Source organism: Salinicola sp. RZ23 (genome assembly GCF_003206675.1).
Lineage (GTDB): Bacteria > Pseudomonadota > Gammaproteobacteria > Pseudomonadales > Halomonadaceae > Salinicola > Salinicola endophyticus.
In genome coordinates, this window is the sequence record NZ_PZJK01000005.1 from 172,509 (window position 1) to 228,039 (window position 55,531).

The 55,531-nt window shown below is 65.4% G+C and carries 53 protein-coding genes, 1 tRNA gene and 1 pseudogene (1 of these 55 running past the window's edge); 23 read left to right on the forward strand and 32 right to left on the reverse strand.

Annotation, left to right across the window (positions count from 1 at the left end):
- Positions 1-634, forward strand: the end of a protein-coding gene (locus DOM67_RS04580) for a BCCT family transporter (protein ID WP_110674477.1). It extends 929 nt beyond the left edge of the window; only the last 634 of its 1,563 coding nucleotides appear in the window; its start codon lies beyond the left edge, outside the window; the stop codon is at positions 632-634.
- A 71-nt stretch (positions 635-705) separates the two neighbouring features.
- Positions 706-3,216, forward strand: coding sequence for a CoA transferase (locus DOM67_RS04585; RefSeq protein ID WP_110674478.1), 2,511 nt, complete (start codon positions 706-708; stop codon positions 3,214-3,216).
- A 118-nt stretch (positions 3,217-3,334) separates the two neighbouring features.
- Here the strand turns inward: DOM67_RS04585 and DOM67_RS04590 are convergent, their stop codons facing one another.
- Both DOM67_RS04590 and DOM67_RS04595 read right to left on the reverse strand, forming a co-directional pair.
- The gene (locus tag DOM67_RS04590) at positions 3,335-3,721 is read right to left on the reverse strand and encodes a PaaX family transcriptional regulator C-terminal domain-containing protein (RefSeq protein ID WP_110674479.1); all 387 of its coding nucleotides are present in this window, start codon (positions 3,719-3,721) and stop codon (positions 3,335-3,337) included.
- Positions 3,722-3,744: 23 nt separating this feature from the next.
- Positions 3,745-4,173, reverse strand: a pseudogene (locus tag DOM67_RS04595) (aldehyde dehydrogenase family protein); the annotation flags it as partial.
- 31 nt (positions 4,174-4,204) lie between these two features.
- Here DOM67_RS04595 and DOM67_RS04600 point away from each other — a divergent pair.
- The gene (locus DOM67_RS04600) at positions 4,205-4,519 is read left to right on the forward strand and encodes a hypothetical protein (protein WP_232825134.1); all 315 of its coding nucleotides are present in this window, start codon (positions 4,205-4,207) and stop codon (positions 4,517-4,519) included.
- 11 nt (positions 4,520-4,530) lie between these two features.
- Complete coding sequence (paaY, locus tag DOM67_RS04605) at positions 4,531-5,145, forward strand: phenylacetic acid degradation protein PaaY (protein ID WP_110674480.1); 615 nt, start codon at positions 4,531-4,533, stop codon at positions 5,143-5,145.
- 345 nt (positions 5,146-5,490) lie between these two features.
- Here the strand turns inward: paaY and DOM67_RS04610 are convergent, their stop codons facing one another.
- Together DOM67_RS04610 and DOM67_RS04615 are read right to left on the reverse strand one after the other, a co-directional pair.
- Entirely contained in the window at positions 5,491-6,684 is a 1,194-nt protein-coding gene (locus tag DOM67_RS04610) for an MFS transporter (RefSeq protein ID WP_110674481.1), read from the reverse strand.
- Between the two features lie 322 nt (positions 6,685-7,006).
- Positions 7,007-7,693 (reverse strand): type 1 glutamine amidotransferase domain-containing protein, encoded by a 687-nt coding sequence (locus tag DOM67_RS04615; protein WP_110674482.1) that lies wholly within the window; start codon positions 7,691-7,693, stop codon positions 7,007-7,009.
- A gap of 143 nt (positions 7,694-7,836) precedes the next feature.
- On the opposite strand from DOM67_RS04615, the gene DOM67_RS04620 reads away from it, so the two are divergent.
- Entirely contained in the window at positions 7,837-8,754 is a 918-nt protein-coding gene (locus DOM67_RS04620; protein WP_110674483.1) for a LysR family transcriptional regulator, read from the forward strand.
- A 1,202-nt stretch (positions 8,755-9,956) separates the two neighbouring features.
- Here the strand turns inward: DOM67_RS04620 and DOM67_RS04625 are convergent.
- The gene (locus DOM67_RS04625) at positions 9,957-11,648 is read right to left on the reverse strand and encodes a methyl-accepting chemotaxis protein (RefSeq protein ID WP_198651724.1); all 1,692 of its coding nucleotides are present in this window, start codon (positions 11,646-11,648) and stop codon (positions 9,957-9,959) included.
- An 803-nt stretch (positions 11,649-12,451) separates the two neighbouring features.
- Between DOM67_RS04625 and DOM67_RS04630 the strand changes: the two genes are divergently transcribed.
- A tRNA-Gly gene (locus DOM67_RS04630) sits at positions 12,452-12,525 on the forward strand.
- Between the two features lie 224 nt (positions 12,526-12,749).
- On the opposite strand, the gene DOM67_RS04635 is transcribed toward DOM67_RS04630, so the two are convergent.
- Positions 12,750-12,989 (reverse strand): DUF1654 domain-containing protein, encoded by a 240-nt coding sequence (locus DOM67_RS04635; protein WP_110674484.1) that lies wholly within the window; start codon positions 12,987-12,989, stop codon positions 12,750-12,752.
- A 313-nt stretch (positions 12,990-13,302) separates the two neighbouring features.
- Positions 13,303-13,623: a hypothetical protein gene (locus tag DOM67_RS04640; RefSeq protein ID WP_110674485.1), complete on the reverse strand. Its 321-nt coding sequence runs from the start codon at positions 13,621-13,623 to the stop codon at positions 13,303-13,305.
- A gap of 412 nt (positions 13,624-14,035) precedes the next feature.
- Between DOM67_RS04640 and DOM67_RS04645 the strand changes: the two genes are divergently transcribed.
- Together DOM67_RS04645 and DOM67_RS04650 are read left to right on the forward strand one after the other, a co-directional pair.
- On the forward strand, positions 14,036-14,332 hold the full coding sequence (locus tag DOM67_RS04645; RefSeq protein ID WP_110674486.1) for a hypothetical protein: 297 nt from the start codon (positions 14,036-14,038) through the stop codon (positions 14,330-14,332).
- 209 nt (positions 14,333-14,541) lie between these two features.
- The gene (locus DOM67_RS04650; RefSeq protein ID WP_035471155.1) at positions 14,542-14,700 is read left to right on the forward strand and encodes a YqaE/Pmp3 family membrane protein; all 159 of its coding nucleotides are present in this window, start codon (positions 14,542-14,544) and stop codon (positions 14,698-14,700) included.
- 114 nt (positions 14,701-14,814) lie between these two features.
- Here the strand turns inward: DOM67_RS04650 and DOM67_RS04655 are convergent, their stop codons facing one another.
- The gene (locus DOM67_RS04655; protein ID WP_157958792.1) at positions 14,815-15,282 is read right to left on the reverse strand and encodes a DUF6314 family protein; all 468 of its coding nucleotides are present in this window, start codon (positions 15,280-15,282) and stop codon (positions 14,815-14,817) included.
- A gap of 17 nt (positions 15,283-15,299) precedes the next feature.
- Here DOM67_RS04655 and DOM67_RS04660 point away from each other — a divergent pair, with 17 nt between their 5' ends.
- Positions 15,300-16,187, forward strand: coding sequence for an EamA family transporter (locus DOM67_RS04660; protein WP_110674488.1), 888 nt, complete (start codon positions 15,300-15,302; stop codon positions 16,185-16,187).
- On the opposite strand, the gene DOM67_RS04665 is transcribed toward DOM67_RS04660, so the two are convergent.
- The 4 genes from DOM67_RS04665 to DOM67_RS04680 form a co-directional block, all read right to left on the reverse strand.
- The gene (locus DOM67_RS04665; RefSeq protein ID WP_157958793.1) at positions 16,126-17,154 is read right to left on the reverse strand and encodes a DUF1853 family protein; all 1,029 of its coding nucleotides are present in this window, start codon (positions 17,152-17,154) and stop codon (positions 16,126-16,128) included. The two genes, DOM67_RS04660 and DOM67_RS04665, sit on opposite strands and share 62 nt — an antisense overlap.
- Positions 17,138-17,884 carry a serine O-acetyltransferase EpsC gene (gene epsC, locus DOM67_RS04670; RefSeq protein ID WP_110674490.1) on the reverse strand — a complete coding sequence of 249 codons (747 nt, stop codon included), beginning with the start codon at positions 17,882-17,884 and terminating at the stop codon, positions 17,138-17,140. Before epsC ends, DOM67_RS04665 begins: the two co-directional genes overlap by 17 nt.
- Before the next feature lie 27 nt (positions 17,885-17,911).
- Entirely contained in the window at positions 17,912-18,520 is a 609-nt protein-coding gene (locus DOM67_RS04675) for a cell wall hydrolase (RefSeq protein WP_198651725.1), read from the reverse strand.
- Positions 18,521-18,586: 66 nt separating this feature from the next.
- Positions 18,587-18,916, reverse strand: coding sequence for an antibiotic biosynthesis monooxygenase (locus tag DOM67_RS04680; RefSeq protein ID WP_110674491.1), 330 nt, complete (start codon positions 18,914-18,916; stop codon positions 18,587-18,589).
- A gap of 269 nt (positions 18,917-19,185) precedes the next feature.
- On the opposite strand from DOM67_RS04680, the gene DOM67_RS04685 reads away from it, so the two are divergent.
- The gene (locus DOM67_RS04685; RefSeq protein ID WP_110674492.1) at positions 19,186-20,109 is read left to right on the forward strand and encodes a LysR family transcriptional regulator; all 924 of its coding nucleotides are present in this window, start codon (positions 19,186-19,188) and stop codon (positions 20,107-20,109) included.
- Between the two features lie 34 nt (positions 20,110-20,143).
- Here DOM67_RS04685 and DOM67_RS04690 read toward each other — a convergent pair whose 3' ends face one another.
- The 8 genes from DOM67_RS04690 to DOM67_RS04725 all read right to left on the reverse strand — a co-directional run bounded on the left by DOM67_RS04690 (position 20,144) and on the right by DOM67_RS04725 (position 30,475).
- Positions 20,144-21,016, reverse strand: coding sequence for a VOC family protein (locus tag DOM67_RS04690; protein WP_110674493.1), 873 nt, complete (start codon positions 21,014-21,016; stop codon positions 20,144-20,146).
- An 85-nt stretch (positions 21,017-21,101) separates the two neighbouring features.
- A complete protein-coding gene (locus DOM67_RS04695; protein ID WP_110674494.1) occupies positions 21,102-22,277 on the reverse strand; it encodes an aminotransferase class V-fold PLP-dependent enzyme in 1,176 nt (391 codons plus the stop codon).
- Positions 22,278-22,446: 169 nt separating this feature from the next.
- A complete protein-coding gene (locus tag DOM67_RS04700; RefSeq protein ID WP_110674495.1) occupies positions 22,447-24,006 on the reverse strand; it encodes an aldehyde dehydrogenase family protein in 1,560 nt (519 codons plus the stop codon).
- On the reverse strand, positions 24,003-24,938 hold the full coding sequence (locus DOM67_RS04705; RefSeq protein WP_280951042.1) for an NAD(P)-dependent oxidoreductase: 936 nt from the start codon (positions 24,936-24,938) through the stop codon (positions 24,003-24,005). The genes DOM67_RS04700 and DOM67_RS04705 overlap by 4 nt, the downstream gene beginning before the upstream one ends.
- Before the next feature lie 68 nt (positions 24,939-25,006).
- Positions 25,007-26,167, reverse strand: coding sequence for a M20 aminoacylase family protein (locus DOM67_RS04710; RefSeq protein ID WP_110674497.1), 1,161 nt, complete (start codon positions 26,165-26,167; stop codon positions 25,007-25,009).
- Positions 26,168-26,242: 75 nt separating this feature from the next.
- Positions 26,243-27,535 (reverse strand): DUF3100 domain-containing protein, encoded by a 1,293-nt coding sequence (locus DOM67_RS04715; RefSeq protein ID WP_110674498.1) that lies wholly within the window; start codon positions 27,533-27,535, stop codon positions 26,243-26,245.
- 430 nt (positions 27,536-27,965) lie between these two features.
- Positions 27,966-30,098, reverse strand: coding sequence for a pyrroloquinoline quinone-dependent dehydrogenase (locus DOM67_RS04720; protein WP_110674499.1), 2,133 nt, complete (start codon positions 30,096-30,098; stop codon positions 27,966-27,968).
- Between the two features lie 11 nt (positions 30,099-30,109).
- A complete protein-coding gene (locus DOM67_RS04725; protein ID WP_110674500.1) occupies positions 30,110-30,475 on the reverse strand; it encodes a hypothetical protein in 366 nt (121 codons plus the stop codon).
- Between the two features lie 348 nt (positions 30,476-30,823).
- Here DOM67_RS04725 and DOM67_RS04730 point away from each other — a divergent pair, with 348 nt between their 5' ends.
- The 5 genes from DOM67_RS04730 to DOM67_RS04750 all read left to right on the forward strand — a co-directional run bounded on the left by DOM67_RS04730 (position 30,824) and on the right by DOM67_RS04750 (position 35,242).
- Positions 30,824-31,705: an NAD(+) kinase gene (locus DOM67_RS04730; protein WP_110674501.1), complete on the forward strand. Its 882-nt coding sequence runs from the start codon at positions 30,824-30,826 to the stop codon at positions 31,703-31,705.
- Between the two features lies 1 nt (position 31,706).
- Complete coding sequence (locus DOM67_RS04735) at positions 31,707-32,684, forward strand: metallophosphoesterase (protein ID WP_198651726.1); 978 nt, start codon at positions 31,707-31,709, stop codon at positions 32,682-32,684.
- A 491-nt stretch (positions 32,685-33,175) separates the two neighbouring features.
- Positions 33,176-34,024 carry a rhomboid family intramembrane serine protease gene (locus DOM67_RS04740; RefSeq protein ID WP_110674502.1) on the forward strand — a complete coding sequence of 283 codons (849 nt, stop codon included), beginning with the start codon at positions 33,176-33,178 and terminating at the stop codon, positions 34,022-34,024.
- A gap of 103 nt (positions 34,025-34,127) precedes the next feature.
- Entirely contained in the window at positions 34,128-34,394 is a 267-nt protein-coding gene (locus DOM67_RS04745) for a DUF1315 family protein (RefSeq protein WP_110674503.1), read from the forward strand.
- Positions 34,382-35,242, forward strand: coding sequence for a DUF2797 domain-containing protein (locus DOM67_RS04750; protein ID WP_110674504.1), 861 nt, complete (start codon positions 34,382-34,384; stop codon positions 35,240-35,242). Before DOM67_RS04745 ends, DOM67_RS04750 begins: the two co-directional genes overlap by 13 nt.
- 71 nt (positions 35,243-35,313) lie before the next feature.
- Here DOM67_RS04750 and DOM67_RS04755 read toward each other — a convergent pair whose 3' ends face one another.
- Positions 35,314-36,804, reverse strand: a complete 1,491-nt coding sequence (locus tag DOM67_RS04755) for a RimK family protein (RefSeq protein ID WP_110674505.1) — start codon at positions 36,802-36,804, stop codon at positions 35,314-35,316.
- A 281-nt stretch (positions 36,805-37,085) separates the two neighbouring features.
- Here DOM67_RS04755 and DOM67_RS04760 point away from each other — a divergent pair, with 281 nt between their 5' ends.
- On the forward strand, positions 37,086-37,568 hold the full coding sequence (locus DOM67_RS04760; protein ID WP_110674506.1) for an N-acetyltransferase: 483 nt from the start codon (positions 37,086-37,088) through the stop codon (positions 37,566-37,568).
- 52 nt (positions 37,569-37,620) lie between these two features.
- Positions 37,621-38,106, forward strand: a complete 486-nt coding sequence (locus DOM67_RS04765) for a YajQ family cyclic di-GMP-binding protein (RefSeq protein WP_110674507.1) — start codon at positions 37,621-37,623, stop codon at positions 38,104-38,106.
- Positions 38,107-38,139: 33 nt separating this feature from the next.
- Here DOM67_RS04765 and DOM67_RS04770 read toward each other — a convergent pair whose 3' ends face one another.
- The gene (locus DOM67_RS04770) at positions 38,140-38,943 is read right to left on the reverse strand and encodes a class III extradiol ring-cleavage dioxygenase (RefSeq protein ID WP_157958794.1); all 804 of its coding nucleotides are present in this window, start codon (positions 38,941-38,943) and stop codon (positions 38,140-38,142) included.
- Positions 38,944-39,306: 363 nt separating this feature from the next.
- Here DOM67_RS04770 and DOM67_RS04775 point away from each other — a divergent pair, with 363 nt between their 5' ends.
- The 3 genes from DOM67_RS04775 (at position 39,307) to DOM67_RS04785 (ending at position 44,091) form a co-directional block, all read left to right on the forward strand.
- Positions 39,307-39,720 carry a YbaN family protein gene (locus tag DOM67_RS04775; protein ID WP_340638120.1) on the forward strand — a complete coding sequence of 138 codons (414 nt, stop codon included), beginning with the start codon at positions 39,307-39,309 and terminating at the stop codon, positions 39,718-39,720.
- A 429-nt stretch (positions 39,721-40,149) separates the two neighbouring features.
- Positions 40,150-42,801, forward strand: coding sequence for an aminopeptidase N (gene pepN, locus DOM67_RS04780; protein WP_110674509.1), 2,652 nt, complete (start codon positions 40,150-40,152; stop codon positions 42,799-42,801).
- 90 nt (positions 42,802-42,891) lie between these two features.
- Positions 42,892-44,091, forward strand: coding sequence for an MFS transporter (locus DOM67_RS04785; RefSeq protein ID WP_110674510.1), 1,200 nt, complete (start codon positions 42,892-42,894; stop codon positions 44,089-44,091).
- 138 nt (positions 44,092-44,229) lie between these two features.
- Here the strand turns inward: DOM67_RS04785 and aldA are convergent, their stop codons facing one another.
- The 4 genes from aldA to DOM67_RS04805 form a co-directional block, all read right to left on the reverse strand.
- Complete coding sequence (gene aldA / locus DOM67_RS04790) at positions 44,230-45,705, reverse strand: aldehyde dehydrogenase (protein ID WP_232825135.1); 1,476 nt, start codon at positions 45,703-45,705, stop codon at positions 44,230-44,232.
- 157 nt (positions 45,706-45,862) lie between these two features.
- Positions 45,863-46,150: a hypothetical protein gene (locus DOM67_RS04795; RefSeq protein ID WP_110674512.1), complete on the reverse strand. Its 288-nt coding sequence runs from the start codon at positions 46,148-46,150 to the stop codon at positions 45,863-45,865.
- 57 nt (positions 46,151-46,207) lie between these two features.
- Positions 46,208-47,056 (reverse strand): deoxyribonuclease IV, encoded by an 849-nt coding sequence (gene nfo, locus DOM67_RS04800; protein ID WP_110674513.1) that lies wholly within the window; start codon positions 47,054-47,056, stop codon positions 46,208-46,210.
- An 81-nt stretch (positions 47,057-47,137) separates the two neighbouring features.
- Complete coding sequence (locus tag DOM67_RS04805) at positions 47,138-47,785, reverse strand: hypothetical protein (RefSeq protein WP_110674514.1); 648 nt, start codon at positions 47,783-47,785, stop codon at positions 47,138-47,140.
- A 158-nt stretch (positions 47,786-47,943) separates the two neighbouring features.
- On the opposite strand from DOM67_RS04805, the gene DOM67_RS04810 reads away from it, so the two are divergent.
- Entirely contained in the window at positions 47,944-48,147 is a 204-nt protein-coding gene (locus tag DOM67_RS04810; RefSeq protein ID WP_110674515.1) for a putative motility protein, read from the forward strand.
- 533 nt (positions 48,148-48,680) lie between these two features.
- Entirely contained in the window at positions 48,681-48,956 is a 276-nt protein-coding gene (locus tag DOM67_RS04815; protein WP_110674516.1) for a DUF1127 domain-containing protein, read from the forward strand.
- A gap of 72 nt (positions 48,957-49,028) precedes the next feature.
- On the opposite strand, the gene DOM67_RS04820 is transcribed toward DOM67_RS04815, so the two are convergent.
- The 4 genes from DOM67_RS04820 to DOM67_RS04835 all read right to left on the reverse strand — a co-directional run bounded on the left by DOM67_RS04820 (position 49,029) and on the right by DOM67_RS04835 (position 52,241).
- Positions 49,029-49,826, reverse strand: coding sequence for an HpcH/HpaI aldolase/citrate lyase family protein (locus DOM67_RS04820; RefSeq protein ID WP_110674517.1), 798 nt, complete (start codon positions 49,824-49,826; stop codon positions 49,029-49,031).
- 56 nt (positions 49,827-49,882) lie between these two features.
- Positions 49,883-50,851, reverse strand: coding sequence for a tripartite tricarboxylate transporter substrate binding protein (locus tag DOM67_RS04825; protein ID WP_110674518.1), 969 nt, complete (start codon positions 50,849-50,851; stop codon positions 49,883-49,885).
- A gap of 232 nt (positions 50,852-51,083) precedes the next feature.
- Positions 51,084-51,599: an invasion associated locus B family protein gene (locus tag DOM67_RS04830; protein WP_110674519.1), complete on the reverse strand. Its 516-nt coding sequence runs from the start codon at positions 51,597-51,599 to the stop codon at positions 51,084-51,086.
- 156 nt (positions 51,600-51,755) lie between these two features.
- Positions 51,756-52,241: an Lrp/AsnC family transcriptional regulator gene (locus tag DOM67_RS04835; protein ID WP_110674520.1), complete on the reverse strand. Its 486-nt coding sequence runs from the start codon at positions 52,239-52,241 to the stop codon at positions 51,756-51,758.
- Between the two features lie 256 nt (positions 52,242-52,497).
- Here DOM67_RS04835 and DOM67_RS04840 point away from each other — a divergent pair, with 256 nt between their 5' ends.
- On the forward strand, positions 52,498-54,189 hold the full coding sequence (locus DOM67_RS04840) for a 2-isopropylmalate synthase (RefSeq protein WP_110674521.1): 1,692 nt from the start codon (positions 52,498-52,500) through the stop codon (positions 54,187-54,189).
- 89 nt (positions 54,190-54,278) lie between these two features.
- Here the strand turns inward: DOM67_RS04840 and DOM67_RS04845 are convergent, their stop codons facing one another.
- Entirely contained in the window at positions 54,279-54,827 is a 549-nt protein-coding gene (locus tag DOM67_RS04845; protein WP_110674522.1) for a FlgO family outer membrane protein, read from the reverse strand.
- 23 nt (positions 54,828-54,850) lie between these two features.
- Positions 54,851-55,528: a hypothetical protein gene (locus DOM67_RS04850; RefSeq protein ID WP_110674523.1), complete on the reverse strand. Its 678-nt coding sequence runs from the start codon at positions 55,526-55,528 to the stop codon at positions 54,851-54,853.
- Between the last annotated feature and the right edge of the window lie 3 nt (positions 55,529-55,531).

Genomic DNA, 55,531 nt, shown 5'->3' on the forward strand with positions numbered 1-55,531 from the left:
TGGTTCGACCTTCTGGAAGGACTGGACGGTCTTCTATTGGGCCTGGTGGATCGCCTACGCCCCCATGATGGGACTGTTCGTGGCGCGTATCTCTCGTGGGCGAACCATCCGTGAGCTGATCATTGCGGAGATGGTGTTCGGTTCGTTGGGGTGCTGGGTCTTCTTCGCCGTCTGGGGAGGCTATGCGCTCGAACTGCAGGTCAAGGGTACACTGGATGTGGCCGCTATCCTTAATGATGGCGGCATACCGTCAGCCGTTCAGGCCATTCTCAATACGCTGCCCATGTCTGGTCTGGTGACCGGCGTGTTCATCCTGCTCTGTTTCATCTTCCTGGCCACGACCCTGGATAGCTCCGCCTATGTGCTGGCCTCGGTGACTTCTCGAAAGCTGTCCGGCTATCAGGAACCCAAGCGTTCCATTCGTCTGACCTGGGCCTTCCTGATCTCAGGCGTCGGGGTTGCCCTGATCCAGTTGGGTGGGCTCAAGGCGGTCCAGACGTCGACCATCGTGGTGGCTCTGCCGATGATCCCGGTATTGGTGATTCTGGCTTGGTCCCTCATCCGCTGGCTGCGTCAGGACTTTGCCAAGAAGGTCATGGAGCCTCACCTGGTCATCGAAGATCACCACAAGTAATGGATCATGTCAGGAGACAGGGATGTCTCCTGATGAGACAAACGTAAATCGGCGTCATAAGGAAACCCATCATGGCATTAAATCCCCATTCGAACTTGCCATTGAAAGATGTCAAGGTCATCGACTTTGGCCAGTTCATTGCCGGCCCTGCGGTGGCCATGATCCTGGCGGATCTGGGCGCCACCGTCATTCATGTCGATCCCCCGGGTGGGTCTCTTTGGAAGTCACCGGCCAATGCCACTCTCAATCGCAACAAGCTGATCATCTCCATCGACCTCAAGCATGAGGAGGGGCGCGAGCAGGCCCTGGCGCTGATCGAGGAAGCCGATATCGTTATCGAGAGTTTCCGTCCCGGCGTGATGACGCGTCTCGGTATCGACTTCACGGCCTTGCGTGAGGAACGCCCGGAACTGATCACCCTGTCGATTCCCGGATTTGCCTCCAATGATGAGCTACGACGCGACTGGCATGCCTTCGAAAGCGTCATTGCGGCCAATTCCGGCGTCTTCACGGATATGGGTCTCAACCGGGTCTTGATGGGGATCAATCCGTCGTTCTCACCGCTGCCGCTGGGCTCTGCCTACGGCACCATGCTGGCGGCCTCTTCGGTCGTACTGGCCCTGCAGGGGCGTGAACGTACGGGGCTGGGGGATGAGATCGAAGTGCCGCTGGTCTGCGCCTTGATGGAAGGGCTGACCTACAACTCGATCAAGATCGATGGCTTGCCGGAGCGCTACAAGACCCAGCGTGAGAAGGAGATCGAGCGCCGGCGTATCGAAGGCCTGCCCATGAACCTCAGTTACGATGAGCTCCAGGAGCTGCTGGATCCCTTTTATCGCAGCTACAAGTGCAAGGATGGCCGCATGTTCTATGTGGTCTGTCCGAGCCACAATCAGCATGCCAAACGCTGCCTGAAGGTGCTGGGCATCTACGACGAGCTGATCGCCGAAGGGATGAACGAGGAGCCCGACACCTATCGGCCGACCAGCGAATGGTCTTCCGACATGTCGCTCGGGGTCTATCCGCTACCCAAGCACTGGGCCGACCATATCGCCGCACGCATGAAAGAGGTCTTCATGACCCGCACCTCCAAGGAGTGGGAGAAGATCTTCGGTCGTGGCAAGTTCCCTGGTGCCCCCCAGCGCTGGTTGCAAGAGTGGATCCACGATGACCATGCCGAGACGGCGGGCCTGATGGTCGAGGTTAACGATCCGGAATTTGGACTCATGACCCAGCCCGGCCCCATGCTGTGGCTGCAGGGTAGTGGCACGGAAATGCTGACGCCGACGCCACGCCGCTGGGTCGGCTATCAGGATGCGTTGAACGCACTGCTCAGCATCGAGACCAAACTGCCGCGGGTGCGCGCCAAGAATGCCCGCGATGGCTGGCTGGAAGGGGTGCGTGTGCTCGACCTGTGCAACGTGATCGCCGGGCCGCATTCCGTGGCGTATCTGGCGCGTTTCGGGGCGGAAATCATCAAGATCGATCCGGCCAAGCCCTTCTATGACTGCTGGAATACGGTCATCTTTGGCCTCTCTCACATGCGCTCCAAACGGTCGGTGCTGACCGATATCACCCAGCCGAGGGGCCGGGAGATTCTCGACGAGCTCATCCGCCAGAGCGATGTGGTGGTCTGGAATGCCACCGACAAGCAGGTGGAGCGCATGGGGCTGACCGAAGAGGGCATGAAGCGCCTGAATCCCCAGGCCATCTTCTGTCAGCTGGACTGTTTCAGCGGTGTGCTGCCGGGCCCGCGCACCAATTATCTCGGTTACGACGACCTGGTGCAGGCCACCACCGGCATCATGCTGCGCTTCGGCGGCAGCATGGACACGCCGGAAGAGCACGCCCACGTCGGCACCATCGATGTGATGTGCGGCTTCGGGGCTTCGCTCGGTATTGCGACGGCCCTGTATCAGAAGCTCAAGACCGGCCGGGTCGACCGGGTCAAGACCTCGCTGTCCGCCCTGAGCGGCCTGGCTCAGCTGCCGTTCTGTTACGACTATGAGCGCCGCGGGCTGTTCGACGAGCCGGCGGGTCGCGAAGTGAACGGTTACGGTGACCTGTCGCGTTTCTATTCCGCGTCTGACGGCATCCTGCTGATCAGTGCCTACGAGTATGACCTGCCCAAATTCGCCAATGTCGAGGGCCTGGAAGGTCTGGTCGAGGTACCGCTGGGTGAACGTGCCGCCTTCCTGGCGCCCCGTTTCCTGACCATGCGTGCCCAGGACTGGGTAGAGCGCTTGCAGGCAGCCGACATCGCCGCTGCCGTCTGCGAAAACCTCGAGACGCTTCGTTCCTACAATGCCCATCCGGCGGATGGGAGCACCGGCATCAGTCGCGGCAGCTACTCCTTCTCGGTCTACGAGGATCACCCCAGCGGGCATGTGATCACTCAGCTAGACCCCTATGCGATTCGTCCCAAGCGCGGGAGGATCTACCCCCTGGTGTCAGCTGAAAAGTATGGTGCGTCGACGCGCAGCGTGCTCGAGGAACTCGGCCACTCCACCGAGGAGATCGAGCGCTTGATAGAGGACGGCGTCGTGTCGGAGAGCTGGAGCGAGGAGTACCTGCCGACCTGAGCATTGAGGGGTATCGCGATTGAAGTGACCCCATCATGGTTGTGCAGGCGACAAAACCGGCCCAAGGGCCGGTTTTTTTGTCAGGCATAGCGTGTTCGGGGCGGGCGCGCCGTGTGATTCAGTCCAGACTGCCGAAGCGCTGGTAGAAGCTCGGGCCGGGTGCCGGTAGCGGGCCCTCCGCGGTCTCCAGGTGGCGGTCGAGCCAGCGCTCGGCGCGACGGTGAATCACACGATAGATGTTACGACACAGCTGATGGGCGTGATGCCCTTCCCAGAAGGTGGGCAGTAGCGCATCAGGGAGCTGGGGGTCACGCAGCTGCACCTTGCGGTACTCATGGATCAGCAGGGTACGGGCGATGAAGCACTCCTGTTCATCCAGGCGGTCGTCATCGCGCAATTGACTCCACAGCGGACGGAACTGCTCGAGGAAGCGCTGATAGTATCCGGCCAGCTCGTCGAGCTGCCAGCTCTGGCGCACCTGCAGGCGCAGTGAGCGCGGAGCCATGGGATCGCTCGCCGCGTCGCAGAGGAGGCGAGCGCGCCCATGCGCACACCTTCCGTGGCCGGATTGCCGAAGCTGATCTTGCTCAGGCGCTGCTGGATGCGCTCTGCCACGGCATCGAGTCTCTCGGCCGGCACCAGGACGCGGCGGATGGCCGTGCACTTCTGGCCTGCCTTGGCGGTCATCTCCTTGACCACCTCCCTGGCAAAGATATCGAACTCCTCGTCGTCCGGTGTGACATCAGGCGCCAGGATGGCGCTGTTGAGAAAATCCGCTTCGGCGTTGAAGGGGATGCTCTTGGCGAGGACATTGGGATGGCTCTTCAGTGTGAGCGCGGTGCTGGCAGAGCCGGTGAAGGTGACGAGATCCTGCTCCTCCAGCCGGTCGAGGAGATCGCCGGTGCCGCCGATGATCAGCTGAAGGGCACCCTCCGGCAGTAGGCCGGCCTCTTCGATAGGTGAGGAGCGCTTTGGCCCCATCGGTTTCGTGATCGCGACTGACAGCACCGATCACAGTATCGAGCTGGCGCGTAAGCTCATTGGTGACAAGGGGGCCATTACCTTTGGCGGTTACACCACTGACGATGACGTGGCCCTGCGCTTCGAGGCGTTGGCGATGGACGTGGCGGTGCCTCTCTCGCTCAACCTGAGTAGCGACGTCATGATCAATCAGTCCGCTGCCTTTAGCGATTTCCATGCTACCGGCGGAAACCCGGCGGCCAATGCCTCACTGTGTGACCAGGCCTTTGTGGCGCCACGCTTCGTGGTCGTCCAGAGCCGCCGCCATGTTCTATCCGACTGAGGGAGACGCCCATGCCATGCTATCGACTCGAAGGGGTGACCCCCGTTGTACATCCGACTGCTTACGTGCATCCCACTGCCGTGTTGATCGGCGATGTCATCGTCGGGCCTGGTTGCTATGTGGGCCCTGGCGCGGTGATGCGCGGTGACTTTGGCCAGCTGGTGATGGAGGAGGGGGCCAACCTTCAGGACACCTGCGTCATGCATGGTTTTCCCGGCGCCATCACCCGGGTGGCAAAGGAAGGTCACATTGGCCATGGCGCCGTGCTGCACGGTTGTGCGGTGGGTGAAAATGCCATGGTGGGCATGAACGCCGTGGTGATGGATGGCGCAATCATTGGTGAGCGTTCCATTGTCGCCGCAGCGGCCTTCGTCAAGACGGGGTTCGAGTGCCCGCCTCAATCGCTGGTAATGGGGGCGCCGGCCAAGGTGAAGCGTGCGCTGAGCGATCAGGAAGTGGCCTGGAAGCAGCAGGGTACGCGGGAATATCAGCGCCTTACCGAGCGCTGCCGGGACTCGCTGGAACGTTGCGAACCTCTGGCCGCCATTGATGCCGACCGCCCCCGATTGAAGGCAGGAGACACCCAGCCCAAGCATCAGACCCTGGGGCAGCAGGAGCGCCCATGAGTCCAGAAGGGGTGAGGATAAGTAAGTTGCAAGGAGAGAGTCATAGGGACGGCTGGACTCTATGGCGTTGGCGGAGCGCTGCACAAGCTGATGTGGCTCCCCAGCATGGAGGCCCCTCTGAGATCCGATTTTTATACCACTTTCGTGGTTTTCTGGCAGTGCGAAGGGCGGATGCTGTTTCTGCGTGCAGTGCCCTCAATGCGTTGATGACGGAGCCTCATGGGGCTGCGCCATCTGCTCGCTCATCGTTTCAATGGGATACTGGAAATCGAAGCGCTTTCGCGGGCGCAGGTTCCTCGATGCAGTGATCATAAAATGACCTGGACACAACACCTTACCGATCGGTCAGGTGTTGCTCTCGGAATTTGCGGCCAAGGTCATCAGAAGCGCGCAGGCCAGGGCCACGGCAGCCGTGACATGGAAGGTATAGCTGGCGCCCCAACTGGCCGCCACGAGGCCTCCCATCAAGGGGCCCACGACCTGGCCCACGTACTGGAAAGAGGTCGATAGCCCCATGACTCGTCCCAGACCCCGGGCATCGCGATAGGCGTGCTTGAGCGCAGACTTCAGGCAAGGCAGCACACCGCCCAGGGCCAAGCCCATCGCGAAGCGCAGCAGCATCAGCAGATAGACATGGTTCACGAAGGCCTGCGGCACGATCAACAAGGCACCCAAGGCGAAGCCTGAGGCGGCAACGCGTCCGGCGCCGTAGCGGTCAGCCAGGCGGCCGAGCGTCAGCGAGGAGATCAGGCTTCCCAGCGCGGTGACGGACAACACCATGCCCGCTGCCGAGGCCGTCTCGAATGGCTGGTGATGCATGCCGCCAACGATGCTGTAGATGATGGGTTCGATCGACAGGTTGGCCACCAGCAGCCCCGTGGTCGCGATCAGCAAGGCCCAGAGCTGGAAGTCGAAAGGGGCCGCGGCTGTTGCTGGCTCAGCGCGCGATCTCGGTGAATCATGCACTTCCGTGACCAGCAGCAGTGTCGAGACGACATTGATCAGAATCATGCCGCCGGAGAGGAAGAACACCTCGCGCATGCCGACGTGGGCGGCGAGGAATCCACCCAGCAGCGGGCCCGCCAGACTGCCGCCCAACAGGCAGGCGAACAGCACGCCCTGAGCCTGCCCCGCGCGCGACTCGGGCGCTTCCTTCGCCATCAGAATCGTCGCGCCCGAGGTGTAGCCGCCGGCGATGCCTGCCAGGAAGCGGAGTATCACCATTTGCCAGGCATGAGTGGCCAGTCCCATCAGGGTCATGCAGATCAGCATCCCGAAACTGGCGCGTACCAAGTTGATCTTGCAGCCATAGCGATCAGATACATGCCCCCAGACAGGCGCGAACAGGGCAGCGCTGACAAAGGTCGAGACATAGATCAGGCTGGACCAGATCCAGGTCTCCGCGCCCGCGTCACCGTCGAGGCTAGCCAGATAGTGGGGCAGGAAGGGCAGCATGATCGTCATGGCGACGATATTGATGAAAGAGCCCGACCCCGTGACCCATAGGTTGGTTTTCCAGGCTGCGGCGGATCCTGGCATCGTCGTCTCCGGTGATGGAAGGGGCTAGGAGGGGGCGAGCGATAACGGCAAGCTCCTGGCAGAGCTTAAGGAGAAACTTTAAATGAATAAAATTCATGTTTTTCATGCTATCTATTCCTTTTGGCTATCTGAGGTGTAGCCACGACTCACCTGACCGGCATTCACCGATCTGTAAAGAGACGCATCGGCAAGACGTGGGCTGCTGACATCCAGGGCTAACTGCCACACACGAAAAGACCGGCTCGAGGCCGGTCTCTTGGTGTTGCGTCCAGGATGACGGTTGGTGATGAACGTATCGCCGTCGCCAGGACGGCGGCTGACATCAGCGACGCAGCGCCTCGAGCAGGCACTGGGCGACGGGCTCCGAGGAGGGCGGGTTCTGACCGGTGATCAGACGTCCATCCTGGCGGGTATAGGGGGCGAAGTCGTCGGCCTTGGAGTAGCGCCCGCCGCTGGCGATCAGTGCCTCCTCGACCAGGTGCGGCACGATTTCGGTCAGCCCGACTGCGTCCTCCTCGCCGTTGGTAAAGCCGGTCACCTCACGATTCTTGACCAGCGGCTGGCCGTCGGCATCCTTGGCGTGGATCAGCACGATGGGCGCGTGGCACACCGCCGCCACCGGCTTCTCCTGGGCCCAGAAGGCCTCGATCAGTCGGATCGAGTCGGCGTCGTCGACCAGGTCCCACAGCGGGCCGTGGCCACCCGGATAGAAGACGGCATCGAAGTCATCGGCGCTCACTTCGGAGAGGCGCTGCGTATGGGCGAGCTGTGCCTTGGCCGCGTCGTCCTGCTTGAAGCGGCGGGTCGCTTCTGTCTGGCTCTCCTCGGCATCGCTCTTGGGGTCGAGCGGCGGCTGACCACCCTTGGGTGAGGCGAGGGTGAGCTCGACCCCGGCATCCTTGAGGACGTAGTAGGGCGCGGCCAGCTCCTCGAGCCAGAAGCCGGTCTTTTCACCCGTATCGCCGAGGCGATCGTGAGAGGTCAAAACGATGAGAATACGCGGGGACATGAAGGTCTCCTTGCGGATGGCTGAAAGGTCTCTCGGCTCATTCTAGTCTGGCGCCGTCGCGCACGCGGCGACCACTGGGTACAAAGGTAGGTATTGGCGTAATATTCGAGAAATGCCGTTTATCGATATCAGGTATTCGTGAGATGAATATTGCGGGCAAGGATCTGAACCTGCTGCTCACCTTTCACGTGCTCTACACCGAGCGTAGCGTCTCTGCGGCCGCGGTGCGCCTGGGGCTCAGCCAGCCGGCGCTCAGCCACAAGCTGGCGCGGCTGCGCCACGACTTCGGCGATGCGCTGTTCGTGCGCGCGCCGCGCGGACTGACTCCCACACCGCGGGCCCATGAGCTGGCCCCGCGGGTGCATCAGCTGGTGGCGGGGCTGGAGAGCTTCTTCGACTTCTGCGAGGGCAGTGACTTCCTTTCCCGAAACGACCGGGTGCATCTCTACACCACCGACTATATGGAGCAGTTGCTGCTGCCGCGACTGTTGCCGCTGGTCCGGCGTGAGGCGCCGCGCCTGCAGCTGGTGACCCACAATACCCGTGGGCGTCTGCCCCGCGCAGAACTGGAGAACGGCGAGTGCGATATCGCCATCGCCGGCTTCTATGCGGATCTGCCGGCCAGCTACTATCAGCAGCGGATTCATGCCGAGGGGTTCGTGGTGCTGGCGGCGGCCGATAATCCGCGCCTCGACGCGGGGCTGGATCTCGACAGCTATCTGGCGTGCGAGCACCTGGTCACGACCTTGACCGGTGATCTGGATGGGCTCGTCGATCGGCGGCTGCGAGAGATGGGGCGCTCGCGACGGGTGGTGGCAGGGCTGTCGAGCTTTCTCGCGCCGCCATTGTCGGTCGTCGGCAGTGATCTGCTGCTGACCTGCCTGGAGAGCGTTGGGCGGCACGCCGAGACGCATATCCCGGGGCTGGCGGTGCATCCCTGCCCATTGGCACTGGATGACGTGGCGGTGATCCAGACCTGGCACCAGCGAACCCACGAAGATCGTCTCCGCCGCTGGCTCCGTGGACAGATCAAGGCGCTGCTGGCCGGCGAGAGCCGCTAGCCGCGATGTACTCGACGCGTTAACGTGCCGCAAGCTATCCCAGGCGACGATCTGGCACTCTTTCGGTAGTGAATTCAGTCCCTTGTTTTTGTCACGGAAGTCGATAATGGCGTGGGGACATCCCCTGCGTACTTACCCGGCCTTCGGGCCGGGGTTTTTTTAACTTCTATTTTGTCGGTCGCCGACCCAGGCGCCGGTGGCTTCTGTAACCGAGGCTTGGTGCTCCAGTGGACCCTGCCAAGTCGACTCCAGAAGCGTATCTTGCTGTCGAACGTTTCCTTAGGTGACCCCCGTCGTCTGCCAGCCGCGTGAAGGTGGCGTCATCGTGTCACGCGGTAGCGTCAGACCGGGTATCGAGCCCTGTCGGTGTCGCGTGGACTGCCTTGATTTGTAAGAAATATCTTACAAAAAATTGGGCGATATCGACCTATATTCGTCATTCGTGAATTGATAAAATAGATACTCGTTGTAGATCCTTGGTCCCCGGTCTCTTGGCCGGGGATTTTTTATGCCCGACGCTATCCAGCTCATGCCGGGATTCTCTCCCCGCGTCATCTTGTAGGTCTGTGCGCGACAGAGCGAAATGCGTACATGCCGATTAACAAAATACTACGTTTTAGCGCCAGCTTATTTAACCTGGATTGAATTCGTCTGCGCGCAGATGCGCGCAAGATGGTGAAGACGAGATCAGGATGGATCTCCGGGAGCCGGGCAGGGAGGCCCCGCCAGGGATGCGGGGGCAGGAGGCCTCCGGTAGGCACGGAAGGGAGTCAGCGCTAGTCGGCCCGATCTCAGGATCGGGCCTTTTTTGTACCTGATGATAGCGGCATCAATAATACAAACATCTATATCTTATCTGGTTATAAAGACTTGTTGTAATTAGATTAGACAGTATTAGATATCGACGTTATTCTCTGTGGGCAGGGATGTGGCTTGGAATCGATCACGGATGATATTGCCAGGGAGGCGGAGTAACCGCTGTCTTTCAGCAGGATAGGCGCATGCTGATTGAAAGCCCGAGCGCTATCGCAGCGCGCTCGGGCTTTCTCTTATTTGGATGTCATTCAATCGCTATCATGGTCAATCGTGGCTAAGTTCGATGGGGAACGCGGCCGAGCTCGATGGGGCATCGGCATCGTGCAGCGACAGGATTTGCCTCCGGGGCTAACGCGCGCCGGCGATGTATGGCGCCAGGTTGTCGCTCAGAACGCTTCCAACTCGGCTTCGCCGACAGGCTTCCGGAGCAGCGCCCGGGATCGCGTGGCCTTGCGCGACTCGGCGCCTGACGCTGGATGTGCGGTGCCTTCCTGCCAGGTCGACTCGCCTGCAGCGCGATGGTCTGGGCGCTCGGCGAGCGTGAAGATCTTCACTGCCTGCTCCAGGCGGCTGGCCTGTTGTTCCAAGGAGGCCGCAGCTGCAGAGACCTCCTCCACCAAAGCTGCATTCTGCTGGGTCACCTGATCTATCTGGCCGACCGCCTGAGAAACCTGCTCGATCCCCTCGCTCTGCTCCTGAGAGGCAGCGGAGATATCGTCCATGATATCGGTGACGCGTCGGATGGCGACCACCACCTCCCGTATGGTACTGCCAGCCTCCTCCGCCAGGGTAGAGCCTTCCTGCATCTGCGCCACCGAGCCCTCGATCAGCGCCTTGATCTCACCCGCGGCATCGGCACTGCGGGTAGCCAATTGGCGCACTTCTCCGGCCACCACGGCGAACCCTCGCCCCTGCTCACCGGCACGGGCCGCCTCCACCGAGGCGTTGAGTGCCAGGATATTCGTCTGGAAGGCGATGGAATCGATCAGCCCGATGATATCGGCAACCTGCTGCGAGCTGGCGGCGATGCCATGCATGGTCTTGACCATACGCTCCATCATCTCGCTCCCGCGCTCGGCGGTGGAGGAGGCATCTTGCGCCAGGCGGCTGGTCTCGTGGGCATTGTCGGCATTCAGCTTCACGGTAGCGGTCAGCTCTTCCAGGCTAGAGGCGGTCTGCTCCAGAGCGGCAGCCTGTTGCTCGGTACGTGAGGAGAGATCAGCATTGCCGGCGGCGATCTCGTGGGAGCCGATATGGATTGAACCACTGCTATCGCGTACGCCGGCGATCACGCCGGAGAGCTGCTCCACCATGCGTCGCATGGCGAACAGCAAGCTATGGCCATCGTTGGGTCGAGTCTCGATGTGGATGTCGAGGTTTCGCTCGGCGACCTGATGGGCAATCTCGGCGACACGTCGCGGTTCCGCGCCCAGGCTTCGGGTAATGCCAGCGATGATGTACCAAGAGAGCAGTATGCCCAGCAGCAGCACCACGCTGATGATGGCGATGAAGAGGACACGCATATCTGCATAGTCTTGAGTGCCTTGGCGATATTCGGCATCGGCCACGTCGAGCTGTAGCGCCATCAGTTTCCCCAAGGCCTGGGAGACCGGATCGATATGCTGGTAAAGCGAATTGACGGTGAAGTTCTCCAGAGCTGCGGCATCTTGCTGACTCAGGATGGTCTGGAGCTGATCCACCGTGGCATCGGCGCTCTGCAACAGCGGCTTCAGCTCGGCGATGAGACGTTTTTCCCGCTCGACCAGGGAAGTCCCCAGATACGCCGACCAGGTTTTATGGCTGGTCTCGCGCGCCTCGGCCACGTTGTGCGCGCCCTCGGCCCAGCTGATGTTACCGTTGCGTACCTTGTGGGAGGTATCGACGATATTGACGGCATATTGATCGGCGATAGTTGAGAGCTGGCGTAGTGGTACCACCCGATCCTCATAGACGGTCTTGAGACTTTGCAGGGTCGTCTTCGTCTCGTACATCCCGAAGAATCCGATCCCTATCAAGGCGAGGGAGAATAGCCCCACCAATGAAGAAAGTTGCCGAGAGACTTTCATCTGCTTGAACATGGCGTGTCCTCTGTGTGCATCAAAGGTCGTGTTTAAATCGCTTTCGTTTGGCTACCCTGGCGCTCGGAGGCCGACGTAGTAGTTGTCAGTCGATGCGGTATACGCCATTCTCTGCTAATATTATTGTTGCTATATAATTATATTTACATTCAGTTACACTTTTTATTATGACCTATAATTCGGAGCTAGCCTAGCGCTATGGAGGCTGAAATCGTCCGTTCACATCGAGGAGCGGGAGGCTCCATCAGTATGAGGTGGGAGGAGGTTTTCGACAGGCAAGGGGCGGTTTCCACGCGAGTAAGGCCAAATGCATGATCGGGCCTTTTTTGGCCGTGACGATGCCGCGATCAATGATAGAGATGTCCAGATCTCATCTGTTTTATAGAGACCTATCAAAATCAGGTTGGGCGAAATGAGATACTATCGTTGTCCTTTGCCCGCAGGGAGGAAGCTTGATACCGATCACGGATGACGATACCAGGGGCCGGAGTTGCCGCAGTCTTTCGGCAGGATAGAGGCAGGATGAGGGAAAGACCGAGTGCGCCACGCGAGGGCTTTTGCTTGCTGGATGTTGGCCAATCATGATCATGGCCAACTGCGACCGCCACCGACCTCAGCGTGCCATCTATATCGAGTCGCGGGTGGATGTGTCTCAGGGCTAGCGAGGGGGCGGTGGGCAGTGCCGGGCGGGCCGCAGGTGCATCTGCCATGCCGCTGTCGGAGGCCGCCGCCGGCCGCTGCACGTGCTTTCTTGCGCTCTCCGCTTGCCAAACCTAAGTGATTGGAATTATTATTGAAAGCCTGCGGGTGTAGCTCAATGGTAGAGCAGAAGCTTCCCAAGCTTAAGACGAGGGTTCGATTCCCTTCACCCGCTCCAGATTGCCCCTCTTGATGTCCTGCCTTACCCCCGTCATCACACTGTTCTGCAGTCACGTATGTTTCGCTGGCCTGACGTCTGCGTCTTGGCGGCGTTGCGGTATCCATGGCAGCGCTCCCTCGTCGGCCTCACGCATCATCTGACGGAGACTTCGTCTGGTTCAGGCATCGTCGTGCCAGGCTGGCAGGTAGCGTCTGCGGGCGCGCATCCTCACCAGGTCGCGCTCAGGCGATCTCCGTGGCCTGAGCGCGCCAGCTCAGCAGCACATCGTCGGCGGTGATCGAGATGACGCGCATGGCCGCCTCGCCCGCCAGGCGGGTCATCAGTCGGGACCAGTCGTCCTGGGCTTCGCCAGGCTGGCGCACGATCACCAGTTGCTGACGCCGATGCTGGACCGCGGCCTGAATGGCGCGCGAGACCCGGCGGGATAGCCGCTCGTAGGGCGAAGGAAAAGCGAGAATCATGACGTCTCTCACTCGAGTACGTGTATTTATATACAGTATAGAGGGCGATGCGGCCTGTGGTAAAGCGGCCACATTGCGCCGTGCCGTGCCGTGCCGTGCCGTGCCGGGGCGAGCTGGTGCTGATGGGCTGGGCGATCGTCAGCGCGTTGGGGGTAGCGGAGCTGCCGTCTTTACACGATCGATAGCGCGCATGCTGGTGTTTCGCCGTTCGCTTGGCCTTGACGCGATGCAGTCGCCTGCGCCGCCAGTAGCTCATGGCGGCCACGAAAAAGGGGCCACAGGGCCCCTTTTTGTCACCGCCGGGCGGCGAATATCACTGGCTCTTGATAGCGTCGCCGGCTTCGACACTGTGGCCTTCGGCGTTGATCTCGTCGAGTGACTTCGAGTCTTCGATGTTGGTCGCACCGTCGGTTTCCGACTCCATCGCGTCGAGCGACTGGTTGGTTGCATCACTGCCGCCGGAGAAGGAGGAAGTATCCTTCTCACCGCTGGCAGTGACGCCGGAACCCGTTGCCAGCGGCTCCTGATTGGCCTGATGTGCGTCCTTGAGTGCGGCGCTATCGGCGAGCGCGGTACCAGCGAGGCCCAGGGTCAGGGCAGCGGCGAAAGCGACGGTCGCGAGTGATGTTCTCATGACAAATTCCTTTTGTGCTGAGGGAGTCGAGGGCAGTAGCTAGCGCGCTACGCCTGATTACACTGTAGCCGGTTTGCAAGCGCGTCAGGTTGAACGGCGCGCGATGAGCAGACCATTCGGCATATAAGACGTAGCTTTGGGCATGTTTTCAGCCGCCGCTGCGATCACGCCTTGTCCGGTGTCTCATCCAAGGCGTCTCGTCCGCCAATGAGCCCTCCTGGAAGCGGTCGAGCGCGGGACAATACTTGAACTCGCCCCGCCGTGGCGTCATCTATACTAGTGGATCGAACACGGTAGACGTTCGAGTACGAGGCTGGTTGAAGAACGCTGGGCGTTCCAACAGTGTCGTGGCTTGAAGCGAGTCAGTAGAGAGTACCCGGTTGGACAACGCCCGAGAGGGCAGGAGAGTGTCATGAATGCGCGCGACTATCTGGCCAAGCAGGGTATTGCGCTGGACAAGGAGGAGGACAAGCCGCAGTCGCTCGAGGAGAAAGCCTGGGCCCGGGCGCGTGAAGCCGCCGAACATGGCCCGCGTAGCGGCACGCCGCACGATTGGGAGGATTGGGAACGCTATCACGAGGCGCTGGCCAGTGGTGCTGCCGAGATCCAGGGCAAGCACAGGCCGCGTGATGGTGAGTGTGACGAGACCGAGCCGAGCACCGGCAAGACCGGAGATGACGAGGGATCTGCGCCACATCACCGACGCTAGACAGCAGGATTGCGCAAGTCCAGCTATGCTGGTGAGCAGCCGAGCGGATCGACGCCGAAGGCGTCGGCCATGCTAGCGTCAAGGCGCCGTTGCGTGTCGGTCGGCTTCGGTGACGATGGCGGTGATGAAGAGGCGCCGCAAGGGACTGTTCTATCAAGGCGGGCGTTGGCGCTGGAAAACGCGAACGTGGCCGCAGCAAAGGAGGCTACATGGATATCATCCGTATCATCTTCGCCATCATTCTCCCCCCGGTGGGTGTATTCCTGCAGGTGGGCCTGGGGCTGCAGTTCTGGATCAACATCGTGCTGACGCTGCTGGGTTATATCCCGGGTATCATCCATGCGGTCTGGATCATCGCCACGCGCTGAGTCGCGATGAGAAAGCACAGATGAGAGCAGAGGGCCGGTTTAGACCGGCCCTCTGTCGTTCATGGGGTCTTGATAGGCGCTTTGTGGGTGTGGCGTGAGCGCTGGGCACCCGGGTCACGCCAGCCGATAGTGGTAGTGCAGGGTCTCATCCTTGCGTGGGCCCAGAATGCGCCAGGCGAGATCGAAACCGTCCGGTAGCAAGTGCAGACGGGCGCTGTAGGCATCGGCGGCACACTGATGGTGGTGCTCGCTCACCAGGGTGTCGCTGTCGGCGGCAACCAGGTCGAACAGTGCCACCGCCGCATCGCGGCCGCGGCGTTCGTGGGCGAGCGCCACGCGCTCGGGCTGCAGGCGCCAGCAGTACAGGTTGCGCATCGCTACCGGCTGCTGTCCGGCCAGGGTGAAGTGGCCGCTCTCGTGAAAGCGTATCTCGTCCCCATTGGCGACCGCCTGCACACTGCCTTGACCGTGTCCGGACCAGCCCGTGCGCGAGCCGGCGCCGGCCTCGGCGGTGAACGCGAAACGCGTGACTTGGGGCAGCAGGGTCTGCAACCGTATAATGGCTGTCAACTCGTCTGTCATCAAAAGGTTGACCTTAAATGTCGTATCTCGTCGGCGTCACGCTGCTGTGGGCCTTCTCGTTCAGTCTGATCGGTGTCTACCTGTCGGGGCAAGTGGATAGCTATTTTGCGGTGGCCACTCGGATCGTGCTGGCGACGCTGATCTTTCTGCCGCTGCTGCGCCCGCGGGCGATTTCCCCTGCCAGCCGTCTCGGTCTGATGACTGTCGGTGCGCTGCAGCTCGGTGTGATGTATCTGTTCTTCTATCACGCTTTCCTGCTTCTGAGCGTGCCCGAGGTGCTGCTCTTCACCATCTTCACGCCGCTCTATATCACCCTGATCGACGATCTGCTGGCGAGGCGCTTCTCACCGCGTTATCTGCTGATGGCGGCGCTGGCCGTGGCCGGGGCGGCGGTGATCCGCTACGACGGCGTCAATGCCGGCTACTGGATGGGCTTTCTGGTGGTGCAGGGTGCCAATCTCTGCTTCGCGCTGGGACAGGTCGGCTATCGCCATCTGGCCCGGGGGCTACCTGCCGGCGTCGCCCATCGCCATCTCTTCGGCTGGTTCTACCTCGGCGCGCTATGTGTGGCGCTGCCGGCGTTCTTGCTGCTCGGTGATGGGCAAAAGCTGCCGACCAGCGGGCTGCAATGGGGCGTGCTCGGCTGGCTCGGGATCGTGGCGTCGGGGCTCGGTTACTTTCTGTGGAACAAGGGCGCCTGTCGGGTCGATGCCGGCACCCTGGCGATCATGAACAACGCGCTGATTCCGGCCGGGCTGGTGGTCAATCTGGTGATCTGGAACCGCGATGCCGATCTGCTGCGCCTGGGCGCGGGGGCGGCGATCCTGCTCGCCACGCTGTGGCTCAACGCGCGCTGGGCGCGTCGAGGGGCGGTAACGGCAGCGCCGGCGGCCAGCCATCCGTGACCACGAACAGGCGGCAGCCGCGGCCGTCCGGCAGCGTCAGGCGCAGATGCAGCGGTGATGAGGTGGCCGCAAAGTGGCGCTCCAGCAGCTCACCTAGTGCCACCATGGGGGGGCCGGCGCCGCGTGGCGGTGCCAGCCAGTGCGGTTTACGCAGCACCTGGCCGCGGGTCGCCGTTGGTAGCGCCGCGCAGAGCGCCGGCCACGCCCGGTGATGGCACCACAGGCCCTGGTAGACATCCGGATTGGCCAGATCCGGCAGTGCCAGGCGCTGGTGCCAGGGGTGGTAGAGAAACCCCGGCATGATGATGCGCTGGTGTAGCGCGGCGCCCGGTGTCAGTGTCTCGCGCACGGCCTGCCCGGGCTCGTCGCGGGCGGCGGGCAGCTGGCGCTGCGCCAGTCGATGGCACTTGATCGCCAGGGAGTCGAAGCTGCCGGTGCCGATCCAGCGGGCGGCGGCGTGGCGATCCCCCGGCCCCTGCTCCAGCCCGAGGAAGAACTTGATTGCCAGTTCGGCGTGCTCGATCGTCGCAGGCTCGACGCCGCGATAGCGGTAGAGCAGATCGAGCTCACCCGTGATTCGCTTGCCCTCGCGCAGGGTCAGGTTGTGGCCGAGCAGTGCGCTGCGCGGCGCTTCGCCCAGGATCCACTGCCACAGCGCTTCGTGATAGATCCCCAGGCGCTGCGAACGGCGCTGATCGAGATGCTGCAGAAAGGCCTGCCGTCGCGGTGCCAGGGACGCCAGCCAGCGCCGCCGGAAGGCGTCGTCCGCGAGGCCGAGCTCGTCAAGGGTGGGGCGGCCGGCCACGCCCAGCCGTGCCATGTCCGGGGCGTGCAGCAGCCAGGCGATATCACGCAGCCAGGGCGCGCTCAGGCAGGCCAGATCCTCGCGCAGCGCTGGCGTGCAGGCTTGCAGCGCCCAGGTCGGATCGGTGGGCGCCACCGGAGCGGGCTCAGCGCGGCTGGGCACGTGGCCCCAGCACCGTGCTGTCGGCAGCCACCGGGCGGGTGACCACGGCACCGGCACCGATGCGTGCCCGTGTGCCTATCTCGATGTTACCGAGTACACAGCAGCCTGCGCCGAGAAAGGCGCCGCGGCGAATCTTGGGGTGGCGGTCCCCGCTCAACTTGCCGGTGCCGCCCAGAGTGACGCCATGGAACAGGGTGACGTCGTCCTCGACCACGGCGGTCTCGCCGATCACGATCCCCGCCCCGTGGTCGATGAACAGCCCAGCGCCGAGCTGCGCCGCCGGGTGGATGTCCGCGGCGAAGCAGTGCGCGGCCCGATACTGGGCGAAGCTGGCGAGATCGGTGAGGCCGGCCCGCCACCAGGCGTGGGCGACGCGATGGCACTGCAGTGCACGATAGCCGGGAAAGAACAGCAGTGGCGTGAAGGGCTCGGGAATCGCGGCATCCTCGCGCAGCAGCACCAGCAGGTCGCGCGCCGCGGCCGCAGCGATCTCGGGATGAGCGGCGAGGCAGGCCGCTACCGTGGCGTGGCACTCGGCGAAGGGCACTTCGGCGGTAGCGAGGTCTTCGCTGACGATCTCCACCAGCGCGCCGGCGAGGTCGTCGACCTCGAGCAGGCAGCGGCGGTAGAGCGATGTCAGCAGTGGATGGCGTCTGGCAGCGCTGCGTGCGGACTCGACCAGCGTCGGCCACAGGGTGTCACTGCTCAGTTGCGTCCAGGCCGCGGGCATGCGCGCTCCTTGTCGGACTTGCCGGTATCAACCGGGGAGACGGTAGAAATCGAACTCGCGGGTCTGCACTGTCTTGACCATGTGCGAGGCCCAGGATGGGGTGATGCTGCGCTGGTGGAAGAACACCGCGCCGTGGGTGCGATCCTTGAGCGTGCCGTTGAGCGCGCGGCGTGCGATTTCTCGCGCCGCGGCATACTCCAGCGGCTCGCGCACTTCGTCGGGTCGGCCGTCGCACCACCATGAGAACTGGCAACTGCCGGTTTCCGAACCCTGCTGGACCACGCCGCACAGGGTCGGCGGGAAGGCCGGGTTGCCCAGCCGGTTCATCACCACGTTGGCCACCGCCTCCATCTCTACCACGCCTGCACCCTTGGCCTCCCAGTAGATCGAACGCGCAAGGCAGGTGAGCGCGTCATCCAGCGGGGCCTGGCCGCGCGGATCGACCGCACGCGCCCCCTCGGGTGTCACCCGCAGTGCCGGTGGTGCCGGGCTGGCGCGCTCGTTCTCGACCACCCGCTGCTCCAGCTGTTCGGCCTTGTCGAGCGCGCGCTGGGCCGTTGGCGGCTCGGCGGCCAGCAGCGTGGCGGTGGGGGCGATCATGCCGAGCAGGATAACCAGCACCCAGACGCGGGGCATGAGTGCCAGGGAGAGACCTCGGCACGTGGCCAATGATGACGACATGCGCATCGATGACCGCAGGCGTTAGCCGGCGTCGGCGCCGAGGGTCTGGATCACCTCGAAGCCCTCGAACTTGGGCGGCCCCAGATAGAGCCCCTCGCGGCGGCTCTGGCCGGCGTTGGCGTGGGCGGCGCGGAACGCTTCCGAGTGGGTCCAGGCCTCGAAGTCGGCCCGCGAACGCCAGATGGTGTGGGAGGCGTAGAGCACGTGATCCTCTTCGGCGGGGCCACGCAGCATGTGGAACTCGACGAACCCCGGCAGCCCCTGCAGATGGGTTTCGCGTTCGAGCCACAGGGTCTCGAACTCCTCGGTGCGCTCGGGGTTGACGCGGAAACGGTTCATGGCGATGAACATCGGATGCGTGGCTCCATGCGGAAAACGGGGGGTAAAGGTCAACGGCGCGAATGATGAAAAGCGCGCGCTGCGTCCGGCCCGATCGACCTGACGACGACAACGTTCACCATGCCAGCAGTCTGCGTGAAAAGCGAGATGTGCCCGACCCGGCGCTGGCAGGCGCTGGTGCGTTGACGAATGATGCCGTCGGGTGTCCTAATCGACGCAACACTGATTTCGTCATTTCCGTCTTACGAGGTGAACGGCGCGCCCGGCGCCACTGACACGCCATGGATATTCCCCATCAGCGACTGGTCTATTTTCGTGTCACGGTCGAATCCGGCTCCCTGCGCAAGGCCGCGGCGCGGCTCGATATCGCACCGTCGGCGGTGAGCCGCCAGATCGCGCTGCTCGAGACCGCCTTCGAGGCGCCGCTGCTCGAGCGCACGCCGCGCGGGATCCGGCCCACCGCAGTGGGTGACATGGTCCTCGACTACTGCCGCCAGCGCGGCGCGCTGGACGAGCAGTTCATCGCCACTCTGGAGGCGCATCAACGCCTGGAGACCGGCACCATCTCACTGGTGGTGGGAGAGGGCTTCATCGACGATCTGATCGCGGCCCCGCTCAAGGCCTTCGCCGAGCGCTACCGCGGTGTGCGCCTGGATATCCAGCAGGCCGGGACCGACGAGATCATCGAGTCGGTGGTGGAGGACCGCGCGCATATCGGGCTGATGTTCCACGAGCGGGTTCACCCTCAGATCCGTTTCTGGGTCTCCAGTGGCCAACCACTGCTGGCGATCTGTCCCCGCGACCACGCGCTGGCCACCTACCCCGAGCCGCTCTCGCTGGAGACCCTGAGCGAGGCGCCGATGGCGCTGTGGAAAGTCGGGCATGGCGTGCGACGGCTGGTCGACGAAGCCTTCCAGCAGGCACAGCTGCGCCCGCGGGTGGCGATGGAGACCAACTCCATGGCGGTACTGCGGCGTGCGGTGGTGGCCGGCATGGCGATCACCCTGCTGCCCAGCTTCGCGGTGGCGGATGAGCTCGGCAGCCAGAGCGTGGTCGCGCGGCGGGTTGCCTGCGCGTCGTTCCAGCACTCCCAGGCGCACATGATCACCCGGGTCGGGCGGCGCCAACCACTGGCGAGTCTCAAGCTGCTGCGCCATCTGAGCGCCTGGATGCACGCCTTTCGTCACGACGAAGCGCGGCGCTGAAGCGCCAGGTTCCTTACGCTACCCAGCGTCGCCCTCACTGCTGGGCAAATCGCAGCAGCGTGCCCATCGCCTGGGGCGCGATGTCGGCCTGACTGGCGTCGTGGGCGTGGTACTCGATCCCGGCCGCGTCCCACGCAGCCTGCGTCGCGGCGAGATCGCGGCAGGCCAGGGTCAACGCCACGGCGCGGGGTGGCTCGGCGTCGATTTCGCCCAGTAGCGGAAAGGTCGTCATCAGCGTGGCCGGGTCGAGTAGATGGCAGTCGCCCTTGTGGGTATGGATGATGTAGTGGCGGGCGTCACCGCGAATCGCCGCGCAGCCGTGAATGCGCGCGAAGTGGCCGATATCGTGCTCGGGATCGTCGCTGACGTACCAGACATCGGTGATCGAGGTGGCGCCGTTGGGGTGGCTCTCCAGCGTCGGATCGATGCGAAACAGCTCCGGGCGCAGTTGCTGGCACAGGAACTGGGTCAGAAAAGGCCGCTCGACATCGTGCAGGATATCCAGCGCGACGCTCACCTCCGTATCATGTCCGCTCGGCAGGCGCGCCTGGCGTCGGAAGATGATCGGGCGCGCCTCGTCGAAGCCGCGCGAGGCGACCAGGGCGTGGTCGCGCTGGATGCTGTCGCTGTCGAGGGCGAGCATGGCGATGCCGTCGCCGATGCTGGTGAGCCGTGCCTCGATCAGGCGGCCGAACTGAAAGCCGTTGTCGTCCTGATAGTCGAGGCACTCGGGCCGGCCGATACCGATCAGCTCGATGAAGTTGTTGCTGAAGAAGAGCAGGTGGTTGTCGGTGCCCCAGGGGTGTTGGTGGCGTGCATTGACGTTGAAGCCGAGCTTGCGCGCGGCAGCCGCGGCATGGTCGAGATCGCTGACGGCGAGGAGCGGGTGATCGATACCGAAGCTCATGGCGGACTCCTGTGCTGGCCAGGGTGACGGCAAGAGGGGGCGGTGATGGCGCGAGTATACCCGGCTTTGCCCCGGTATACGCCGTTCACGGCAGCGATGCCGGCTGCGCCGCGGCGGCCGCGGTGTCCGGGCGCGTACCCGCCAGCGCAGCCAAGGCGGCGCGGATATCGTCGGCGTCGTTGTGCCAGTGCGGCGCCAGCCGAACCAGGGCGCCGCTCGTCGGCAGGCGCACGTTGAGCGGCTCGGCGGCAATGTTGCACACCTTGGCGGCGATACCGGCGGCGCTCAGGAGCTGCGCCACCGCCAGCGGCTGCGCCTCGGGCAGGTGCAGGGTGGCGATGCCGCTCTCGGGGGCCGCCAGCAGCGGTGTCAGCCCCTGTGCGCGGGCCAGTTCGTAGGCCAGCCCGGCGAGCCCCAGCACGTGCTCACGCAGGCGCGTCACGCCGATCGCTGCCAGCTCCTCGATCGCTGCGGTCAGGCTCAACTGATTGAGGAGTGAGACGTCGGAGGCGTCGAAGCGGCGCGCCTGGGGCTGATCGATAAAGCGCTGGCTGGGGGCGTCGAGACGCAAGCCGGCCAGTTCGGCCAGCGGGTTGGGGCGCATCGACGCCAGCGTCGCCTGGCTGAAATAGGCCAGCGCCATGCCGCGTGGGCCGCGCAGCCACTTGCGTGTGGTCGCCACCAGCACGTCGCAGCCGAACCGACGCACATCGATCGGTGTCTGCCCCAGCCCCTGGGCGGCGTCGACGATCAGCGCGCAGTGGTCCGGACGCGATAGCGCGCCCAGGCCCTCCACGTCGTAGCGTCGGCCTTCGATACTGGTCACCAGCGGAGTGAGAATCGCCGCCACGTCCTCGCCCAGCTGGGTGCTGATCGCGGTGAGATCGAGGCTACCGTCGGCATGGGTGGCGAGCAGCTCCAGTGCCCGCGGCGGTTCGCCGCCGAGGCGTCTGAGCATGACGATATCGGAGGCCCAGGTCCCCGGTGCGACGAGCACGCGCTTGCCGCGCAGAGAGAGGGTGGCGAGGGCGCGTGCCATCGCCAGCGAGGTGCTCTCGGCGAGCGCCAGCTGCGTCGCCGGTGCGCCGATCAGCGTACCGGCGCGCTCGCGCGTCGTCTGCAGGTCCCAGTCCGCGCTCTCGACCCGCTGCTGTGGCCAGGCCGCTGCCTCTGCCTCGAGCCAGTCGCGCAGTCGCGCCGAGACCCCGGGGCTGGTGAGGCCCACCGAGGCGTTGTTGAGATAGCGAAGTTCGGCGCGCATCACGGGGCTCCAGCGGTGGCTCGGGGTGTCGAGATATCCTGCCGTGGAAACGTGAGCGGCGCCAGCGCCTGGTGAGATGCCGCTGGCGTTTCGCGCGGGGTATCTCCGCCGCCCGAGGTCAGGAGCCGGGCACACGCTGGGCCGAGGCGGTGCCCCGCGTGTGCAGCGCTCACCCCTTGCCGTCGCCGTAGCCCATGGCGACGCTGGCTTCACTGGCGGTCTCGACCCAGACGCTCTGTGGCACGCTGTATTCGCGCAGACCGTCGAGTCCGCTGGAGCGGCCGAAGCCACTGTCACGGAAGCCGCCGAACGGCGACATCACGTTGATCGCCTTGTAGCTGTTGATCCAGACCGTGCCGGCACGCAGCTGCGCGGCGACGCGATGCGCGCGGGCCGGGTCCTGGGTCCAGACCGCGCCGGCCAGGCCGAAGCGGGTGGCGTTGGCCAGGCGGATGGCATCGGCCTCGTCGTCGAAGGGCAGGGCCACCAGTACCGGGCCGAACACCTCTTCGCAGGCGATCTCCATCTCGGGGGTGACGTCGGCGAGCAGGGTCGGCGCCAGATAGTAGCCGTCGGCACCCGCGGGCAGCCCGGCCGGCCGCGTGCCGCCGGTGACCACTCGGGCGCCGGCGGCACGGGCGCGTTCGAGCATGGCGCTGACATGCTCGAACTGGCGCGCGTTCTGCAGCGGCCCCATGCGCGTGGTCTCGTCTTCCGGCAGGCCGACCGCGATCTGGCTGGCGGCGCGGGCCACCCGCTCGACCACTTCTTCGTAGATCTCGCGCTGGATCAGCAGGCGCGAACCGGCCACGCAGCTCTGTCCGGCAGCCGCAAAGATCGCCGCCTGGGCGCCGGCCACGGCGTCGTCGAGCCTGGCGTCGGCGAACACGATATTGGCCGACTTGCCCCCCAGTTCGAGCACGCTGGGTACCAGGCGCCGGGCGCCGGCCTCGGCGATCACCCGGCCGCTGGCGGGCGAACCGACGAACACCAGCTTGCTGATACCCTCGTGCCCGGTGAGCGCCGCGCCAGTGGTGGGACCGAGACCGTTGACGATATTGATCAGCCCCCGCGGCAGGCCGCCGGACTCGAGCAGGCGTGCGATCACCACCGACGAGAACGGGGTCAGCTCCGAGGGCTTGAGTACCACACCGTTGCCCGCCGCGAGCGCCGGTGCCAGCTGCCAGGCGCAGGTGAACATCGGCGCGTTCCACGGCGTGATCTGACCCACCACGCCGAACGGCACGTGGCGCACGTAGTTGAGATGGCTGGTGGGTACCGGGATCACCTCGCCATGCTGCTTGTCGCACCAGCCGGCGTAGTACTCGAACATCTCGCGCACCTTGCCCACCTCGCCGCGGCAGTCGCGGATCGGCTTGCCGGCGACCACGCTCTCGAGCTGGGCCAGCGACTCCTCGTGGCCCTCCAGGCGGCTTACGGCAGTCAGCATGCGGCGGCCGCGCTCGCTGGCCGTCAGCGCCATCCATTCGGTCTGGGCCCGGGTTGCGGCGGCGACGGCCTGGTCCACCAGCGCCGCGTCGGCATCCCGGTAGTCGATCAGCGCGCCGCCGGTGGCAGGGTGGAGCAGGGCGATGGATTCGCCCTCGCCGCTGACCAGCTCGCCATCGATCCAGTTGCTGCAGGGAGTGTCGCCGCGCTCCAGTGACAGGCCGAAGCGCATCAGCAGATCGGCCAGGCGTTCACGAGCTTGGGTCTCCAGGGCATTCATCGGGCAGGCTCCTCGCGCGGGTCAGAGGTGGTGAAATCGAGTCCCGCCTGCGCCAGCAGGGGGGAGGCGATGTGGTTGAAGTCGTCACTGTCTGCGGGGTGCTCGGGGTCGGCATGCCAGCCGGCGACCACCTGTTCGAGCAGGCCGAGATCGAGTGCCAGACCGGCGGCGGCATCGCTGGCCAGGCGCAGATCCTTGCGCATCAGACCGCTGGTGAAGCCGGAGTCGAAGCGCCCGGAGAGAATCCACTCCGGGAAGTTGACCTCGCTCACCGCACTACGCCCGGAGCCGCTGTTGAGTCCGGCCAGGCAGGCCGCCGGATCGACCCCGGCCTTGGCGGCCAGCGTCACCGCCTCGGCGGTGGCGAGCAGGTTGGTGGCGCAGAGATAGTTGTTGGCCAGCTTGACCACGTGGCCGCTGCCTGGGCCACCGACATGGGTACGCTTGGCCGACATCGCCGCGAGCATCGGTTCCAGGCGTGCCACCGTTGCCGGGTCGCCGCCCAGCAGCATGCCGAGTCGGCCGCTGGCCGCCCCCTTGGGGCCGCCGCTGACCGGGGCATCGAGCCATTCGAGGCCGGCGTCGAGCACCTTGGCGGCGAGCTCGCGGCTGATCACCGGATCGCTGGTGGAGGTGTCGACGATGACGCTGCCACGGGGCGCTGTGGAGAGCAGGTTAGGAGTCTGCTCGATCACCTCGCGCACCTGCGCGGAGGTCGGTAGCGACAGCAGGTAGACGTCGCTGGCGGGCAGCTCGGTGGGGGCGGCCACTGCCAGCTCCAGGCCCGCCAGACGCTCACGTGCGGTGTCGAAAACATCGCTGCCGGTGACGTCGAAGCCGGCTTTGTGCAGAGTCAGGGCCATGTTGCCGCCCATCTGGCCGAGGCCGATGACGGTGATTTTCATATCGATAACCTCTTGTCGCGGTGACACGGAGCGCAGGTCTCCTGCGCCGAGCGCTGCCGCCGGGCTGCGCTCGGGATGGTCTGTGCGGATGGGGTTCAGCCGGCGAGCAGCGCCCGAGCCAGGGCCTGCCAATAGGCCACGCCGAGCGGCGCCAGGGCGTCGTTGAAGTCGTAGGCCGGGTTGTGCAGCGCGGCACTGTCGCCGTTGCCGAGCCAGATATAGGCGCCTGGGCGTTCGGCCAGCATGAAGGCGAAATCCTCCGAGCCCATGCTCGGCGGCAGATCGCGGTGGACCCGAGTGATCTGTGGCAGGCCTTCCAGCACCTCGGCGCAGCGCGCGGCGTGCTCGGGGGCGTTGAGCGTGGCCGGGTAGCGCGCCTGGTAGTCGAGTTCGGCGGTGAGGCCGTGGAAGGTCGCGCAGGCCGCCACGGCATCGCGCAGACGCTGCTCCAGGCGCGCCTTGAGCGCGGCGTCGAAGCAGCGCACGGTGCCGCGCAGTTCCACGGTGCCGGGCACCACGTTGAAGGCATCGCCGGCGTGGAACTGGGTGATGCTGAGCACCGCGGACTGGTGGGCCGGGGTTTCGCGACTGATCACGCCCTGTAGCTGGGTCGCCAGCTGGCAGGCGGCGAGCAGGGTATCGTCGCCCAGGTGGGGCATGGCGGCATGGCAGCCACGGCCCTTGAGCGTCAGCGTGAAGACGTCGAAGGCAGCCATCACCGCGCCGTCGTGTACCGCGGCTTCACCCACCGGCAACCCGGGCCAGTTGTGCAGACCATAGACCGCGTCCATGGGGAAGCGCGTGAACAGCCCCTCCTCGACCATGACCCGGGCGCCGCCCTCGTTCTCCTCGGCGGGCTGGAAGATGCAGTGAAGGGTGCCGGCGAAATCCGGGTCACGGGCCAGGGCACAGGCGGCGCCCAGCAGCATGGTGGTGTGGCCGTCGTGGCCGCAGGCGTGCATGCGTCCGGGGATCGTCGAGCGGTAGTCGAGGGCGTTGGTCTCCTCGATCGGCAGCGCATCGATGTCGGCGCGCAGGCCGATGCTGGGGCCGGGGCCGCGGCGGCCCTCGATGGTCACCACCACGCCGGTACCGCCGCCCAGGCCGGTGACCGGCTCGAGGCCGTGCTCGCGCAGGATGGCGACGATCCGGTCGTGGGTGCGGTGCTCCTCGAAGGCGATCTCGGGGTGGCGGTGGAAGTCGTGACGCCAGGCCTTCAAGGTGGCGGCGTCGGGAAAGGCGACGGGCTGGTTCATGCGCATCTCCTGTGGCGGGTTGCAGGCGCCGGCGCGAAGCCGCGAGCCGGCGCATGGGGCTGATGGCGGTGCGGCTCAGAGCAGGACTTGCGCGACGACCGCGGAGCCCACGTAGGTACCGGTGAAGACCAGCAGCGAGATGAGTATCAGCTTCCAGCCAGTGCGCCGGAACATGCTGAACTCACGCCGGCTCAGGGCCAGGCCGGCATAGGCCAGCACCGGAGTGACGATGGCGAGGAAGTTGACTGCCGCCAGGCGCTCGACGATCCAGCCGCTGCCGGGGAAGAACGGCAGCGTCATCACGATGCTGACCAGCGAGACCCAGGCCACGCCGGGCAGGTAGAAGGGCACGATGCGGGTCAGCACCAGGCCGATCAGGGTCATCACGTAGAGAATCGCCATGCCCGGCAGGGCGTTCAGCAGCGAACTGCCGTTGACGGTGTTGGCGATCCAGCCCACCGCACAGGCTACCGCCAGCACCGCGGCGGTCTTGCCCAGGTGCTGTTCGGGGCGCTCGTCGGGGGCGACGTCGGCAGCGGTCATACCGGCATCCGGGGTCGCCTCAGCGGCGCCGCGGCGCTTGCCGGCCAGACGCCGGTAGAGCCACTCTGCCACCGGCAGGGCGATGAACAGCGAGACATAGAGCCCGGTGGCGTAGGTCAGCAGATTGCTGGCCCCGGCGAAGGCGAGCAGGTCGTCGGCCATACCCGGCAGGGCGCCGGCGAGGGCGCCGGAGCAGGCCGCGACCATGCTGCCACTGCCGACGCCGCAGGCCATGGCCAGGGCACGCGGATCGAACACGCCGAGCGAGGCGAGATAGCCCGCCATCAGCGCGAACCACAGGGTGCCGAACATGGTACCGACCACGTAGACCCCCATCACGCCGACACCCTCCGGCCCCTTGAGACCGTACTTGTCGGAGATGATCGCGATATTCGGCTCACGGGCGATCGAGTAGGTGGCGCCCACCGCCTCGCGACCCATCTTCAGCACCACGACTGCCACCGGCAGCGCCACCAGCATGGTGCCGAGGTTGCCCAGCTCCTGCAGGATCAGCGCCGGGCCGGCACTGATGATCTGGTCGATCGCCGGGCCGATGGTCGAGCCGAAGCGCGCGATGAACGGCATGATCGAGATCAAAATCAGCGGCGTGGCCGCCTGACTGACACTCTCCGGCACGTAGCGCCGGGTGGCGGTGAACAGGTGCGGGTTGAGCAGCACGCCGAGAATGAAGGCGTAGAACAGCGGTAGCAGCAGCAGGGTGCCGGGACCCAGCGGAATCTTGAGAATACCGATCGCCTCGCTGATCAGGGACACGATGACCACGATCAGATGCAGGCGCCAGTCGAGCAGTCGGTGTAGAGACATGGCCGCGACCTCGTTGTTATTGGATGGGGCGCATCCGCGCACTCACACCTCGGGTGTGTCGCAGAAGCCTGATCGAGTATCGGAACAGAGGGTGATCTAATGAAAGTCGGCGGGTGTTCTGATTTTTAAGATGCGACGAAGGGCGAATGAGGACAGTCCGAGCCGCAATCAGTGGTGACAGCGGTTGGCAGATAGCGTGGAAAATAGGGTGATAGGGAGGAGATCGGGGTATGTGGGGTACCAAAAATCGTCGGGAGCGATTTTGGACGCCGCAGGCGGCCCGAAGGGGGCCTGCCAGGGATGGCAGGCACACAAAATCGTCGGGAGCGATTTTGGACGCCGAAGGCGGCCCGAAGGGGGCCTGCCAGGGATGGCAGGCCCAAAAAGGGGGAGCATTGAGCTCCCCCGTATCCCGCGGTGTGGCTAACGCTTACTGCTTGTCTTGCGGCAGTGCGTAGACCACGACCTGGTCGCCCACCTGATCCTTGAGGATGGTGTTGCCACCGGCGACGAAGGCGACGTATTCACGCCCCTTGTACTCGTATACCGCCGGGTTGGCGACGGCCGGCGCCTGGGCCTGGTCGGACCACAGCTCCTTGCCGCTCTCCAGCGAGTAGGCGCGCAGCTTGGCATCCATCGAGGCGCCGATGAAGATCAGCCCGCCGGCGGTGACTGCCGGCCCGCCGATGGTCGGCGAACCCCAGCGTTCCGGCATGAAGAAACCGTACTGCTGCGAGGCGCCGACCGGACGCCGCCACTTGACGTCACCGGTGTGCATGTCCAGCGCCACCAGTTCACCGAACGGCGGCTCCCAGCACGGCATGCCGAGCCAGTTGCTGGCGACGTTCAGACGCATGCCGTAGGGCGCGCCTTCCTGCGGCGAGAACCCGCTCTCGTTGCCGGAGCCGTTGTCCGCCTTCTTGTAAGCCTCGCGGTCGTAGAGTTTGATCGTCTGCACGATGTGCGAGACGTTGACGATCGCGGTCTGGCTCTGCGGATCGAAGGCGACGCCGCCCCACTGAACGCCGCCGGCGCTGTCCGGGTAGGCCAGGGTGCCTTCGCCTTGGGTGGTCGGCGGGGTGTACATGCCCTCGTAGTAGAGGTTGTCCCACAGCCGCGAACACTGGCCGCCACCGACCATGTCGGCGAGTTCCCAGATCTTGGGTTTCTTCGACTGGTCGAGCAGCGGTGCCGGCTTGGTCGGGAACGGTTGGGTCTTGGCGTAGACCTCGCCCTTCACCGAGCCGTCGCCCTGGGGTACCGGGCGCTCCTCGATCGGCCATACGTCCTCGCCGGTGAGGCGGTTGACCACGAACAGAAAGCCCATCTTGGTGGCCTGGATCAGCGCCGGAATCTGCTTGCCGTCGACAGTGATGTCCATCAGCGTGGGCGCGGCATTGATGTCGTAGTCCCAGACATCGTGATGCACCCACTGGCGCGACCACACGACCTTGCCGGTGTCGACGTCGAGCGCGGTGGTCGAGGTCGCCAGCGGGGCCGATTCGGTGCGGTTGCCGCCCCAGTAGTTGGGAGAGGGCGAGGAGACCGGCAGATAGATCAGGCCGTGAGCCTCGTCCACCGACATCTGGGTCCAGACGTTGGCGGTGCCGCTCTTCTCACGCATCTCCGGCGACAGTGCCTCGAAGGTCCACTCACGCTTGCCGGTGCGCGCGTCGATCGAGAACACGGTGCCCGGAGGCGCGGTCTCGAAGGCCCAGTCCTTGCCGGCCCAGCCGAAGATCAGGTGGTCGCCGACCACGGTCGGCGGCTGCAGGATCGAGAGTGGCCACTTGGCGTGGGTGGTGTTCCACTGATTGACGTCGAGTACACCGTTGTCGGCGAAGTCCTGACACGGCTTGCCGGTGTCGGCGTCGAGCGCGAACAGCTGTGCGTCCATGGTGCCCATGTAGACGATCTTCTGGCACGCCTGACCGGGCTCTGGATCCTTGGCTTCCCAGTAGGCCACGCCGCGGTTCTTGAGCACCGGTTGGGTCAGGGCTTCGAGCTTGGAGTGGGTATCGAAGCTCCACTTCTGCTCGCCGGTGGCCGGGTCCAGTGCCAGCAGGCGGTAGAAGGGCGTACCGATGTAGAGGGTGTCGTTGGCGAAAATCGGCGTCGCCGACCACACCGTGGCGGGAATGTCGCCGGAGCCGTCGGAGACGTCACCGGTGTGCACTTCCCAGACCTTCTCCAGTTGGCCGACGTTGTCGACGTTGATCTGGTCGAGCGGGCTGTACTTCTGGGCGTTGTTCTGACCGTGGAAGGTGTTCCAGGTCGGCTTTGTCGGGACCAGCGGGATATCGGCGCGCTGGGCCTGGGCCGTGTCCTGAGTCTGGGCCGTGTCCTGAGACTGAGCGGCATCCTGGCTCTGGTCGTTGTCCTGGGCCTGGACGCTATCCTGGGTCTGGGCACTGTCCTGGCTCTGGGCCGCGTCCTGGGTCTGGCTCGCGGCGGGGGCCTGGGCGCTGTCAGCGTCCTGGGCCAGCAGCGGCAGCGGCGCCAGCATCAGGGCCAGAGCGGTCGCCGTGCCGAGGCGTTGTGGGGTGATTCCGAAAGTCGGCATAAGACGGCTCCTCAAGCGTGTGCGGCGCGGCGGGTGGCGGTGGGGCGGCGCAGATCGAGGATCAGCCCGATCAGGCCCAGCACCATGGCGGCAGCGATGCCCCACTGGTGCAGCAGCAGGCCGGCGAAGCCGGTGCCGATCAGCCCGACGAGGGCCAGCAGACGCCAGAAGATGCGGCCGCCGCGATGCTTGAGCGGCATCAGGATCAGCGCCATCAGCGCCAGCGCGAGGCAGGCGAAGATGACGACCAGCGCGCCGAGCGAGCCGTTGACGCCGGTCAGCGGGGTGACATAGGCGTAACCGGCGACTGCCGCGCCGACGAGCGAGGCCAGCAGCAGCACGATGGCGCCGAGTGGTTTGGATTGCGATGATGGCATGTTGCCCTATCTCCCTGTATGGCGAAGTCAGGCGCGCCTTGCCGAACGGCGGCGTGGCCGCTGAGCGTGGCGACGCACCGATAAAGGCGATGACGGAACGCGCCCTGCCTTCCCTGAGGTGTTCCCTCTGCGGATTTCCCTTGCGGTCTTCCCTTGTGGGGACGGTACCCCGTCGATAGGCGTGGTGGTCCCTGTCGACAGGGTAGGCAATTTTAACGTGTCGGGCGTCGCCATGTTCGTTTTTTTACGCACGCCGCCGGGTTGGCGGCATCCGAAGGGCGTGCGGTTTGCCGCCTCTTCGGGCAGCCCCCATAATGGCCGGCCGATACGCCGTCAGAGATCCGTTGCATGAGTGCGTTCAACACCATCGGCCTGATCGGCCGCCTGGGCAGCGACAAGGTCGTCGAGACCCTCAAGCGTCTGCTGATCTTTCTCGAGCGCCGCGACTGCGAGATCGTGATCGAGGATCGCACGGCAGCGCTGCTGGAGGCCCACGGCCAGCGCGAGGCGCGGCGGCGCGAGCTGGGCACCCTGTGCGACCTGGTGATCGTGGTCGGCGGTGACGGCAGCCTGCTGGGCGCGGCCCGGGCCCTGTGCACCAGCGCCACGCCGGTGCTCGGGATCAATCGCGGGCGGCTCGGCTTTCTCACCGACATCTCCCCCGACGAGGTCGAGCAGAAGGTGGCCGAGGTGCTCGACGGCCAGTACGACAGCGAACGGCGCTTCCTGCTCGACGCCGAACTCTATCGCGGCGAGCGTCTGATCGGCGCCGGCACCAGTCTCAACGACGTGGTGGTGCACCCGGGCAAGGCGGCGCGGATGATCGAGTTCGAACTGTTCATCGATGACCGCTTCGTCTACTCCCAGCGCTCCGACGGCCTGATCATGGCCACGCCCACCGGCTCCACCGCCTATGCGCTCTCCGGCGGAGGCCCCATCGTCCACCCGGGGCTGGAGGCGATCACCCTGGTGCCGATGTTCCCGCACACCCTCTCGAGCCGGCCGATCGTGATCGACGCGGCAAGCGAGATTCGGGTGCATATCGGTGATATCAACCAGGCCTACCCGCATGTCAGCTGTGACGGCCAGACCCGTGTGGTGTGCAAGCCCGGTGACATTCTCTATGTGCGCCGCAAGGCCGAGCGCCTGACCCTGATCCACCCGCGCGGGCACAGCTTCTTCGAGGCGTGCCGCTCGAAGCTGGGGTGGAGCAGCAGGCTGGGAGACTGACATGGCACTGGGCGACGCGGTGGACGGCTACGATCTGATCGGCGACGTGCACGGCTGCGGCCGCACCCTGGTGCGGCTGCTGGAGAAGCTGGGTTACCGCGAGGAAGCCGGTGTCTACCGCCATCCGCGCCGCCGGGTGGTGTTTCTGGGTGATCTGATCGATCGCGGGCCGCGGATCCGGCTGGCGGTATCGGTGGCCAAGCGCATGGTCGAGGCCGGCGAGGCGCACATCGTGATGGGCAATCACGAGTACAACGCACTGGCCTACTGCCACCCGTCACCGCCGGGGAGTACCCAGGCGTGGCTGCGTTCTCACTCGCCCCGCAACAACCGCATCATCGAGCGTACCCTGGCCCAGTACCACCAGCATCCGCTGGAGTGGGAGCGCTGCCTCGAGTGGTTTCTCGACATGCCGCTGTGTCTCGAACTCGACGGCATGCGGGTGGTGCACGCCTGCTGGGACGAGGCGCTGATCGACGCCTTCCTGGCGCGCTGCCCCGACGGCCGCATCGATCGCGATTTCCTGATCGAGTCGACCCAGCCCGGCACCTTCGCCCAGCGGGTGATGGACCGGCTCACCCGCGGTACCCAGATGCCGCTACCGCCGGGAGTGGAGATCCGCTCGGGAGATGGCTTCACCCGTCGCGCCTTCCGCACCCACTTCTGGTGTCGCGAGCCGGCCACCTATGGCGACGTGGTGTTCCAGCCGGACAATCTGCCCGATGGGCTCGAGGACCGAGCGCTCAGCGACGCCGAGCGCGATCGTCTGACCTGGTACCCGGAGTCGGCGCCGCCGCTGTTCGTCGGCCACTACTGGTGCAAGGGCGTGCCGGCGCTGCCACGCGCCAACATCGCCTGCCTCGACTACAGCGCGGTGAAATACGGGCGGCTGGTGGCCTACCGCTGGGATGGCGAGAGGCAGCTCGATGCCGATCGCTTCGTGTGGGTGGATGTTGCGCGCGAAGGTATCGCCGATTAGGCGTTGCACGACAGCTGCCGTCTCTCGCCGGCTTTTCAGTCGAAGCCTGGGCCGCTGTTTGCGATCACGGCTTGCGGTGAGGTGTCGTCCCTTTCTCTGCGATTTTTTTGCGACTCCTTCGGTGGGGCTGACGGTTGATTTTCCTGGGTTTTTTGGGCGCCTGCGCGCGGCATGGGGAGAAAAATCGCATTTTTTTGCCCCACCCGGGGAACTCCCGCCGGCGCCACCACTCTGAGTAAGTGTTCCCTTGAATGATCCCTTGCTCTTATCCGGCGGCCCTCCCGCCGGATTTTTCTTTTTGTACCCTACGCCTCCCGTCTGACCCCGGTGCTGACCTCGGCGGGGCATGTCTTCGGCCTGCGCGATACGTCGACGAGCGTTGTCCGCGGCGGCATTCATCCCCAGATCATCTCGGGCAGGGTAGAATGGCGCTCTGCGCCGGCCCCAGGGCGCGGTGTATGACTCCCCCCACCCGTGGTTCGGAAGGTTGCATGTACAGACTTCTCGCCATGCCCCGCGATCTGGATACGCGTCCCCTGCGTCAGGCGCTGTGGCAGCAGCATATCGGGCACCGCTTCACCCAGCAGGAGGATCAGCAGATTCTGTGGCTGGCCGACCCCGAGCAGCGTGACGAGGCGGTGCGGCTGATCGAGCGCTGGCAGCGCGGCGATCTCGCCGAAGCCGCTGCCGCGCCGCGCCGACGGCGCCCCAGTGTCACCGGCCAGGCGTTCGGACAGGCGCCGCTGGCGGCGGGGCTGATCGCACTGTGCGTGGCGATCTTCCTCGGCATGAGCGTGTTCGGCGATGCGGTCCTGCGCGCGCTGATCATCGTGCCGGTGCCCCCCTCCGGCCAGGGGCTGGTCGCCGGCACCCTGGGCGATGCCCTCGCCAGCGGGCAGATCTGGCGCCTGGTCACCCCGGCGCTGCTGCACTTTGGCTGGATGCATCTGATCTTCAACATGCTGTGGCTGTGGTATTTCGGGCGTCAGGTCGAGGCACTCCAGGGCTCGCGCTGGCTGGCGGTGATCGTGGTGATCGCCGCGGTGGTCTCCAACCTGGCGCAGTACTTCACCGGCACGCTGCTGTTCGGCGGCATGTCCGGCGTCGACTATGCGCTGCTCGGCTACGTCTGGCTGATGTCGCGGCTGCGTCCGGAGCAGGGCTACTTCGTGCCGCAGATGCTGGTGGTCTTCATGCTCGGCTGGATGGTCTTTACCATGACCGGGCTGGCCGATGCGATCGGCTTCGGCAACGTCGCCAACGAAGCCCACCTGGGCGGGCTGCTGGCGGGGTTGCTGATGGGGGCCGTCGCCGCAAGGCTGACACGGCGCGCCGGCTGACCCGGGCCGCGCGAGCGACCGCGGCTCAGCGGTGGGGCCGGTAGCGGGCACGAATCAGCGACCCAGGATAGAGACAGGCGTGAGGCGCCAAGACGAGGCAGGCATGAACGAGATGAACTTCGACCGCATGGTCGCGCAGATGACCCCCGAGATGTACGAGAACTTCAAGCAGGCGATCCAGCTGCGCAAGTGGCCAGACGGCCGCCCCCTGAGCGCCGAGCAGACCGAGCTGTGCCTGGAGGCGGTGATCAAGTACGAGGTGATCCACGCGGTGCCCGAGGCGCAGCGCGTGGGCTATCTGGAACGCAACGAGTGCGCCTCGGGCGGCCACGACACGGCCGAGGAAGCGGCGCTCAAATGGATCAACTGATCCTCACCGAGGGCGACGCCCGGGTCAGCGGGCAACTGCGCAAGCTGGACGTGCGGCTGTCCGAGACGGGACTGGCCGACTATCGCCTGCGGGCGGGGGAGGCGGGGCTGGCGCTCAATGCGCGGCTGGGGCAGCGGCTGCGCCTGCACTACGCCGGGGCGATTCACTGTGTCCACTGTGGCCGGCACACCCGCAAGAGCTTTGGCCAGGGCTACTGCTACCCCTGTTTCAGCACGCTCGCCCAGTGCGATCTCTGTCTGGTGCGCCCGGAGACCTGCCACTACTTCCAGGGCACCTGTCGCGAGCCCGAGTGGGGCGAGCAGCACTGTTTCCGCCCGCATATCGTCTATCTGGCCAACGCCTCCGGGCTCAAGGTCGGTATCACCCGGGGAACCAATACGCCGACGCGCTGGCTCGACCAGGGCGCGATCCAGGCGCTGCCGATCCTCGAGGTGGCCACGCGTCAGCAGTCGGGGCTGGTGGAGACGCTGTTCAAGGCGCACGTCTCCGATCGCACCAACTGGCGCGCCATGCTCAAGGGCGAGGTCGAACCGCTCGATCTGGTGGCCGAACGCGACCGCCTGCTGGACGCGGTGGCGCCGGGGCTCGACGCTCTGCGCGCGACCCACGGCGCCGAGGCGATCCGCACTTTGGAACGCCCCGACGTGGTCTCGATCGACTATCCGGTGCTGAGCTGGCCGCGCAAGATCCAGTCGTTTAACTTCGACAAGCAGGCGCTGGTCGAGGGCACCCTGACCGGCATCAAGGGGCAGTATCTGATGCTCGACAGCGGCGTGATCAACCTGCGCAAGTTCGCCGGCTATCAGGTCACGGTGGACGCCGCCTGAGCGGGCGTTTACAGAGATGGCTGCGGTCGTCGAATCTGTAAACGCCTTCTGAAAAAGCGAGCCCGCCGCGCTCAGCGGCGCGGCCGGTGCTCGAGCCGTTGCTCCATGCGCTTCAGAAAGACCGCCATCACCCGTTCGTAGAGCGCATCCTTGAGCACCACGTCCTCGACCCCGACGTCCAGGTTGGGGTTGTCGTTGACCTCGATCACCACCACGCGATCGCCGATCTGCTTGAGATCGACGCCATAGAGGCCGTCGCCGATCAGCTTGGTGGCGCGGAGCGCCGCCTTGACCACGGCGACGGGCACCTCCGACGGGTCGTGGGTGGTGAAGCCGCCGCTGCGGGTCTTGCCGCTGGAGTGGTCATAGATCTGCCAGTGGCCCCGCGCCATGTAGTAGCGGCTGGCGAACAGCACCTGGCCGTCGAGCACGCCGATGCGCCAGTCGAACTCCGTCGGCAGCCACTCCTGCAACAGCAGCAGCGCCGAGGAGGCGAACAGGCGCGGGGCTTCCTCGGCCAGCTCCTCGCGTGAGCGAATCTTGACCACCCCCTTGGAGAAGGCGCCGTCCGGCACCTTGAGCACCAGCGGATAGCTCAGGTTGGCGAGCTTGTCGTCGAGGCGCTCGAGATCGCTGCGGTGCAGCAGCTGGCCCCGCGGGGCCGGGATCTTGTGGGTGCCGAGCAGGGCGTGCAGGTAGATTTTGTTGGTGCAGCGCAGGATCGACTGCGGGTCGTCGATCACCACCAGGCCCTCGTGCTCGGCCTTCTTGGCCATGCGGTAGGTGTGGTGGTCGAGTCGTGTGGTCTCGCGGATGAACAGGGCGTCGAACTCCGCCAGACGCCCGGCGTCGCGGTGGGTGATCAGGCTGACATCGATGCCCAGGCGGCGGCCGGCGCGGATGAAGCGCTTGATCGCGCCGCGGTTGCTCGGCGGCAACTGCTCCTGCGGGTCGACCAGAATGGCCAGATCGAAGCGATAGCGGCGGCGCGCCCGCGGCGTGCGCCATACCTTGGTCGAGTGGCGGTTGAGGGCGCTGGCGAAGGTATCCTCTTCGCCGCTCTTGAGCGCGGTCAGCGCCAGCGGCTTGAGCCGCGCCAGGCGCCAGCTGCCGTGGCGCTTGTCGAAACGGGCCTCCAGCAGTGGGTGGGGCAGGCGCTCGAACAGCCGCCGCGCCAGCCGGGCCAGCTCCGGCGTCTGACACTCGCCGAAGAAGACACGCAGGGTCAGGCTGTCACCGGCCAGGGCGCCGCGCTTGTCGAGCTCCGCCAGCAGCGGGTCTAGAGCGGTCAGCTGCATGTCGATCAGTGCCTTGCGCGAGAGCTGGTTGAGCGTCTCGACGCTGGGCAGCACTCGCTGGGCTCGGGCCTGGGCCAGCAGCGAGACGTAGTAGCCGGTCTCGAGATAGTCGAGATTGGCGCACAGGTTGATCACGTGCGTGGCGTCGTCCGCGCTGGCGGCGGCGTCCAGGGCGAGAAAGTCCTCGGCGCTGATCAGATCCTCGGAAGGGTAGTAGGGCTGCCAGTCGGCCAGCCGGTCGACGACGATGCGCAGGCGTGACATGAATCGGAAACTCCTCGATGGCTGGAGGGCAGGGTGGGGCCGGGCGGCGATGTGGCCAAGAGACGTCTGACCCGCTGGTGGGCGCTCAGCATGCGGTGCGCGAGTCATGGCGACAAGTCGTTGCCAGCGTGAAATAATTTCATCATAGCGTCGCCGCGCCCCGGGGTCTCCCCGGGCGCGACGGACGCCGCCCGCGACCCTGAGGTGGCGGGTGTCATCCGGGGGGCGAACGTCACGTCGTCCCGCCAGGTTCGCCCATTCTCTTCGATTCGAGTGCCATCATGCTTCGCACCCTCCGCCCCGGGCGTGCCACCGATCGCGATGCGCTCTTCCGCCTGGAAGAGCGCTGCTTCGAGGGCGACCGCTTCAGTCGTCGCCAGCTCGCCCATTTGTTGACCCGAGCCAATGCCCTCTCGCTGCTCGCGGTGAGCGAGTCCGAGCAGGTGATCGGCTACGGCACGCTGCTGTTCCGGCGCAACAGCCGCATGGCGCGACTCTACTCCTTCTGTGTCGACCCAGAGGCACGCGGCAGCGGCCTCGGCCGCGAGCTGCTGGAGGCACTCGAGGTCGCTGCCCGCGAGCGCGAATGCACGCGCCTGGTGCTGGAGGTGCGCGCGGACAACCGGGTCGCCATGGGGCTCTACCGGCGCATGGGGTTCATGGCCCACCACTGGATCGACGACTACTACGCCGACGGCTGTGCCGCCTGGCGCATGGACAAGGATCTCGCGGCGCCGGCAAGCGCCGCCGAGTCGCAGACCTGATGACCACCGGCGTGTCACGACATGCCGCCTTTTTTGTAGGTGAGGAGTAGCTATGCCGTCTTTCGATATCGTTTCCGAGTTCGACCGTCACGAAGCGACCAATGCGGTCGATCAGGCCAACCGTGAAATCCAGACCCGCTTCGACTTCCGCGGCGTGGATGCCAGCTTCACCCTGGAGGGCGAGAGCGTGGCGCTGGAAGCGGACGCCGAGTTCCAGCTGCAGCAGATGATCGACGTGCTGCGCGCGAAGCTGATCGCCCGCGGCATCGATCCGCGCTGCATGGAGATCGAGGAGGCCCAGACCTCGGGGGTCAAGGCGCGTCAGCAGATCAAGCTCAAGCAGGGGCTGGAGCAGGCCGACGCCAAGGCGATCGTTAAGCAGCTCAAGGACGCCAAGCTCAAGGTGCAGGCCGCCATTCAGGGCGACAAGGTGCGTGTCAGCGGCAAGAAGCGCGACGACTTGCAGCAGGCCATCGCGCTGCTCAAGGGCGAGAGCGGCCCGGACCTGGCGTTGCAGTACAACAACTTCCGCGACTGAACACGCCGGACAGTGCCCGCCCCTGCTCGCCGCTCAGTGGGTCTCTGTCAGCTCGGCGAGCGCACCGCTGCCCAGCGCCAGCATGCTCAGATTGCCGTACATGAAGCTGTCGTGCAGGCGCGAGAGCGGCCGGCCCGCGGCGGCCCCGAGGCACATCAGCAGCGGCAGGAAGTGCTCAGGTGTGGGGTGGGCGTGGCGCGCGTTCGGCGCCTGCTCGTGCCAGCGGGCGAGGCTGTCCAGGTCGCCGCGGGCGGCGATGTCGATCACCCAAGCCTGGAATTCGCGCGCCCAGGCGTCCGGCCTATCGTGGCGCGGGTGCCTGTCGCCCAGGTTGTGGGTGGCGGCGCCGGAGCCGATCAACATCAGGTCGTGGTCGGCGGCGGCGCGGGCCAGGGCCGCCCCCAGCGCGAGCTGGGTGCGGGTGTCCACGGCCAGCGGCACGCTGACCGGGATCAGCGCGACCTCGGCGTCCGGCCACAGCAGTGACAGCGGCGACCAGATACCGTGGTCGAGGGGCCGGGCGGGGTCGAGCGCGACCGAGTGGTCCTCTGTGCGCAGCGTCTCGGCGATCGCCGCGGCGACTTCCGGCAGCCCGCGGGCCGGATAGCGCATCGCGTAGAGTTCATCGGGGAAACCGTGGAAATCGTGCCAGGTGGCGGGCGTCGGCGCCGTACCCAGGGTGAGCTCCTGGGTCTCGAAGTGGGCGGAGATCACCAGTGCGCCACGCGGGCGGGGCAGGCGCTGGCCCAACTGGCGCAGGAAGTCGCGGGCCGGGTGGGCGCTCAGCGCCAGATCCGGAGCGCCGTGGGAAAGATAGAGAATCGGGGCGGTGGGCATGGGCAGGCTCCTCTCGGCGCGTGGCATGGTCGGGGTGTTGGTGTCGCTTTCCAGCCTACGCCGATGCGCCGCCGGCACTAGCCGTCTCTGGGCCAATGGCGTGTTTCCACGCTGTCATCATTGATCGCGCCCCAGTATCGATCTCGACAGTATCGATCTCGATGCCATCGACGGCTCGCTGCTCGTGCGGTGCTATCAGAGGCATTGGTGTTTTCCATGGCGGCGGATTGGAGCGAGTCGGGCGGCCTGGTTTACACTAGTGATCGATCTGGCCTCGGGCCGCGGGTGTGCAGTGCCTTCGCAAGGCGACGCTTCCCACGTAACCCTGAGGCCCCGACTTCGCCGACCTTGGGGATGTCCGGCATGCGCAACGCCATTTTCGTCACTCTTGCTGCCATCAGCTTTGCGCTTGGCGTCATCGGGCTGTTCCTGCCGGTCATGCCTACCACCTGTTTCATGCTGGCGGCGGTCTGGCTCGCCTCCAAGGGCTCGCCGCGGTTCGCCGACTGGATTCGTCACCACCCGCGCTTCGGCCCGCCGATCCTCTCCTGGGAGCGTGAGCGCGCCATCCCCAAGCACGCCAAGATCATGGCCGTGATCATGCTGACGGTCTCCTGTGTGATCATCGCCTTCACGGTGTCACTGCTGGCGCTGAAGGTCGGGCTGATTCTCGGCCTGGCGGCGCTGGCGGCGTGGATCGTCACGCGCCCGCTGCCGAGTCTGCAGTGCCCGGTGCGCGAGCTGTGGGAGGAGAAGTCGGTCTCCGAACGCCGCTGACAGGCTGCCGCCGCGCTCGGCGCGCGGGGTTCTCATCTTCCTCGACATTCGCCTCCTCTTTCGGCATTCGTTTCCTCTGGCGCGACTCGTTTCCTCTCCCGGCATGTGTTGCCGTCATTCGCCCTCTCTGATCACTCGACGATCGTCTGCGGCCCCGCCCGCCATGACCCGGTACCGGCGACGGTCGAGGCTGTCTCGCCTGTGGGCTTTCTCCGCGCTAACGGCATCGATTCGATATCGCTTGGTCCAACTGGTTAGAATGGGGCCAGTGCGGGACGCGGCCAGCGTCCCCCAGGCTGTGCACGAAAACGGCTTCACGCGTCGACTTTTCGTGCCGGGCCTGTTCATTTTTTCGTCTAGTGTCATCCCGGCCGATGTGCGGTTGCGACATCGGTTCACGGATTGCCTTTTTCGACCAGGAGCGTTGCCATGTCTGAGATGCAAGCGACCTATCTCAAGGATTATCTGCCGCCGGCGTATCGCGTGACCCACACCGAGCTCACTTTCGATCTCGATCCGACGGCGACGCGAGTGAAGGCGCGCTTGCATCTGGAGCGTCACCCGGAGCGCGAGGCGGGGCTGCCGCTGGTGCTCGACGGCGAGGGCCTGACGCTGAAGCAGGTCGCCATCGACGGTCAGCCCCTCGAGGCCGATGAGTTCGAGGCCGACGCTCACAGCCTCACCATCGCCCGGGTGCCCGAGCGCTTCCGCCTGGATACCGAGGTGGAGATCGCGCCGGACACCAACACCGCGCTGGAGGGGCTCTACCGCTCCAACGGCATGTACTGCACCCAGTGCGAGCCGGAAGGCTTTCGCCGCATCACCTTCTATCCCGACCGCCCCGACGTGATGGCGACCTTCTCGACCACGGTGATCGGTGACCGCGAGTCGCTGCCGGTACTGCTCTCCAACGGCAATCCGGTAGAGCAGGGCGAGCTTCCCGACCAGCGTCACTTCGTCACCTGGGAGGACCCGCACCCCAAGCCGAGCTATCTGTTCGCGCTGGTCGCCGGCAGTCTGGAGAAGGTGGAAGACCACTTCACCACCCAGAGCGGCCGCGAGGTGCTGTTGCAGATCTGGGTCGAGCCGGAGAATCTCGACAAGACCGACCATGCCATGGCATCGCTCAAGCGTGCGATGCGCTGGGACGAGGAGACCTACGGCCGCGAGTACGACCTCGACCGCTTCATGATCGTGGCCGTCAATGACTTCAACATGGGCGCGATGGAGAACAAGGGGCTTAACATCTTCAACTCGGCGGCGGTGCTGACCCATCCGCAGACCGCCACCGATGCCGCTTTCCAGCGGGTCGAGGGGATCGTCGCCCACGAGTACTTCCACAACTGGTCGGGCAACCGGGTGACCTGCCGCGACTGGTTCCAGCTCTCGCTCAAGGAGGGCTTCACCGTCTTCCGCGACCAGACTTTCTCCGCCGACGTCAACTCGGCGCCGGTCAAGCGTATCGAAGACGTCTCCTTCTTCCGGACCGCCCAGTTCGCCGAGGATGCCGGTCCCACCGCCCACCCGGTGCGCCCGGATCACTACATCGAGATCTCCAACTTCTACACCCTGACCATCTACGAGAAGGGCGCCGAGGTAGTGCGCATGCTGCGCCATCTGCTCGGTTGGGAGGATTTCCGCCGCGGCAGTGATCTCTACTTCGCACGCTTCGATGGCCAGGCAGTACGCATCGAGGATTTCGTCGCCTGCATGGCGGAGGTCTCGGGGCTCGATCTCGACCAGTTCATGCGCTGGTACGCCCAGGCCGGCACCCCGGAGATCGATGCCCACGGCGAGTATGACTACGCCACCGGCGAGTACCATCTGCGTCTCTCCCAGCGTACCCCGGCGACCCCGGGTCAGAGCGAGAAGCTGCCGCTCCACGTGCCGATCCGCCTGGGCCTGGTGGGGACCAAGTCGGGGCATGATCTGACCCTCAAGCTCGCCGACGCCGCGGGCGGTAGCGAGACCCTGGGCAAGGATGCGGTGATCCATCTGCGCGAGGCGGAACAGACCTTCGTCTTCCAGGATGTCGAGGAGGCGCCGGTGCCGTCGCTGCTGCGCGGTTTCTCGGCCCCGGTCAAGCTGCGCTACCCCTACTCGCGGGAGGAGCTGGCCTTCCTGTTGACCCACGACAGTGACGGCTTCAACCGCTGGGATGCCGGCCAGCGCCTGACCATGCTGGCGTTGGACGATCTCATCGCCGCGCACCGCAACGGGGTCGAGAAGGTCATGGACGTGCGCCTGGTCGAGGCCTACCGCAGCCTGCTCGACGAGCCCGGTGACGACCAGGCGGTGCTGGCGGAGATGCTGACGCTGCCGTCGGAAGCCTATATCGCCGAGCAGCAGCCGGTGGTCGATGTCGACGCCATCCATGCCGCGCGCGAGTTCGTGCGTCAGTCGCTGGCCTGGCAGCTGCGTGACGCCTTCCTCGCGGTCTACCGCGACAACCAGAACGACGAGCCCTATGCGCCGACGCCCGAGCAGATCGGTCGGCGCAAGCTCAAGAACGTCGCGCTGGCCTATCTGATGAGCATCGCCGACGACGAGGCGATCGGCCTGACCCAGGCGCAGTTCAAGAACAGTGGCAACATGACCGACGTGCGTGCCGCGCTGACGCTGCTCGCCCACAGCGATCGCAGCGATCTGGCCGAGCCGGCGCTCAAGGCGTTCGGCGAGCAGTGGGCCCACGACCCGCTGGTGATGGATCAGTGGTTCACCATCCAGGTCACCCGTCCCCAGCCCGATGTGATCGAGCGGGTGCGTTTCCTGATGGAGCATCCGGCGTTCTCGCTCAAGAACCCCAACAAGGTGCGCGCGCTGATCGGCGCCTTCGCCCAGAACCGGGTCAACTTCCACCGTCTGGATGGCCAGGGCTACAAGCTGCTGGCGGACGTGGTGATCGAGCTGAACCGTCTCAATCCGGAGATCGCGGCGCGCATCATCACCCCGCTGACCCGCTGGCAGCGCTTCGACGAGGAGCGTCAGGTGCTGATGAAGGCCGAGCTCGAACGCATTCGCGGCGAGAAGCTCTCGCCCAATGTCTACGAGATGGTGGAGCGCGCGCTGGCGGATGCCTGAAGACGGCTGTCGATCGGTCGGGCCGGGTCGCACCTAGCGTGCGACCCCATGACTGGCGCCGGCAACCGGGCCCCGGGGAGCGCTCGACGGATGAGATCGCCCAATCGTCAGTTCTTCGTGTCGCTGCTGCTGTCGCGGCTGGCGGACCAGATGCTGCTGTTCCTGGTGCCGCTGGTGATCTATCGGTTGACCGGCAGTGTCGCCTGGTCGGGGCTGGCGTTCTTCTTCGAGACCCTGCCACGGTTTCTGGCCTTTCCGCTGTGCGGTCAGCTCTGCGACCGTCGCCGCAACGATCGGTTGCTGCGATCTAGCCAGCGCTGGCGCATGGCAACGTGCATCGCGGCGATCCTGGGCTATCTGGCGATACCCCATGTGGCATGGTTGATCGGCCTGTCGGCGCTGGTCGGCGTATTGTCGACCCAGGGCGTGATGGCGCGAGAGATGCTGTTGGTTCAGGCCTTCGGTGCAACTCGCTACGAGCGGCTCGTCTCCCACGCCCAACTGTTCGACCAGGTGGGAACGGTACTTGGGCCGCTGGTGGCGGCGGCGCTGCTGGCCCGGCTCGAGTGGGAGGCGGTAGTGGTGGTGATCGCGCTCGGTTTCGCGCTCAGCGATCTCGCGGTCTGGCGCTGGCAACGCCTGGCCAGGCCCGCGTTGCCGACGCCGCGGCCGAATGCCGCCAACGGATATCGGACGCTGCTGATCGCGGGTCGTCATCTCCGCTTGAGCCCCGCGCTGCCGGCCTCGATCGGCCTGGCAATGGCCGTCAATCTGCTGCTGGGGACGCTACTGGCCACGGCGCCCGCCGTTGTCACCGGCGTTCAGCACCATGATCAAATCTACTATGGCGTGTTGCAGGCCGGCGGGGCGCTGGCCACGGTTTTGGTGTTGCTGTTCACGGCAAGATCGCTGATACCGGCGGACCGGCTGGGGCTGCTGGCCTATGCGGCGATGGCGCTGGGCGGCCTGATGGCGAGCGTGACGACGAGCTCGTCGCTCTATGCGCTCGGATTTTTGCTGGTGGTCGGTTTCGACAAGATGTTCAGTGTCTCGATTCGCAGCCTGCGCCGTCGGGTGATTCCCTCGGAAGACTTCGGCAAGACGACAGGGCTGGTGGTGATGCTCAACAATCTGTCCCAGCCGCTGGGCGGGCTGATCGTGAGCACGACGGCGGGGTTTCTGGCGACGGGCTCGATCCTGCTGGCGGTGGCACTCGTCATGGTTTTCGCCGGGGTGTTCATCCTGTGGCGCTACCGTGACCCTGTGCTGCCCTCGCTGAGTCGGCAATAGCCACCAGGGTTTGTCCGAAAAGTCGGCGGGTGCTGGCAGCTTTCGCATGAAACCTGACGACAACGGGCCGCCACTGGCGGCCCGTTGTCATGGGGAGAGTCGGCAGAACGAAGGCGGTTCGTTCGAATGGGTGTGGTGTCAGGCGTAGTGGACGTACATCGTCTTGCTCTTGACGTAGGCCTCCAGCCCGTACTTGCCATCCTCGCCGCCGAGCCCGCTGTTGCGGTAGCCCTTGTGGAAGCCCTGGACGGACTCGCCAGCACCGCGGTTGACGTAGATCTCGCCGAAGTCGAGTTCACGGGTCAGCGCCATCAGGTGGCGCACGTTCTGGGTGAACACATAGGCCGAGAGGCCATACTCGGAGGCGTTGGCATACGCCATCGCCTGATCGAAGTCGTCGATCTTCATGATCGGCACCACGGGGCCGAAGATCTCCTCCTTCATGATCTGCATGTCGTTGTCGACACCGGTGAGAATGGTCGGGGCGTAGTAGTTGCCCTTGTCGTAGTCGCCGCCGCTCAGGCGCTGACCGCCGGTGAGCAGCTGCGCGCCATCACGCTGGGCCTGCTCGACCATGGCGTGGATCTTGTCGAGTTCGGCGGCGTTGATCTTGGGCCCCATGTCGACGTCTTCGTCGGTCAGCGGGTTGCCCACCTTGAGCGCCTCGACGCGCTGCTTGAAGCGTTCGAGGAAGCGGTCGTAGATGCCGGACTGCACGTACATGCGCTCGTTGCAGGTACATACCTGGCCGCAGTTGTCGAAGCGCGAGGCGATGGCGGCATCCACCGCCGGGTCGAGATCGGCGTCGTCGAGCACGATGAAGGGCGCCTTGCCGCCCAGTTCCAGACGCACGATCTTGAGATGCTCGGCGGCCGCCTTGTTGATCTCGCGGCCGCCGCGCACGCTGCCGGTCATGCTCACCAGTTGGGTGATCGGGCTGGTGATCAGCTGGTTGCCGATATCGCGGCCGCGGCCGTTGACCAGATTGACCACGCCCTGGGGAATGCCCGCCTGACGTGCCAGCTCGACGATCTCGAGCGCGGTCAGCGGGGTCTCTTCCGAGGGCTTGAGCACGATGGTGTTGCCCGCGGCCAGCGCCGGGCCGAGCTTGCGGCCGATCAGCGCGGCGGGGAAGTTCCAGGCGGTGATGCCGACCACCACGCCGTGGGGCACCTTCTGGATCCAGATCTGCTCGTCGGGGTCGTCCGCGGGGATGATGTCGCCCTCGAGGCGGCGGGTATTCTCGGCGGCGAAGCGAATCAGGTCGGCGCACATGCCGACATCGGCGTCGGCCTCGTCCAGCGGCTTGCCCTGCTCGGTGGTGATCAGTCTTGCCAGGCGCTGGCGCTGCTCGAGGATCAGCTCGACCAGCCGGTAGAGATGGTCGGCGCGCTCCACCGCGGTCTTGCGCGACCATGCCGGGAAGGCGCGCTGGGCCGCTTCCAGGGCACGGTTGGCCAGGGCTTCGTCGGCCAGGGAGACACGGGCGATGAGCTCGCCGGTGGCCGGGTTGAGCACGTCCAGGGGTTCGCCACCGCCGGTGGTCCACTCACCGTCGATGAACTGGTTGTAGAGATCGACACCTTCGTGGGATGACTTCATTGACTGGGTCATGCTTGACGCCTCCTTGTCGGTCCTGCGGCGCCCGCGGGCGCCGCCTCATGCATCTGGACTCTCAAGGTGGTAGAGGTGGGGCGGGCTGACAAGCCGTAGGCGACAGCGTCGCAGGATCGGGCATGCCGGCAGCAGGATGGCGCCGACGGCGCCGGGCTCACTGGATCAGCCAGCCAAGCACCAGCAGCCCCAGCAGCAGGCCGATCACACCGCCGACCACGCCGCCGCGCAGCAGCGCGCGCACGCCGCTGATCAGCAGCAGCACGCCGATCACCAGCACGCCGAGGCTGAAGACCGAGTCGCTGATCCCCAGCGCCTGGGTGAGGCCGTCGACGAAGCCGTCCATCGCCCGCCACAGGCCGCCGAACAGGCTGTCGAGGAGGCCGACGACGCTGCGGATGACGCGACCGATGGCATCGCCGAGCCAGTGAAAGAATCCATCCATGGGGTCATTATCCTATTCAGGGGCGCCGCGTATCGGGCGCCGCGCAAAGCGTGAGGGTCAGGCGCTGTGCTGCTGGTCGCGCAGCCACTGGATCTCCTGCGGCCAGATAGCCGGCTCGATGGTCTCCAGAATCAGCGGGATATCGTCGGTGCGTGGGTCACGCATCAGCGCGGCAAAGCCCTCGCTGCCGATATTGCCCTGGCCCAGACTGTGGTGGCGGTCGACGCGGCTGGCGAAGGTGCTCTTGGCGTCGTTGAGATGCATGCCACGCAGATAGCGCCGCCCCACCACGCGCTCGAAGGTATCGAGCATGGCGGTGGCGTCGGCGGCGCTGCGTAACTCGTAGCCGGCGGCGAAGGCGTGGCAGGTGTCGATGCAGGCACCGACCCGGGACTTGTCCTCGACCTGGTCGATGATCTCGGCCAGATGCTCGAAGCGAAATCCCAGATTGGTGCCCTGGCCGGCGGTGTTCTCGATCACCGCGACGACGAACTCGGTGGCCGCATGGGCCTGGTTGATCGACTCGGCGATCCGCGCCAGGCAGTCGGACTCGCTGATCTTGTTGAGATGGCTGCCCGGGTGGAAGTTCAGCAGTGTCAGACCCAGCTGCTCGCAGCGCTGACACTCGTCGAGGAAGGCGGCGCGAGACTTGGCCAGGCCCTCCGGCTCGGGGTGACCCAGATTGATCAGGTAGCTGTCATGGGGCAGGATCTGGCCGGGACCGAAGCCGTGGGTGTCGCAGGCGCGTTTGAACGCCTCGATGGTCTTCGCCTCCAGCGGCTTGGCCTGCCACTGACGCTGGTTCTTGGTGAACAGGGCGAAGGCGTTGGCGCCGATCTCGGTGGCGCGGCTCACCGCCTGATCGACGCCGCCTGCGGCGCTGACATGCGCTCCGATGGTCTTCATGGCTTCTCTATTCGTCACTCGTCGTGTGTCGCTGGGCCTCGAGTTTAGCAGCCGCCGGCTCTGGCGGCTTTCCGCCGCCGCTCATCCATCCAGGTGCAGGCCGGCGTTGATCTCGCGTAGTGCCTGATGCGCTGCTTCACGCGAGAAGGGGGGCTGGCGTGGCGGATCATAGACGTCGCCGTTGCTGCCCTCGACGATCAGGTCGATGGCGTAGCAGGTCGCCGCGATCACGCTGCGATAGCTCTCGACCTCGCGGAAGTGATTCATGCCGGCATCGCTCTGGGTGAAGACCACGACCGCGTGGCCATCGAGGGTGCTCGGGCTCGACGCGCGCTGGGCGTTGGCGGGCAGGCGCTGGCACTGGCGAATCGCTTCCGGGTCGCGGCTGATGCCCAGGCGCCAGAGCCCGGTGGTGATGGCGTCCGAGCCGGGCAGGGCGAGAGTGATCAAGGTCTCGCCCGGCGCCGAGGCGTCGAGCTGCCAGCTACCGTTGTCGAAGTAGCCCGTGATCGCCGGCGTGTCGGCATGGCCGTCGACACGCTCGAGCGTTGCCGGGTAGTCGAGCGTTACCCCAGCCTCTGCGCTGTGGAAGGTGCGCTGCGCCTCGCGCGGGCCGGCGGCGGTCTCCTGTGGCTGGGGCTGGCAGGCGGCCAGCAGCGCCGCGGTGGCCAGCATCATACCGAGGCGGCCCAGGGTGCGCTGGCGCGCGCGGGGTGACAGTCGAATCATCGGGCAAGAGCCTCCAAAAGGGGAGAACGGCCATCGCCGCGTTCAGGGGAGGCGCGCCGGACCTTGAAGTCTAGCGCCTAAAGCCTAGGGCGACAGCCGCCGATAGAGGATCTGAGGGTAATCCCTCTCACTCGAGAACAGGAAATAGGGAGTCTCCTATGGATAGTGCAGTCAATGCTGTCGTCGGCGCCGGAGTCGCGCTGCAGCAGTTCAATCAGGATCAGGACATGCAGGCGTCGCTGCTCAAGCGCTCGCTCGACAATCAGTCCGCGCAAGTCTCGCAGCTGATGGACTCGATGGCCCCGGAACCCAAGCTGGCCGCCACCGGTACCGTCGGTACTCAAATCAACACCTACGCCTGAAGAGCGGCGGGGTCGTCACCGGTTCAGGCCGGGTCTCGACCCCGATCGCGCCATAACGGCCAACGCCATCGTGGTAAAAGTGCTGCCACGGTGAATGACGGAAGGGCGATCCTGCCGTCCTGATCCTGCAGCGCTATCGAACCGTAACCCTGGCGACATGCGACCTGGGGTTGCGGTTTTTATGCGTTGGCCTGCTGGACGGATATCGGGCTTTTTTCGATAAAAATATTGACGCGTTGAATGCCCCTCGATTTTAATCGGAAGGGCCGCGAGTGTAATTCAGAGTCTCCGGCATTCCTGCCGATTTCGGCATTTTCCCTGGACGCGATCATGACACTATTCCATCGCTCGACTTTTTCGATGCTCTCGATCCCTGTGCGCCAGCACAATAATCGAGTTCGTCGTCGCGTCGTGCGCCTGGGATAGCAGATCGTTATCGGCCGCGACGAGTATCGCGGCCGATGCGCAGTGGAAAGTGTTACCCGCCATGATCGCGATACTTGTCCGGCCTCCGACTGACGGAGTGGACAAGTATGAAACTGACGACTTTCATCGATGTGCTCAAGGGCCGTCTGGCTCTCGCCCGTCGCCGCCGGCAGGACTGGCGTGCGCTCTCCCATCTCAATGCCCACATGCTGCGGGATATCGGCCTGCGCGCAGAACAGGGCACGATCGTGCCAGTCAGCACAGAGATAAAGTGCGGCGCGTCGCCGGCGCCGGCAATCGCCGATACGCGGAAAGCCTCGGTCGCCGAGGCGCCGGAAGCCGTGCCGCGAGTGTGTCGATATTGTGGAGAAACGCTCGCTTAGCGAAGCCCCGGTCACTTTGTGTGGCCGGGGCTTTTTCGCTTTGGGGCGTTTTATCTTTCACCTGACGTGGCATCAATATCCCAGACTCGAGGGCGTCGGGGAGACGTCCTCTTTATAACGCGACACCGTCTCGAGTGCTGCCTGACGCAGCAGGCTGATATCGATACCCACGGCGATGAAATCGAACCCCCACTCGGCGTAGCGCTTGGCATCCGCCTCGGCCGGCGCCAGGATGCCGGCCGCCTTGCCCGCGGCCTTGGTGACCTCCAAGGTGTGGCGGATCATCGCCTGGACGTCGGGATGGTTGGGGTTGCCGACATGGCCGACGCCGGTGGAGAGGTCGATCGGCCCGACGAAGATCGCATCCACACCTTCGGTGGCGGCGATCGCTGCGGCGTTGTCGACCCCGGCGCGGGATTCGACCTGAACGATCAGGCAGAGCGTCTCGTGGGCCCGGGCGAGATAGTCGGGAATCGCGTCCCAGCGCGTGGCACGGGTGAGCCCGCCGCCTACGCCACGGAAGCCTCGGGGCGGATAGCGGGTCGCCGCGACCAGCTGCGCGGCCTGCTCGGCGGTGTCGACCATCGGCACCATCAGCGTCTGGGTACCGATATCGAGGAGCTGCTTGAGCAGCGCCGGGTCGTGATTGACACAGCGCACCACCGGCGCGCAGGCGTAGGGTGCCACCGCCTGCAGCTGCGCCAGGATGCTGGGCACGGTATTGGGAGCGTGCTCGCCATCGATCAGCAGCCAGTCGAAGCCGGTGGTGGCGAGTATCTCGGTGGCATAGCCGGTGCCGAAGCCGGCCCAGCAACCATAGCGGGTCTGTCCATCCAGCGCGGCCTGAAACGGATTGTGCGGGAGCTGCATGCGTATCGGTCCTTGGTGATCCGGCGTCTCGCGACGCCGGTGGCATTATGGTGGCGTCAGTGGGCCAGCCCCATCTGTTTCATGATCTCGCCGAACTTGGCATCGTCCTCGGCCATCAGCGTTTCGAAGTCGTCGGCATCACGCCACACCACACCATAGCCCTGCTTGGCCATGAAGCTCTGGTAGGCATCGCTGTCATAGGCTGTCTTCAGCGCCGTTTCCAGCCGGTTCACCACCGCCTCGTCGAGCCCCTTGGGGCCGACGACGCCGCGCCAGGCGCCGAGACTGAAGTCGCTGCCCAGCTGCTCGTGGAAGGTGGGGATATCGGGGAAGCCGCTCAGGCGCTCCGGCGTCATCACGCCGAGGCTACGAATCTCGCCGGCCTCGATCATGGCGCGAGCTTCCGGTAGCGAGGAGGCGACCACGTCGATGCTGCCGGAGGCGAGCTCGGTCATCGCCGGTGCCGACCCCTGGCTGGGAATCCAGGTCAGCTTGCCGGCGGCGATGCCCTGATCCATCAGAAAACCGTTCAGAGCCACGTGCCAGATGCCGCCGAGACCGGTGCCCGAGGCGGTGTAGGTCCCCGCCGGGTGCGACTTGACCTGGGCCACGAAATCCTTGAGGTCCTTGAACGGGGAGTCCTCGCCCACCGAGAGGCTGGCCGAGTCGAAGTTGATCTGGCCGATCGGGGTGAAGTCCTGGTAGGTCAGGCTGGTGAGCCCCTGCCAGTGCATCATGTCCAGCTCCACCGTGGCCAGGCCCAGGGTATAGCCATCCGGGCGGGCGTTGGCGATGGCGGTGTGGCCGACCACGCCGCTGCCGCCGGTGCGGTTGACCACGTTGATCGTCTGCCCCAGCTCCTGCTCCAGCACGCTGGCGATGATTCGTGCGGTGGCATCGGTGCCGCCACCGGCGGCCCAGGGCACGATCAGGGTGATGGGCTTGTCGGGATATTCCGCCCAGGCCGCCGGGGAGGCCACCACGGCGGCGGCGAGCAGGAGCTTCAAGGTGCGCTTGACGTTCATGGAACCTCTCGGGGATCTCTCGGGCGCTGGCGGCGTGCCGGCGCGGAACGGGGTGAGATGACTTTTGCACACAAAGTCATATCAAGCGCTCGAAGGGGGCACAATTGCGCCAACGTCTAAGAGGGTGGGTAAAAGCGCGGGCCTGCCAGTGGCAGGCGCCCTGGCGGGCGCCGCCGAGATCGGTCCGGCGCGCGGCGCCGGACCTGGCATCTCGAGTGTGGGAGAGGGCTCTTTACTGCGAGGCGATGCGCTGGCTGGCGCTGGTGAAGCCCATCAGTGACAGATCCATGTTGAGCCGCTTGCCATCCGGGGCGATGGCGCTGACGGTGGCCTTGGTGCCGCCGCGGAGCTGGGCGAGCAGTTGTGGCGACAGCGCCAGATTGGCGCGGCAGCCTTGCTGCAGGCAGACCTGATAGGGCATGCCCACCGGCTTGTTGTCGTCCACCTGCAGTTGAATACCCGGCGCCAGGCGCACGCCCAGCGGCAGCAGGAAGACCATGACCGGGCCGTCGGCCTGGGCCGGATGACCGACCATGGCGCGCATCAGCGGATCGTTGCTGTCGGGGTTGTTGACCACCTGGCTCATCACGCAGCTCTGGCCCTCACCGCCCTTGGGGCAGCGCACTTCCCAGGACTGGAACTGCTGGGTATCGACCTGCGGTGCGCTCGGCTGTTGAGCCTGCGCCGGGGTCAGGATGGCGGCGGCCAGCGGCAGCAGCGAGGCGAGCAGGGTACGGCGAAAAGACATGGCATTTTCCTGTGTTGTGATCGGTCGCGTGTTGTCATGCATGAGTATGGTCTAATTCGTACATCGCGTGGGAACGCGCTCAACTCATTCCAGCATGCCCGGCGCAGAGGTGGCCAGTCACCGCCAATGGGGCAGCCGTGATTGCCGAATAGGGGGTCAGGGCGCCACCGGCACGCCGCGATTTTCGAACACCGGTCGCAGCACGAAGTTGGAGTGGACGCCGGAGACGCCCTCGATCGGCGTGATGTGCTGCAGCAGAAGCTGCTGGTAGCCGTCCATGTCCTCGACCCGGATCTTGAGCTGGTAGTCGACCTCCTGGCCGGTGATCATCAGGCACTCCTGTACCTGGGGCAGTGCCGCCACCTGGCGCTCGAAGTTGGCGAAGCGCTCCGGGGTGTGGCGATCCATGGAGATGTGCACCAGCGCCATCAGCCGGTAGCCCAGCTGTCGTGCGTCGACCAGGGCACGATAGCCGAGGATCAGGCCGCTCTCCTCCAGCGCGCGCAGGCGGCGCAGGCAGGGCGAGGGCGAAAGCCCGATGCGCTCGGCCAGTTCCTGGTTGCTGATCCGGCCCTCCTGCTGGATCAGTTCGAGAATGCGTTGGTCGTAGCGATCGAGCGAAAGGGGTTGTGGCGGCTTCATCGGCAGTATCTATCTCTTGTTTGTTCAGGGTTGGCAGATTATGCCATCTGACGTCGAGAAAGATCGATCTTCGCAATGTCCTGTCGGCGCAAAAGCCTTACACTGTCTCTGCTGCCACAAGCAGCTTCGGGCCGGCTCCCGCATCCGGGGTCCGGCCCCCGTTTCCGCCGCGATCCGCGGTGGCTCAACAGCGGGGCTCGCCCCCACGGTGCGCCTCACAATCCGTCGGCTCTTTTACCTCGTCAGGATGGTTGCCATGTCTGCCTTCGATCATCGCAAGTACCGCCCGGCCCCCCGGGTACCCGCCTTCGACCGCCAGTGGCCGGATCGTGATCTCGATCACGCCCCGATCTGGGTCAGCGAAGACCTACGCGATGGCAATCAGGCTCTGCTCGAGCCGATGAGCGTGGCTCAGAAGCAGCGTTTCTGGCACCAGATCGTCAAGGTCGGGATCAAGGAAGTGATGGTCGGCTTCCCCTCGGCGAGCCAGCCGGATTACGACTTCGTGCGCTGGCTGATCGAAGAGGATCAGATCCCCGAGGATGTCACCATCGCGGTGCTGGTGCAGTGCCGTGAACATCTGATCGAGAAGACCTTCGCATCGCTGGTCGGTGCCAGGCGGGCGATCGTTCACCTCTACAACTCCACCTCCACCACCCAGCGCGAGCGGGTGTTCGAGATGGACCGCGCAGGTATCGTCGATATCGCGGTGCAGGGGGCGACCTGGGTCAAGACCTACGCTGCGCGCTATCCGGAGATCGAGTGGTGCTTCGAGTACACCCCGGAGAGCTTCTCCAGCACCGAGATCGACTTCTCGCTGGAGATCTGCGAGGCGGTGATGGACGTCTGGCAGCCGACCCCGGACAACAAGTGCATCCTCAACCTGCCGACCACGGTCGAGGTCGCCGGGCCGCACCACCACGCCGATCAGATCGAGTACTTCTGCCAGCACATCAAGAATCGCGACAGCGTGATCATCTCGGTGCACACCCACAACGACCGCGGTGGGGCAGCGGCCTCTGCCGAGCTCGCGCTGCTGGCGGGCGCCGAGCGCGTCGAGGGGACCCTGCTGGGCAACGGCGAGCGTACCGGCAACATGGATATCGTCACCCTGGCGATGAATCTCTACAGCCAGGGTATCGATCCCGAACTCGATCTCTCCAACCCGGACGAGATCATCCAGGTGGTGCAGGAGTGCACCGGTATCGCGATGCATCCGCGCCACCCCTGGGTCGGCGAGATGGTCTACACCGCCTTCTCCGGCAGCCACCAGGACGCCATCCGCAAGTCGCTCAAGAAGCAGCGTTCCGATGAGCCGTGGCAGGTAGCCTATCTGCCCATCGATCCGCGCGACATCGGCCGCGACTACCAGGCGGTGATCCGCGTCAACAGTCAGTCCGGCAAGGGCGGCATGGCGTTCCTGCTCGAGCGCGACTATGGCATCAGCCTGCCGCGCTGGATGATGCTGGCGCTGGCACCTCACGTGCAAAAGGAGAGCGAGGTGCGCGCCAGCGAACTCTCCAGCGAGATCATTCGTCAGGTGATGTTCGACAACTTCCAGCGCGAAGCGCCGCTGTCGCTGGCCGACTACCGCCTCTCCAAGGGGCAGGAGGAGGGCATCGAGGTGACCCTGTGGCAGGGTGCCGAGACCCTGCGCCTGTCGGGCAAGGGCAACGGTGCGATGTCCTCCTTCACCGATGCCTGGCAGCGTCATACCGGCACCAGCGTGGGAATCGTCGACTACAGCGAGCACTCGCTGGGCGGTGACAGTGACGCCAACGCCATCGCCTTCGTCCAGCTCAATGTCGGCGGCCAGCGCATCTGCGCGGTGGCAGAAGACAGCGATACCGTCAGTGCCTCGCTCAAGGCGATCCTCTCCGGGATCAATCTGGCCGAGGCGCAGCGGGCGCCGCAGATGGCCGACGCCGGCGTGACCACCGTCGACTGAATTCGAGGCCGACATCCGCGACGCAAGACGAGAAGGGCGCCCCCAGGGGCGCCCTTCTGCGTTTGCCATCCTGGTGCTATCGGCCTGATTCAGGGATAGCTGGGGGGCAGCAGCGTACGCAGATCGTTGTTGAGCGGCAGTTCGAAGCTGGTTGCGCCGAGGATGGCGCGATCGGCGATACGCACCACCCGGGCATTGATGAACAGCCGGTCCTGGGCCTGGGCGTAGGTGCCCACCAGCACCGCGTTGGCGTCGTAATCCTGACTCAGTCGCTGCACGTTGCGCGACAGGATCAGCTCGCCGGTGTTCTCTTCGATGTAGAGGCTGTTGCGCAGCTTGACCTCGATCACCTTCTGGCCCGATTCGACCAGCCGCGAGACGAACATTTCGCTCAGGGTGCGACCCAGGGTCGAGGATTGGCCGAGGTGGTCGACATCGACGAAAGTGGTGGCGACCAGCGGGGCAGTGTCATCGAGCCGCCCCCGGCTATTCTCGATCAGCGCCTTGGCCGCCGCGTCGACCCGCTCCAGGGTGGTCGGCTGATGTGGACGGCCGTTGGGGTCGAGCATCGAGCAGCCTGCCAGTGCGGCCAGCAGCAGCATGAGCAGCACAAGCCGAGCGCAGGAAGATACGGACATGGCGGAACTCTCTCTGCTGCGCTTTACCATTGCGACGATACCTTGAGCTGGCCCCGTTCGGTGGAGGCGGCCGGCGCACGGCCGTACTGGCCGCTATCGCCGGGGTTGATGTAGTAGAGATTGGAGGAGGAGTAGAGCAGGGTCTGATACTCGTCGGCCTGAACCGTGATGATCACCTCCTCGTCGCTCTCCGAGGTCCAGCTGCCGCTGAACAGGTCGACCAGCCCGGCAGCCGGGATCAGTGCCAGCGCCGGCTCACGCCAGTGGTTGAACGGAATCGTCGCCACCGCGATGCCTGCCGCCAGCGCGGTCAGTGCGCCCTGGGGTGGGCGGATCGGCTGGCGATCCTGGTGCGCCACGACCTGAACGTCGAAGGTGACGGTGGCCGCGCCGAGATCGGAGGTTCTGACCGTGGCGCCCTGTTTCACCAGCTCGCTGGTCAGCAGCGAGCGAAAGCCGCGGCTGAAGGCGGTTTCGGTCTCGGGGGGCTTGATGTAGAGCGCGCGCCGGTCGAGCCTGCGGTCGGCCATGATGGCCTTGGCCTCGTGCTGCGCCAGCACCTCCCAGTGATAGGCGGCCTGCATGCGCTGCTGGGTGGTCGCCGGGTAGGTGGTGGCCAGCGGGGCCTGGGAGGTGTTGACGCCGAAGCAGCCGCTCAGCAGTGGCAGGCCGCAGAGCAGCACCCAAGGTTTCCATGACATGTG

Bases quoted from the DNA above. Each gene is read 5' to 3' on its own strand.
- DOM67_RS04635 (WP_110674484.1), bottom strand. From the start codon at position 12,989: ATGATTCTCGCTTTTCCTTCGCCCTACGAGCGGCTATCCCGCCGGGTC.
- DOM67_RS04710 (WP_110674497.1), bottom strand. From the start codon at position 26,167: ATGAACCAGCCCGTCGCCTTTCCCGACGCCGCCACCTTGAAGGCCTGG.
- DOM67_RS04795 (WP_110674512.1), bottom strand. From the start codon at position 46,150: ATGGATGGATTCTTTCACTGGCTCGGCGATGCCATCGGTCGCGTCATC.
- DOM67_RS04730 (WP_110674501.1), top strand. From the start codon at position 30,824: ATGAGTGCGTTCAACACCATCGGCCTGATCGGCCGCCTGGGCAGCGAC.
- DOM67_RS04715 (WP_110674498.1), bottom strand. From the start codon at position 27,535: ATGTCTCTACACCGACTGCTCGACTGGCGCCTGCATCTGATCGTGGTC.
- DOM67_RS04750 (WP_110674504.1), top strand. From the start codon at position 34,382: ATGGATCAACTGATCCTCACCGAGGGCGACGCCCGGGTCAGCGGGCAA.
- DOM67_RS04820 (WP_110674517.1), bottom strand. From the start codon at position 49,826: ATGCAGCTCCCGCACAATCCGTTTCAGGCCGCGCTGGATGGACAGACC.
- DOM67_RS04625 (WP_198651724.1), bottom strand. From the start codon at position 11,648: ATGTTCAAGCAGATGAAAGTCTCTCGGCAACTTTCTTCATTGGTGGGG.
- DOM67_RS04830 (WP_110674519.1), bottom strand. From the start codon at position 51,599: ATGTCTTTTCGCCGTACCCTGCTCGCCTCGCTGCTGCCGCTGGCCGCC.
- DOM67_RS04810 (WP_110674515.1), top strand. From the start codon at position 47,944: ATGGATAGTGCAGTCAATGCTGTCGTCGGCGCCGGAGTCGCGCTGCAG.
- DOM67_RS04685 (WP_110674492.1), top strand. From the start codon at position 19,186: ATGGATATTCCCCATCAGCGACTGGTCTATTTTCGTGTCACGGTCGAA.
- DOM67_RS04835 (WP_110674520.1), bottom strand. From the start codon at position 52,241: ATGAAGCCGCCACAACCCCTTTCGCTCGATCGCTACGACCAACGCATT.
- DOM67_RS04700 (WP_110674495.1), bottom strand. From the start codon at position 24,006: ATGAATGCCCTGGAGACCCAAGCTCGTGAACGCCTGGCCGATCTGCTG.
- DOM67_RS04610 (WP_110674481.1), bottom strand. From the start codon at position 6,684: ATGCCAGGATCCGCCGCAGCCTGGAAAACCAACCTATGGGTCACGGGG.
- DOM67_RS04765 (WP_110674507.1), top strand. From the start codon at position 37,621: ATGCCGTCTTTCGATATCGTTTCCGAGTTCGACCGTCACGAAGCGACC.
- DOM67_RS04695 (WP_110674494.1), bottom strand. From the start codon at position 22,277: ATGCGCGCCGAACTTCGCTATCTCAACAACGCCTCGGTGGGCCTCACC.
- DOM67_RS04585 (WP_110674478.1), top strand. From the start codon at position 706: ATGGCATTAAATCCCCATTCGAACTTGCCATTGAAAGATGTCAAGGTC.
- nfo (WP_110674513.1), bottom strand. From the start codon at position 47,056: ATGAAGACCATCGGAGCGCATGTCAGCGCCGCAGGCGGCGTCGATCAG.
- DOM67_RS04675 (WP_198651725.1), bottom strand. From the start codon at position 18,520: ATGCCCCGCGTCTGGGTGCTGGTTATCCTGCTCGGCATGATCGCCCCC.
- DOM67_RS04655 (WP_157958792.1), bottom strand. From the start codon at position 15,282: ATGACAGACGAGTTGACAGCCATTATACGGTTGCAGACCCTGCTGCCC.
- DOM67_RS04615 (WP_110674482.1), bottom strand. From the start codon at position 7,693: ATGTCCCCGCGTATTCTCATCGTTTTGACCTCTCACGATCGCCTCGGC.
- DOM67_RS04720 (WP_110674499.1), bottom strand. From the start codon at position 30,098: ATGCCGACTTTCGGAATCACCCCACAACGCCTCGGCACGGCGACCGCT.
- DOM67_RS04770 (WP_157958794.1), bottom strand. From the start codon at position 38,943: ATGCCCACCGCCCCGATTCTCTATCTTTCCCACGGCGCTCCGGATCTG.
- pepN (WP_110674509.1), top strand. From the start codon at position 40,150: ATGTCTGAGATGCAAGCGACCTATCTCAAGGATTATCTGCCGCCGGCG.
- epsC (WP_110674490.1), bottom strand. From the start codon at position 17,884: ATGCCCGCGGCCTGGACGCAACTGAGCAGTGACACCCTGTGGCCGACG.
- DOM67_RS04650 (WP_035471155.1), top strand. From the start codon at position 14,542: ATGGATATCATCCGTATCATCTTCGCCATCATTCTCCCCCCGGTGGGT.
- DOM67_RS04725 (WP_110674500.1), bottom strand. From the start codon at position 30,475: ATGCCATCATCGCAATCCAAACCACTCGGCGCCATCGTGCTGCTGCTG.
- DOM67_RS04690 (WP_110674493.1), bottom strand. From the start codon at position 21,016: ATGAGCTTCGGTATCGATCACCCGCTCCTCGCCGTCAGCGATCTCGAC.
- DOM67_RS04645 (WP_110674486.1), top strand. From the start codon at position 14,036: ATGAATGCGCGCGACTATCTGGCCAAGCAGGGTATTGCGCTGGACAAG.
- DOM67_RS04805 (WP_110674514.1), bottom strand. From the start codon at position 47,785: ATGATTCGACTGTCACCCCGCGCGCGCCAGCGCACCCTGGGCCGCCTC.
- DOM67_RS04775 (WP_340638120.1), top strand. From the start codon at position 39,307: ATGCGCAACGCCATTTTCGTCACTCTTGCTGCCATCAGCTTTGCGCTT.
- paaY (WP_110674480.1), top strand. From the start codon at position 4,531: ATGCCATGCTATCGACTCGAAGGGGTGACCCCCGTTGTACATCCGACT.
- DOM67_RS04815 (WP_110674516.1), top strand. From the start codon at position 48,681: ATGAAACTGACGACTTTCATCGATGTGCTCAAGGGCCGTCTGGCTCTC.
- DOM67_RS04850 (WP_110674523.1), bottom strand. From the start codon at position 55,528: ATGTCATGGAAACCTTGGGTGCTGCTCTGCGGCCTGCCACTGCTGAGC.
- DOM67_RS04620 (WP_110674483.1), top strand. From the start codon at position 7,837: ATGAATATTGCGGGCAAGGATCTGAACCTGCTGCTCACCTTTCACGTG.
- DOM67_RS04785 (WP_110674510.1), top strand. From the start codon at position 42,892: ATGAGATCGCCCAATCGTCAGTTCTTCGTGTCGCTGCTGCTGTCGCGG.
- aldA (WP_232825135.1), bottom strand. From the start codon at position 45,705: ATGACCCAGTCAATGAAGTCATCCCACGAAGGTGTCGATCTCTACAAC.
- DOM67_RS04745 (WP_110674503.1), top strand. From the start codon at position 34,128: ATGAACGAGATGAACTTCGACCGCATGGTCGCGCAGATGACCCCCGAG.
- DOM67_RS04845 (WP_110674522.1), bottom strand. From the start codon at position 54,827: ATGTCCGTATCTTCCTGCGCTCGGCTTGTGCTGCTCATGCTGCTGCTG.
- DOM67_RS04680 (WP_110674491.1), bottom strand. From the start codon at position 18,916: ATGTTCATCGCCATGAACCGTTTCCGCGTCAACCCCGAGCGCACCGAG.
- DOM67_RS04660 (WP_110674488.1), top strand. From the start codon at position 15,300: ATGTCGTATCTCGTCGGCGTCACGCTGCTGTGGGCCTTCTCGTTCAGT.
- DOM67_RS04760 (WP_110674506.1), top strand. From the start codon at position 37,086: ATGCTTCGCACCCTCCGCCCCGGGCGTGCCACCGATCGCGATGCGCTC.
- DOM67_RS04755 (WP_110674505.1), bottom strand. From the start codon at position 36,804: ATGTCACGCCTGCGCATCGTCGTCGACCGGCTGGCCGACTGGCAGCCC.
- DOM67_RS04825 (WP_110674518.1), bottom strand. From the start codon at position 50,851: ATGAACGTCAAGCGCACCTTGAAGCTCCTGCTCGCCGCCGCCGTGGTG.
- DOM67_RS04735 (WP_198651726.1), top strand. From the start codon at position 31,707: ATGGCACTGGGCGACGCGGTGGACGGCTACGATCTGATCGGCGACGTG.
- DOM67_RS04740 (WP_110674502.1), top strand. From the start codon at position 33,176: ATGTACAGACTTCTCGCCATGCCCCGCGATCTGGATACGCGTCCCCTG.
- DOM67_RS04640 (WP_110674485.1), bottom strand. From the start codon at position 13,623: ATGAGAACATCACTCGCGACCGTCGCTTTCGCCGCTGCCCTGACCCTG.
- DOM67_RS04590 (WP_110674479.1), bottom strand. From the start codon at position 3,721: ATGGCTCCGCGCTCACTGCGCCTGCAGGTGCGCCAGAGCTGGCAGCTC.
- DOM67_RS04840 (WP_110674521.1), top strand. From the start codon at position 52,498: ATGTCTGCCTTCGATCATCGCAAGTACCGCCCGGCCCCCCGGGTACCC.